The sequence below is a fragment of the Mycobacterium sp. DHQP2018-32-09 genome (assembly GCF_058148405.1).
Genome location: NZ_JBYVYK010000047.1, coordinates 1 through 47636, shown reverse-complemented (window position 1 = coordinate 47636; position 47636 = coordinate 1). Strand labels below are relative to the sequence as shown.

At 70.5% G+C, this 47636-nt stretch carries 41 protein-coding genes and 3 pseudogenes; 20 read left to right on the top strand and 24 right to left on the bottom strand.

All coding sequences use genetic code 11. The annotated features are described in order from the left end of the window. Window positions 1–416: LppP/LprE family lipoprotein (locus AC30CM_RS20950; RefSeq protein ID WP_490118832.1), on the top strand; the 416-nt coding region annotated here is incomplete at its 5' end. 57 nt (window positions 417–473) lie between these two features. Beyond that, window positions 474–3887 carry a TM0106 family RecB-like putative nuclease gene (locus tag AC30CM_RS20945; RefSeq protein ID WP_490118831.1) on the top strand — a complete coding sequence of 1138 codons (3414 nt, stop codon included), beginning with the start codon at window positions 474–476 and terminating at the stop codon, window positions 3885–3887. 121 nt (window positions 3888–4008) lie between these two features. On the opposite strand, the gene AC30CM_RS20940 is transcribed toward AC30CM_RS20945, so the two are convergent. Further along, window positions 4009–5958, bottom strand: coding sequence for an MFS transporter (locus AC30CM_RS20940; RefSeq protein WP_490118836.1), 1950 nt, complete (start codon window positions 5956–5958; stop codon window positions 4009–4011). A 167-nt stretch (window positions 5959–6125) separates the two neighbouring features. Beyond that, a complete protein-coding gene (locus AC30CM_RS20935) occupies window positions 6126–7403 on the bottom strand; it encodes a multidrug effflux MFS transporter (RefSeq protein ID WP_490118830.1) in 1278 nt (425 codons plus the stop codon). Window positions 7404–7557: 154 nt separating this feature from the next. Here AC30CM_RS20935 and AC30CM_RS20930 point away from each other — a divergent pair, with 154 nt between their 5' ends. Both AC30CM_RS20930 and AC30CM_RS20925 read left to right on the top strand, forming a co-directional pair. Then, window positions 7558–8310, top strand: coding sequence for a hypothetical protein (locus tag AC30CM_RS20930; protein WP_490118829.1), 753 nt, complete (start codon window positions 7558–7560; stop codon window positions 8308–8310). 244 nt (window positions 8311–8554) lie between these two features. Then, window positions 8555–12352, top strand: coding sequence for a multifunctional oxoglutarate decarboxylase/oxoglutarate dehydrogenase thiamine pyrophosphate-binding subunit/dihydrolipoyllysine-residue succinyltransferase subunit (locus tag AC30CM_RS20925; RefSeq protein WP_490118835.1), 3798 nt, complete (start codon window positions 8555–8557; stop codon window positions 12350–12352). Between the two features lie 125 nt (window positions 12353–12477). Here the strand turns inward: AC30CM_RS20925 and AC30CM_RS20920 are convergent, their stop codons facing one another. Continuing rightward, window positions 12478–12858 carry a DUF732 domain-containing protein gene (locus tag AC30CM_RS20920; protein WP_490118828.1) on the bottom strand — a complete coding sequence of 127 codons (381 nt, stop codon included), beginning with the start codon at window positions 12856–12858 and terminating at the stop codon, window positions 12478–12480. A 114-nt stretch (window positions 12859–12972) separates the two neighbouring features. On the opposite strand from AC30CM_RS20920, the gene AC30CM_RS20915 reads away from it, so the two are divergent. Then, the gene (locus AC30CM_RS20915; RefSeq protein ID WP_490118827.1) at window positions 12973–13803 is read left to right on the top strand and encodes an SDR family NAD(P)-dependent oxidoreductase; all 831 of its coding nucleotides are present in this window, start codon (window positions 12973–12975) and stop codon (window positions 13801–13803) included. Between the two features lie 14 nt (window positions 13804–13817). Here the strand turns inward: AC30CM_RS20915 and AC30CM_RS20910 are convergent, their stop codons facing one another. Continuing rightward, window positions 13818–14660 carry a glycine betaine ABC transporter substrate-binding protein gene (locus AC30CM_RS20910; protein WP_490118826.1) on the bottom strand — a complete coding sequence of 281 codons (843 nt, stop codon included), beginning with the start codon at window positions 14658–14660 and terminating at the stop codon, window positions 13818–13820. 166 nt (window positions 14661–14826) lie between these two features. On the opposite strand from AC30CM_RS20910, the gene corA reads away from it, so the two are divergent. After that, window positions 14827–15930 carry a magnesium/cobalt transporter CorA gene (gene corA / locus AC30CM_RS20905; RefSeq protein WP_490118825.1) on the top strand — a complete coding sequence of 368 codons (1104 nt, stop codon included), beginning with the start codon at window positions 14827–14829 and terminating at the stop codon, window positions 15928–15930. 1 nt (window position 15931) lies between these two features. On the opposite strand, the gene AC30CM_RS20900 is transcribed toward corA, so the two are convergent. The 6 genes from AC30CM_RS20900 to AC30CM_RS20875 all read right to left on the bottom strand — a co-directional run bounded on the left by AC30CM_RS20900 (window position 15932) and on the right by AC30CM_RS20875 (window position 21512). After that, window positions 15932–16522 (bottom strand): suppressor of fused domain protein, encoded by a 591-nt coding sequence (locus AC30CM_RS20900; protein WP_490118824.1) that lies wholly within the window; start codon window positions 16520–16522, stop codon window positions 15932–15934. Continuing rightward, window positions 16519–17703 carry an ABC transporter ATP-binding protein gene (locus AC30CM_RS20895; RefSeq protein WP_490118823.1) on the bottom strand — a complete coding sequence of 395 codons (1185 nt, stop codon included), beginning with the start codon at window positions 17701–17703 and terminating at the stop codon, window positions 16519–16521. Before AC30CM_RS20895 ends, AC30CM_RS20900 begins: the two co-directional genes overlap by 4 nt. Window positions 17704–17706: 3 nt before the next feature. Then, on the bottom strand, window positions 17707–18543 hold the full coding sequence (locus AC30CM_RS20890) for a carbohydrate ABC transporter permease (RefSeq protein ID WP_490118822.1): 837 nt from the start codon (window positions 18541–18543) through the stop codon (window positions 17707–17709). Next, window positions 18540–19469 (bottom strand): carbohydrate ABC transporter permease, encoded by a 930-nt coding sequence (locus AC30CM_RS20885; protein ID WP_490118821.1) that lies wholly within the window; start codon window positions 19467–19469, stop codon window positions 18540–18542. The genes AC30CM_RS20890 and AC30CM_RS20885 overlap by 4 nt, the downstream gene beginning before the upstream one ends. After that, on the bottom strand, window positions 19466–20857 hold the full coding sequence (locus tag AC30CM_RS20880; protein WP_490118820.1) for an ABC transporter substrate-binding protein: 1392 nt from the start codon (window positions 20855–20857) through the stop codon (window positions 19466–19468). The genes AC30CM_RS20885 and AC30CM_RS20880 overlap by 4 nt, the downstream gene beginning before the upstream one ends. 154 nt (window positions 20858–21011) lie before the next feature. Then, window positions 21012–21512, bottom strand: coding sequence for a YflT domain-containing protein (locus tag AC30CM_RS20875; RefSeq protein ID WP_490118819.1), 501 nt, complete (start codon window positions 21510–21512; stop codon window positions 21012–21014). 191 nt (window positions 21513–21703) lie between these two features. On the opposite strand from AC30CM_RS20875, the gene AC30CM_RS20870 reads away from it, so the two are divergent. Genes AC30CM_RS20870 through AC30CM_RS20860 form a run of 3 tightly spaced genes read left to right on the top strand, consistent with a single transcriptional unit; the run spans window position 21704 to window position 23383 of the window. Continuing rightward, complete coding sequence (locus tag AC30CM_RS20870) at window positions 21704–22552, top strand: DUF4190 domain-containing protein (protein ID WP_490118818.1); 849 nt, start codon at window positions 21704–21706, stop codon at window positions 22550–22552. A 28-nt stretch (window positions 22553–22580) separates the two neighbouring features. Next, on the top strand, window positions 22581–22823 hold the full coding sequence (locus tag AC30CM_RS20865) for a DUF4190 domain-containing protein (protein WP_490118817.1): 243 nt from the start codon (window positions 22581–22583) through the stop codon (window positions 22821–22823). Further along, window positions 22817–23383 carry a DUF4190 domain-containing protein gene (locus AC30CM_RS20860; protein ID WP_490118816.1) on the top strand — a complete coding sequence of 189 codons (567 nt, stop codon included), beginning with the start codon at window positions 22817–22819 and terminating at the stop codon, window positions 23381–23383. The genes AC30CM_RS20865 and AC30CM_RS20860 overlap by 7 nt, the downstream gene beginning before the upstream one ends. Here AC30CM_RS20860 and AC30CM_RS20855 read toward each other — a convergent pair. Then, on the bottom strand, window positions 23380–24342 hold the full coding sequence (locus tag AC30CM_RS20855) for an HpcH/HpaI aldolase/citrate lyase family protein (protein WP_490118815.1): 963 nt from the start codon (window positions 24340–24342) through the stop codon (window positions 23380–23382). The genes AC30CM_RS20860 and AC30CM_RS20855 overlap by 4 nt on opposite strands. 25 nt (window positions 24343–24367) lie before the next feature. Between AC30CM_RS20855 and AC30CM_RS20850 the strand changes: the two genes are divergently transcribed. The 4 genes and pseudogenes from AC30CM_RS20850 (at window position 24368) to AC30CM_RS20835 (ending at window position 28969) form a co-directional block, all read left to right on the top strand. Then, window positions 24368–25675: a magnesium transporter MgtE N-terminal domain-containing protein gene (locus tag AC30CM_RS20850; protein WP_490118814.1), complete on the top strand. Its 1308-nt coding sequence runs from the start codon at window positions 24368–24370 to the stop codon at window positions 25673–25675. Continuing rightward, window positions 25672–26202 (top strand): annotated as a pseudogene (locus AC30CM_RS20845) (DUF1003 domain-containing protein); the annotation flags it as partial. The gene AC30CM_RS20850 and the pseudogene AC30CM_RS20845, both read left to right, overlap by 4 nt. Window positions 26203–26443: 241 nt before the next feature. After that, window positions 26444–27772: a lytic transglycosylase domain-containing protein gene (locus AC30CM_RS20840; protein ID WP_490118813.1), complete on the top strand. Its 1329-nt coding sequence runs from the start codon at window positions 26444–26446 to the stop codon at window positions 27770–27772. Window positions 27773–27826: 54 nt separating this feature from the next. After that, window positions 27827–28969, top strand: coding sequence for an Mrp/NBP35 family ATP-binding protein (locus AC30CM_RS20835; RefSeq protein WP_490118812.1), 1143 nt, complete (start codon window positions 27827–27829; stop codon window positions 28967–28969). A gap of 8 nt (window positions 28970–28977) precedes the next feature. Here the strand turns inward: AC30CM_RS20835 and tatB are convergent, their stop codons facing one another. The 4 genes from tatB to sigE all read right to left on the bottom strand — a co-directional run bounded on the left by tatB (window position 28978) and on the right by sigE (window position 32318). Continuing rightward, window positions 28978–29427 carry a Sec-independent protein translocase protein TatB gene (tatB, locus tag AC30CM_RS20830; protein WP_490118811.1) on the bottom strand — a complete coding sequence of 150 codons (450 nt, stop codon included), beginning with the start codon at window positions 29425–29427 and terminating at the stop codon, window positions 28978–28980. 2 nt (window positions 29428–29429) lie between these two features. Further along, on the bottom strand, window positions 29430–30926 hold the full coding sequence (gene htrA, locus AC30CM_RS20825; RefSeq protein ID WP_490118810.1) for a serine protease HtrA: 1497 nt from the start codon (window positions 30924–30926) through the stop codon (window positions 29430–29432). Between the two features lie 77 nt (window positions 30927–31003). Next, on the bottom strand, window positions 31004–31399 hold the full coding sequence (gene rseA, locus AC30CM_RS20820; RefSeq protein ID WP_490118809.1) for an anti-sigma E factor RseA: 396 nt from the start codon (window positions 31397–31399) through the stop codon (window positions 31004–31006). 97 nt (window positions 31400–31496) lie between these two features. After that, on the bottom strand, window positions 31497–32318 hold the full coding sequence (gene sigE, locus AC30CM_RS20815) for an RNA polymerase sigma factor SigE (RefSeq protein ID WP_490118808.1): 822 nt from the start codon (window positions 32316–32318) through the stop codon (window positions 31497–31499). Between the two features lie 174 nt (window positions 32319–32492). On the opposite strand from sigE, the gene AC30CM_RS20810 reads away from it, so the two are divergent. The 5 genes from AC30CM_RS20810 to AC30CM_RS20790 all read left to right on the top strand — a co-directional run bounded on the left by AC30CM_RS20810 (window position 32493) and on the right by AC30CM_RS20790 (window position 37135). Beyond that, a complete protein-coding gene (locus AC30CM_RS20810; protein WP_490118807.1) occupies window positions 32493–33146 on the top strand; it encodes an O-methyltransferase in 654 nt (217 codons plus the stop codon). Window positions 33147–33267: 121 nt separating this feature from the next. Then, window positions 33268–33930: a TetR/AcrR family transcriptional regulator gene (locus AC30CM_RS20805; RefSeq protein WP_490118806.1), complete on the top strand. Its 663-nt coding sequence runs from the start codon at window positions 33268–33270 to the stop codon at window positions 33928–33930. Continuing rightward, entirely contained in the window at window positions 33923–34840 is a 918-nt protein-coding gene (locus AC30CM_RS20800; RefSeq protein ID WP_490118805.1) for an ABC transporter ATP-binding protein, read from the top strand. Before AC30CM_RS20805 ends, AC30CM_RS20800 begins: the two co-directional genes overlap by 8 nt. After that, complete coding sequence (locus AC30CM_RS20795; RefSeq protein ID WP_490118804.1) at window positions 34837–36450, top strand: ABC transporter permease; 1614 nt, start codon at window positions 34837–34839, stop codon at window positions 36448–36450. The genes AC30CM_RS20800 and AC30CM_RS20795 overlap by 4 nt, the downstream gene beginning before the upstream one ends. A gap of 10 nt (window positions 36451–36460) precedes the next feature. After that, window positions 36461–37135 (top strand): methyltransferase family protein, encoded by a 675-nt coding sequence (locus tag AC30CM_RS20790; RefSeq protein WP_490118803.1) that lies wholly within the window; start codon window positions 36461–36463, stop codon window positions 37133–37135. Between the two features lies 1 nt (window position 37136). Here AC30CM_RS20790 and AC30CM_RS20785 read toward each other — a convergent pair whose 3' ends face one another. Both AC30CM_RS20785 and glgC read right to left on the bottom strand, forming a co-directional pair. Next, entirely contained in the window at window positions 37137–38057 is a 921-nt protein-coding gene (locus tag AC30CM_RS20785) for an SAM-dependent methyltransferase (RefSeq protein ID WP_490118802.1), read from the bottom strand. Between the two features lie 96 nt (window positions 38058–38153). Continuing rightward, window positions 38154–39368 (bottom strand): glucose-1-phosphate adenylyltransferase, encoded by a 1215-nt coding sequence (gene glgC, locus AC30CM_RS20780; RefSeq protein WP_490118801.1) that lies wholly within the window; start codon window positions 39366–39368, stop codon window positions 38154–38156. A 204-nt stretch (window positions 39369–39572) separates the two neighbouring features. On the opposite strand from glgC, the gene glgA reads away from it, so the two are divergent. Beyond that, a complete protein-coding gene (gene glgA, locus AC30CM_RS20775; RefSeq protein ID WP_490118800.1) occupies window positions 39573–40745 on the top strand; it encodes a glycogen synthase in 1173 nt (390 codons plus the stop codon). Window positions 40746–40793: 48 nt separating this feature from the next. On the opposite strand, the gene AC30CM_RS20770 is transcribed toward glgA, so the two are convergent. The 7 genes and pseudogenes from AC30CM_RS20770 to log form a co-directional block, all read right to left on the bottom strand. After that, on the bottom strand, window positions 40794–40961 hold the full coding sequence (locus AC30CM_RS20770) for a DUF3117 domain-containing protein (RefSeq protein WP_066857137.1): 168 nt from the start codon (window positions 40959–40961) through the stop codon (window positions 40794–40796). A 155-nt stretch (window positions 40962–41116) separates the two neighbouring features. Continuing rightward, window positions 41117–41737, bottom strand: a complete 621-nt coding sequence (locus AC30CM_RS20765) for a DNA-3-methyladenine glycosylase I (protein WP_490118799.1) — start codon at window positions 41735–41737, stop codon at window positions 41117–41119. 230 nt (window positions 41738–41967) lie between these two features. Beyond that, a pseudogene (locus AC30CM_RS20760) lies at window positions 41968–42279 on the bottom strand (DivIVA domain-containing protein); the annotation flags it as partial. A 67-nt stretch (window positions 42280–42346) separates the two neighbouring features. Continuing rightward, window positions 42347–43288 carry a glucosyl-3-phosphoglycerate synthase gene (locus AC30CM_RS20755; protein ID WP_490118798.1) on the bottom strand — a complete coding sequence of 314 codons (942 nt, stop codon included), beginning with the start codon at window positions 43286–43288 and terminating at the stop codon, window positions 42347–42349. Further along, entirely contained in the window at window positions 43285–44115 is an 831-nt protein-coding gene (gene folP / locus AC30CM_RS20750; protein WP_490118834.1) for a dihydropteroate synthase, read from the bottom strand. Before folP ends, AC30CM_RS20755 begins: the two co-directional genes overlap by 4 nt. A 118-nt stretch (window positions 44116–44233) precedes the next feature. Beyond that, a complete protein-coding gene (gene fadD6 / locus AC30CM_RS20745) occupies window positions 44234–46024 on the bottom strand; it encodes a long-chain-acyl-CoA synthetase FadD6 (RefSeq protein WP_490118797.1) in 1791 nt (596 codons plus the stop codon). Between the two features lie 33 nt (window positions 46025–46057). Next, window positions 46058–46636 carry a cytokinin riboside 5'-monophosphate phosphoribohydrolase gene (log, locus tag AC30CM_RS20740; protein ID WP_490118833.1) on the bottom strand — a complete coding sequence of 193 codons (579 nt, stop codon included), beginning with the start codon at window positions 46634–46636 and terminating at the stop codon, window positions 46058–46060. An 88-nt stretch (window positions 46637–46724) separates the two neighbouring features. Between log and AC30CM_RS20735 the strand changes: the two are divergent. Then, window positions 46725–47636: pseudogene (locus AC30CM_RS20735) on the top strand (tetratricopeptide repeat protein); the annotation flags it as partial.

The window sequence follows — 47636 nt, the reverse complement described above, 5'->3', positions numbered from 1 at the left end:
CGGCCGCGCCCCCGCCCGCGCCGACACCGCCGCCGCCCGACCCCTGCGCCACCAACCTGGCCGCACCCGAGATCGCGACGGCCGTCGCCGCACTGCCCCGCGACCCGCGCAGCCAGCAGCCATGGAGCCCCGAGCCGCTGGCGGGCAACTACAACGAGTGCGCGCCGCTGTCGGCCGTGATCATCAAGGCCAACACCAACGCGAGCAACCCCAACACCCGCGCCGTGCTGTTCCACCTCGGGAAGTTCATCCCCACCGGCGTGCCCGACACCTACGGCTTCAACGGCATCGACGCCACCGGGACCACCGGAGACACCGTCGCGCTGATGTACGCCAACGAGACCACCGGCCTCAAGAGCGTCGTGAAGTTCCGGTGGAACGGCAACGGCGTCGAACTGATCGGCAACACCGGCTGACCTTCCGCCGGCGCCGGCACGGCCGCCTCGTCGGGGGGCTGCCCTACAGTCGGGGACGTGTTCCTGCTCGACGACCACGTGGTCTTCAGCGCCTCCGATCTCGCCGCCGCCGCGCGCTGCGAGTACGCGCTGCTGCGAGCGTTCGACGCCACGCTGGGCCGCGGGCCGGCCGTCACCACTGACGACGAACTGCTCAGGCGCACCACGACTCTCGGTGACGAACACGAACGCCGGCAACTCGAGGACGTGCGCGCGCGGACCGCCGACGGCGTCACCGTCATCGGCAGGCCCGCCTACACCGCGGCCGGCCTGCACGCCGCTGCCGCCGCCACCATGGCCGCCATCGCCGACCGCTCCCCCGTGGTCTACCAGGCGGCCATGTTCGACGGCCGCTTCCTCGGCTTCGCCGACTTCCTGGTGCTCGAGGACGGGCCCGACGGACCGCGCTACCGGTTGCGCGACACCAAGCTCGCCCGCTCGGTCAAGGTCGAGGCCATGCTGCAGCTCGCGGCCTACGCCGACGCGCTAACCCGCGCCGGCGTCCCCGTCGCACCCGAGGTGGACCTCGTCCTGGGAACCGGCGCCGTGGCCACCTACCGGGTCGAGGACCTGCTGCCGGTCTACCTGCCCCGGCGCGCAGCGCTGCAACGACTGCTCGACGCGCACCTGGCCGGCGGCCGCCCCGTCGACTGGGCCGACGAGTCCGTGCGCGCGTGCTTCCGCTGTCCCGAATGCACGGTCGAGGTACGCGCGAGCGACGACCTGCTGCTCGTGGCCGGCATGCGCACCAGCCAGCGTGCCCGCCTGCTCGACGCGGGCGTCACCACCATGCACGACCTCGCCGAGTTCAGCGGCACCGTGCCCGAACTGTCGGCCCGAGCCGTCACCGGGCTGGTCGCCCAGGCCCGCCTGCAGGTCCGCGACCGCCACGCCGGCAAGCCGCCGTACGAGGTGGTCGACGCCCAACCGCTCATGGTGCTGCCCGAACCCGACCGCGGCGACCTGTTCTTCGACTTCGAGGGCGACCCACTGTGGACCGTCGACGGCGAGCAGTGGGGACTGGAATACCTGTGGGGCGTGCTCACCGTCGCCGACGAGTTCACGCCGCTGTGGGCCCACGACCGCAGCAGCGAACGCCAGGCGCTCGTCGACTTCCTGGCGCTGGTGCGCAAGCGCCGCAAGCGCTTCCCCAACATGCACGTCTACCACTACGCCGCCTACGAGAAGAGCACGCTGCTGCGGCTGGCCGGCAGATACGGCGTCGGCGAGGACGACGTCGACGACATGCTGCGCAACGGCATCCTCGTCGACCTGTATCCCCTGGTGCGCAAGAGCATTCGCGTCGGCATCGAGAGCTACTCCATCAAGTACCTCGAACCGCTCTACATGGGCAACGAACTACGCACCGGCGAGGTCACGACGGCCACCGACTCCATCACGCAATACGCACGCTTCTGTGCGCTGCGCGACGAGGGCAACGCCGACGACGCCGACGTCGTGCTCGCACAGATCGAGGACTACAACCGCTACGACTGCCGCTCCACGCGGCGACTGCGAGACTGGTTGATGGCCAGGGCCATCGAATCCGCCGTGCCCCCGCGAGGGCCACAACCGGTGCGCGACGCCGACCCCCGCGAGGCCGTCGACGTCGCCGACGGCCTGCACCGCCGGTTGATGACCTTCGCCGGGGACGGCGTCGACGAGCGCACGGCCGGTCAGCGCGCCGTCGCCATGGTCGCCGCCGCCCGCGGCTTCCACCGGCGCGAGGACAAACCGTTCTGGTGGAGCCACTTCGACCGCGTGAACAACCCCGTCGACGAATGGGCCGACGACTCGGGCGTCTTCGTCGCCGACGCGGCCGAGGTCGTCGCCGACTGGCACCAACCGCCCCGCGCACGCAAACCCCAGCGGCACGTTCGCCTCACCGGCGCGTTGGCCAACGGCGAACTGGGCCGCGACATGTACGCGCTGTACGACCCGCCCGCACCCGAGGGCCTGGCCGACGACCCCGACCGCCGCGCCTTCGGATCCGTGGCCGTGCTGGAGTGCGACAACCCCGAGGTGCCCACCGACGTCGTCGTCTGCGAACGGCAACCCAAGGCCGGCGACGTCTTCGACCAACTGCCGTTCGCGCTGGCGCCGGGACCGCCCATCAACACCCGACCGCTGCGCGACGCCATCGAGGACGCCGCGTCGGCGGTCGCCGCCGGCCTGCCCGCCCTGCCCGCCGACGCCGTCACCGACGTGCTGCTGCGACGGCCCCCGCGCACCCGCAGCGGCGCCCCGCTCCCCGACACCGGCGTCGTCGTCGACGACATCACCGCCGCCCTGCTCGACCTCGACTGCTCCTACGTCGCCGTGCACGGGCCGCCCGGCACCGGCAAGACGTTCACCTCGGCGGCGGTGATCGCGCGGCTCGTGGCGCAGCGCGGCTGGCGCGTCGGCGTCGTCGCGCAGTCGCACGCCGTCGTCGAGAACCTGCTCGACGCCGTCGTGGCCGCCGGAGCCGACCCCCAGCGCGTCGGCAAGAAGAAGGCCCGCGACGGCGCACCGTGGGCCCGGGTCGAGGAAGCCGACTACCCGGACTTCATCGCCGCGGACGGCGGTTGCGTCATCGGTGGCACCGCATGGGACTTCGCCAACGCCGCCCGCGTACCCCGCGCCAGCCTGGACCTGCTGGTGGTCGAGGAGGCGGGGCAGTTCAACCTGGCCAACACCATCGCCGTCGCGGCCGCCGCGCACAACCTGCTGCTGCTCGGCGACCCTCGGCAGCTGCCGCAGGTGAGCCAGGGCACGCACCCCGAACCGGTCGACGACTCGGCGCTGGGCTGGCTCGTCGACGGCGAACACACGCTGCCCCCGGAACGCGGCTATTTCCTGGACGTGTCCTACCGGATGCACCCCGCGGTGTGCGGTCCGGTGTCGCGACTGTCCTACGACGGCCGGCTGCACGCCAAGACCGAGGTCAGCGGCGCCCGCTCGCTGGAAGGCATGGACCCGGGCGTGCACACCGTCACCGTCGACCACCTCGGGAACTCCACCGACAGCCCCGAGGAGGCCCAGGCCATCGTCGCCGAGATCCGGAGCCTGCTGGGCCGGCGATGGACCGACGAGCACGGCGCGGCCAGCGCGCTCGACGCGCGAGGCTTCCTCGTCGTCACGCCGTACAACGCCCAGGTGGTGACGCTGCAGCGCCACCTCGCCGCCGCCGGCCTCGACGTGGAGGTGGGCACCGTCGACAAGTTCCAGGGCAGGCAGGCACCGGTGGTGTTCGTCTCGCTGACGGCGTCCTCTGCCGACGACGTCCCGCGGGGAATGTCGTTCCTGCTGAACCGGAATCGACTCAACGTGGCAGTAAGCCGGGCGAAGTACGCCGCGGTGCTGGTGCGCTCGACGCACCTCACCGACTACCTGCCGTCGACCCCGGAGGGCCTCGTCGACCTGGGTGCGTTCCTGGCGTTGTCGGGGTAGTGCCGCCGCGGTCCGCCCGCCACCACGCGTGCGTCTCGTCGAGTGGGAAACCGACGACACGTTGCGCCGGTGAACGCGTCGCCACGTTCCCACTCGACGCACCCAGGCGCCGGGGGCCGCGTCAGTCGCGCGCGTGCCTGCCGGAGCCGCCCTCGCCGTCACCGCGGCCGTGCCTGCCCCCGGACGGCGGCAGCGAGTGCAGACCGGACTCGCCGTCGACGTGGAAACCGTTGCGCGCGTGTCCGTTCGAATGGCGTCCGGAATCCGGCGGCGCACCGTCGACCGCCAGCAGATCGTCGAGGATGCTGCGCCACCGGCGATCCGGCTCCTGGTCCGGCTCGGGCATTGCCACCGGGTCGATCGCGGGGTGCACGTCGGTCACCTCCTCCATCCCGGCGTCCGACTCGGCGTCCATCTCGATCCCGGCGGCGACGCGCCCCTCGTGCGCCGGCGCCGGCAGCGGCGCCGTGGCGCTCTCGTCGGCCGCCACCACGTCGCGGTGCGGATGGGCCTCGAGCGGCGAGTCGTCCCAGTCGACGACGTACTCCACGTACTCGTCATCGTCCCGGAAGTCGTCCCGGAAGTCGTGTTCGTCGTGCCCGTCCGCCCGACCGACGCGACCCAGCGATGCCGCGCCGTCGCCCCCGGTCGGCGCCGCGACCGCGCCGACGCGCGCCGGCCGCCGCGCGCCACTCCGCAGGAACAGCGTCGCCACGATCCCGAACAGCGCCACGAACGCGGGTAGCAGCAACGCCTGCGACAACGCCGCCGAGAACGGGACTCGCAGGAACTCCGGCAGGCTGGTCACGGCGGCCTCGGTCCCCGCGGGACGGTTGCCGCCACCGGGCATCTCCGCGCTGATCCGCGCCGTCATGAACGCCGCCATGCCCGCACTGCCCAGCACGCCGCCGACCTGGCGCACCGCGTTGTAGACCCCCGATCCCGCACCTGCGAGGTCGGGCGGCAGGTTGCGCGTCGCCGTCGTCGCCAACGGCGACCAGATGAACGCCATGCCCACGCCCACCAGCGTCAGCGGCAGCACCAGGCGCCAGATCGGCGTCGTCGGCGTCATCTCCGCCGACAGCCACGTCATGCCCACCGCCAACGCCGAGAAGCCGAACCCCACGATGGGCGTCGGGTGCACCCGATCGACCATGCGGCCCACGAACGGCGCCAGCACCCCGGACGCCACCGCCATGGGCGCGGTCAGGATCGCGGCGCGCGTCGGGGACAACCCCGCGACGGCCTGCGCGTAGAACATCACCGGCAGGATCATCGCGGTGACGGCGAACCCGATCACCGCGATGCCCGCCGTCGACAAGCTGAAGTTGCGATCGCGGAACATGCGCAGCGGGATCAACGGCTCGCGCGGGTTCACCGACTGCCAGTAGACGAACGCGGCGAGGAACCCCAGACCCGCCACGATGGTCACCCAGATCCACGCGGCCCAGTCGTGGGACTGCCCCTCCTGCAAGGCGAACACCACGAAGAACATGCCGATGCCGGACAGCACCACCCCGGGCACGTCCAGCGCGTGGGACGACGTCTCGATGGTGGGCACCAACCAGTACGCCAGCACCAGGCCGACGATCCCGATCGGCACGTTGACGATGAAGATCCAGTGCCACCCCAGCCCGTCCACCAGGAAGCCGCCGGCGATGGGGCCGACGAGCGTCGCGACGCCCGCGGTGGCGCCCCAGACGCTCATCGCCACGCCGCGGTTGGAAGCCGGGAAGAGCCGGGTGATCGACGACAGCGTCTGCGGGGTGAGCAGCGCCGCGCCGACGCCCTGCAACACCCGGGCCGCGATGAGCACCTCGATGCTGCCCGCCAACCCGCACCACAGCGACGCGCCGGTGAACACCGCCAGGCCCAGCAGGTAGAGGTTCTTGGGGCCGTAGCGGTCGCCGAGCCGACCGGCCAGCAGCAGCGGTACCGCGTACGCCAGCAGGTAGGCGCTGGTGACCCAGATGACGGCGTCGTAGTCCGCGTGCAGCGCCTCCATGATCGACGGATTGGCCACGGCGACGATGGTCGCGTCGACCAAGATCATGAAGAAGCCCACCATCATCGCCCAGAGCGCACGCCACGGATCGGGGTCGCGCGGCGGGAGGCTGGGAGTCGACACGGTCCTACTCGGGATGCGAAGGGGTGGGCGGGCTACGCGGTGCAGGACACCACGTCGCCGACGCTACGGACCCCGGGGTGCGGGGTCGAGTCGGGGTACCCCCGCCGTGCTCACGCGGGATCGGCGACGGCGCCCACGGGGACGTCGGCGTCCGCGTCCGCAGCCCCCGTGGTGCCGATGGCCAGCAATGCCAGCAGGGCCACCGCCGCGCCCACGGCCATGACCACCGCCAACGCCAACTCGTCGTTGCCCAGGACGCCGACCAGTGGCGCCACCGCCGCGCCCAGCCCGAACTGCGCCGCGCCGAGAAGGGCCGCCGCCGTACCCGCGGCCTCGGTGTGCCGCGACAGCGCGACCGCGGGGGCGTTGGGGATGACCAGACCCATGGCCGCCAAGATCAGGAACACCGGCGCCAGGAACGCCGCCAGCCCGCCGACGCCCACGGCGGCCAGCCCCACGAACACCACGCCCACGACCGTGGCCGCGCTCAGCGCCCACGTCACGATGCGCTGTGGCGAGAAGCGGCGCAGCAAGACGACGTTGAACTGCGTGGCCCCGATGAGGGCGATGGCGCCGGCACCGAACACCAGCGCGAAGGTCTGCTGATCGAGGCCGTAGCTGCCCTGCAGCACGAAGGACGCACCCGAGACGTACGCGAACAGCCCCGACATCCCCAGCGCCGCGACCAGCACCAGCACGACGAAGCGCAGGTCGCCCAGCAAGCCGCGATAGGTCGACAGGATCCCCCGCACCCGCAACGGCCTGCGATGTGACGGCGCCAGCGTCTCGGGCAGCGCGAACACGGCCATCAGCAGCAGCCCGCCGGCCAACACCACCAGCGCCGCGAACACCCAGTGCCACGAACCGTGCAGCAGCACCGCCGCACCCAGCGACGGGGCCACCACGGGCGCGACGCCGAGCACCAACATCAGCCGCGACATGACCGTGGCGGCGACGGAATCGGAGAACAGGTCGCCGACGACGGCGAGCGCCACCACCATGCCCGCCGCGGCACCCACGCCCTGCAGGCCGCGGGCCAAGCCGAGCGTGGCGATGTTCGGCGCGAACAGGCACATCACCGACGCGACCATGTGCAGGGCGATGCCCGCCATCAGGGGTTTGCGGCGGCCCAGCGAATCCGACAGCGGACCGATGACCAGCTGACCGAGCGCGAGCCCGACGAGGGTGCCGGTGAGCGTCAGCTGCACCACCGACGACGAGACGTTGAGCTCCTCGCCGATGCGCGGCAGTGCGGGCAGGTACATGTCGATGGTCAGCGGGCCCAACGCCACCAGCAACCCGAGCACCACGATCATCCGGGTCTGGCTGGGTGGGGCACCCGTCGACTTTTGGGCACGGGGGGACTCCACGTCCGGTGATGCTGCCATGGAACTGGTCAGCACGGCCGAGCAACGATTTCTTCCCCGCAGGTCAGCGCACCACCGGTGACGACGCTCACGTCCGGGCACGCGGACGGCACCGTCGGTCGTTGACGGAGAGTTAGCCTGGGAGATCCCGGCACGCGAACGGAAGGCCGAGCACATGAGTGGTTTTGGCGCCGACCGGCGGCACCTGCCCGCCGTCCCCAGCGATGCCGCGAGCGACTCCAGCAAGGCGGCCAAGGTGCTGTCGCACGTGATCGAACGCGGCGCCCGCGTGCAAGGTCCTGCCGTGCGCGCCTACGTCGACCGGCTGCGGGACCAGAACCCGCAGGCCAGTCCCGCAGAGATCGTCGCGAAGCTCGAGAAGCAGTACCTGGCCGCGGTGATCGCAAGCGGCGCCGCCGTCGGGTCGGCGGCGGCGTTCCCGGGGATCGGCACCATTGCCGCCATGTCGGCCGTGGCCGGCGAGACCGTGGTGTTCCTGGAGGCCACGTCGGTGTTCGTGCTGGCCGTCGCCGAGGTGTACGGCGTCCCGGCCGAGCATCGCGAGCGCAGGCGCGCCCTGGTGCTCGCGGTCCTGGTCGGCGAGGACGGCAGGACGGCCATGCGCGACCTCGTCGGGCCGGGGCGCACCAGCGGTGCCTGGCTGGCCGACGGCGCCGCCTCGCTCCCGTTGCCCGCCGTGTCGCAGCTGAACTCGCGGCTGCTGAAGTACTTCGTGAAGAAGTACACCCTCAAGCGCGGCGCGATCGCGTTCGGCAAGTTGCTCCCCGTCGGCGTCGGCGCCGTGGTGGGCGGGGTGGGCAACCGAGCCATGGGAAAGAAGATCGTCGCCAATGCGCGGCAGGCGTTCGGCACGCCGCCCACGCGGTGGCCGGCGACGCTGCACGTGCTCCCCGCACCCCGCGATTGACCCTCGACCAGCCGATTCGGCGCGGGCCGCCCGCGGTTCGCCGTGCCGGCACGCCGAATCCGACGTCGCCGTGGTCTGCCAAGTCTGTGAGGGATAGCCTGGGTGAGGCGCAAGGGTGGGCCATACCGCAACAGAGATGGCGAGCGGGCACCGGCTCGATCGCACGGGCAGAAGAATCGAGGCGACAGCTCACGTGAGCAGTTCACCTTCACCATTCGGGCAGAACGAGTGGTTGGTCGAGGAGATGTACCGCAAGTTCCGGGAGGATCCCTCCTCGGTCGATCCGAGTTGGCACGAGTTCCTCGTGGACTACTCACCGGAACCGACCACGGACTCCGCGGCCACCGGGGTGAACGGCAACGGCTCGGGCGGTACCGGTAGGCAGCCCCAGACCCCGCCGACCCCGGCCCCCGCCCCGCCGCCGGCCAAGGCCGCGAGCAACGGGACGACGGCAGCCCCCGCCACGGGCAGCGCCCCGAAGAACTCGACGGCGCCGACGGCCGGATCCCCCAAGAGCGAGGCCCCCAAGGCCGCCCCGGCCAAGAGCGCACCCGCGAAGCCCGCGGAGTCCGCGACCAAGCCGTCGAATTCCTCGACCGCGGCCAACCCGGAGCCCGCGAAGCCCGAGAAGCCGGCCGGTCCCCCGCCCACCGAGGACGACCAGGCCGCGGTGCTGCGCGGCGCGGCGGCCGCCGTCGTCAAGAACATGAACGCCTCGCTCGAGGTGCCGACGGCCACCAGCGTGCGTGCCATCCCGGCCAAGCTGATGATCGACAACCGCGTCGTCATCAACAACCACCTCAAGCGCACGCGCGGCGGCAAGATCAGCTTCACCCATCTGCTGGGCTACGCGATCGTCCAGGCCGTCAAGCAGTTCCCCACGATGAACCGGCACTTCGCCGAGATCGACGGCAAGCCCAACGCCGTCACCCCGGCGCACACCAACCTGGGCCTCGCGATCGACCTGCCCGGCAAGAACGGCAGCCGCTCGCTGGTGGTGGCGGCCATCAAGCGCTGCGAGACCATGCGCTTCGGCCAGTTCATCGCCGCCTACGAGGACATCGTGCGGCGGGCCCGCGACGGCAAGCTGACGGCCGAGGACTTCTCCGGCGTCACCATCTCCCTGACCAACCCCGGCACGCTGGGCACCGTGCACTCGGTGCCGCGCCTGATGCCCGGCCAGGGCACCATCGTCGGCGCGGGCGCCATGGAGTACCCCGCCGAGTTCCAGGGTGCCAGCGAGGAGCGCATCAACGAGTTGGGCGTCGGCAAGCTCATCACGCTGACCTCCACCTACGACCACCGCCTGATCCAGGGGGCGGAGTCGGGTGCGTTCCTGCGCGCCGTGCACGAGCTGCTGCTCGACGACGCGTTCTACGACGAGATCTTCCGCGAACTCGGCATCCCCTACGAGCCGGTCCGGTGGCGCACCGACAACCCCGACGCGATCGCCGACAAGAACGCCCGCGTCATCGAACTCATCGCGGCCTACCGCAACCGCGGCCACCTCATGGCCGACATCGACCCGTTGCGGCTGGACCAGCGACGCTTCCGCAGCCACCCCGACCTGGACGTGCTCTCGCACGGCCTGACGCTGTGGGACCTGGACCGCGAGTTCAAGGTCGACGGCTTCGCGGGCGCCCAGTACAAGAAGCTGCGCGACGTCCTCTCGGTGCTGCGCGACGCCTACTGCCGCCACGTCGGCGTCGAGTACACCCACATCCTGGAACCCGAGCAGCAGAAGTGGATCCAGGAACGCGTCGAGGTCAAGCACGACAAGCCGACCGTCGCCGAGCAGAAGTACATCCTGAGCAAGCTCAACGCCGCCGAGGCGTTCGAGACGTTCCTGCAGACGAAGTACGTGGGCCAGAAGCGCTTCTCGCTCGAGGGCGCCGAGACCGTCATCCCGATGATGGACGCCGCCATCGACCAGGCCGCCGAGCACGGCCTCGACGAGGTGGTCATCGGCATGCCCCACCGCGGCCGGCTCAACGTCCTGGCCAACATCGTGGGCAAGCCCTACTCGCAGATCTTCAGCGAGTTCGAGGGCAACCTCAACCCGTCGCAGGCGCACGGCTCCGGCGACGTCAAGTACCACCTGGGCGCGGGCGGCACCTACCTGCAGATGTTCGGCGACAACGACGTCGAGGTGTCGCTGGTGGCCAACCCCAGCCACCTCGAGGCCGTCGACCCGGTGCTCGAGGGCATCGTGCGCGCCAAGCAGGACCTGGTGGACAAGGGCGACGGGCCCGACGGCTTCACCGTGATGCCGCTGATGCTGCACGGCGACGCGGCGTTCGCCGGTCAGGGCGTGGTGGCCGAGACGCTGAACCTGGCGCTGCTGCGTGGCTACCGCGTGGGCGGCACCGTGCACATCGTCGTGAACAACCAGATCGGGTTCACCACCTCGCCGCAGGACTCGCGCTCCAGCGAATACTGCACCGACGTCGCGAAGATGGTGGGAGCCCCCATCTTCCACGTCAACGGCGACGATCCCGAGGCCGCCGCCTGGGTGGCGCGCCTGGCCGTGGACTTCCGTCAGAAGTTCCACAAGGACGTCATCATCGACATGCTGTGCTACCGCCGCCGCGGGCACAACGAAGGTGACGACCCGTCGATGACGCAGCCGTACATGTACGACGTCATCGACACCAAGCGCGGTGTCCGCAAGACCTACACCGAAGCCCTCATCGGGCGTGGCGACATCTCGATGAAGGAGGCCGAGGACGCGCTGCGCGACTACCAGGGCCAGCTGGAGCGGGTGTTCAACGAGGTTCGCGAACTCGAGAAGCACGACATCGAGCCCAGCGAGTCCGTCGAGTCCGATCAGCTGACGCCGCAAGGCCTTTCGACCGCGGTGGACAAGTCACTGCTGGCCCGCATCGGCGATGCACACCTGGCGTTCCCCGAGGGCTTCAACGTGCACCCGCGCGTCATGCCCGTCCTGGAGAAGCGCCGGGAGATGGCCTACGAGGGCAAGGTGGACTGGGCGTTCGCCGAGCTGCTCGCGCTGGGCACGCTGGTGTCGGAGGGCAAGTTGGTCCGGCTGTCCGGCCAGGACACCCGCCGTGGCACCTTCACCCAGCGGCACTCGGTGATCATCGACCGCAAGACGGGCGCGGAGTTCACGCCCATCCAGCTGCTCGCCGCCAACCCCGACGGCACGCCGTCGGGCGGCAAGTTCATGGTGTACGACTCGGCACTGTCGGAGTACGCCGCCGTGGGCTTCGAATACGGCTACTCGGTGGGCAACCCGGACGCCATGGTGTTGTGGGAGGCACAGTTCGGCGACTTCGTCAACGGCGCACAGTCGATCATCGACGAGTTCATCAGCTCCGGCGAAGCCAAGTGGGGTCAGCTCTCCGACGTCGTGCTGCTGCTGCCGCACGGCCACGAGGGGCAGGGGCCCGACCACACGTCGGGCCGCATCGAGCGGTTCCTGCAGGTGTGCGCGGAGGGCTCGATGACGGTGGCCATGCCGTCGACCCCGGCCAACTACTTCCACCTGCTGCGCCGCCACGGCTTGGACGGCATCCACCGGCCGCTCATCGTCTTCACCCCGAAGTCGATGCTGCGCAACAAGGCCGCCGTCAGCGACATCAGGGACTTCACCGAGATCAAGTTCCGCTCGATCCTGGAGGAGCCCACCTACTCCGACGGCGACGGCGACCGCTCGAAGGTCAAGCGAATCCTGTTGACCAGCGGCAAGATCTACTACGAGCTGGCGGCCCGCAAGGCCAAGGACAAGCGCGACGACATCGCCATCGTGCGCGTCGAGCAGCTCTACCCGCTGCCCAAGCGGCGCCTGGGCGCCACGCTCGACCAGTACCCCAACGTCGAGCAGTACTTCTGGGTGCAGGAGGAACCGGCCAACCAGGGTGCGTGGCCGACGTTCGGTTTGACCATGCCGGAACTGTTGCCCGACAAGCTCACCGGGATCAAGCGGATCTCGCGGCGCGCCATGTCGGCACCGTCGTCGGGCAGCTCGAAGGTGCACGCCGTCGAGCAGCAGGAGATCATCGACGAGGCGTTCGGCGCCTAGCGATTCGTGGAGTCTCGGTCGCGCTCACCGCGACGGAGACTCCACGAATCGCAGGTGTCGCAGGGGCTTGTCGCTACGTGGGGGCCGCCCGTCTGCCGGAACGGACGGCACCCACGCAGACGTCTTTAGAGGCCCAGCATTCCCAGGGGCAAGGGGGTCTGGCCGTTGGCCAGCGACGCCACGGCGCCGGGGCAGAACATCTTGATGGCCAGACCGGTGAACATCGTGGCCGGGCCCAGCGGCTTGCCGAGCGCATCGGCGACGCCGGCGGCGACGTTGGCCATGTTCTGGCCCGGCTCTGCCAGCATCGGGCACACCGACTGCCCCACCGACACCGCCGTGGCGGGGTCGATTCCGGTGACGCCCGCCGCGCCGAGCACGTTGGAGAACGCATCGGTGGGATCGGCCTGGGCCGGGGCGGCGCCGGCGGTCGCCGCGGCGGCCCCGCCGAACGCGATGCCGATCGCCATGGCCAGCGTCGAGGCGGCGGTGCGCGAGAAACTCATGTCCATGGCATCGCACGCCGTCGACTCCCCGTTACACGACCTGCGCGGTACCGCCGGTACCGCGTTTGGCTAGACTTCGACACGAGTCGAATAGCAACCACGACAGGAGTGCGCATGGAGGGCTTCGCAGGCAAGGTCGCCGTCGTCACGGGGGCGGGATCCGGCATCGGTCAGGCATTGGCGATCGAGCTGGCACGCTCGGGCGCCAAACTCGCGATCAGCGACGTCGACGTCGAGGGGCTCGCGATCACCGAGGAGCGCATCAAGGCCATCGGCACCCCGGTGAAGACCGACCGCCTCAACGTCACCGAGCGGGAGGCGTTCATGCTGTACGCCGACGCCGTCAAGGAGCACTTCGGCAAGGTCAACCAGATCTACAACAACGCCGGCATCGCGTTCACCGGCGACGTCGAGGTCAGCCAGTTCAAGGACATCGAACGCGTCATGGACGTCGACTTCTGGGGCGTCGTGAACGGCACCAAGGCCTTCCTGCCGCACCTCATCGAGTCCGGCGACGGCCACGTGGTCAACGTCTCCAGCCTGTTCGGCATCTTCGCCGTCCCCGGGCAGGCGGCCTACAACGCCGCGAAGTTCGCCGTCCGCGGGTTCACCGAGGCCCTGCGTCAGGAGATGCTCGCCAAGCGCCACCCCGTCTCGGTGACCACGGTGCACCCGGGCGGCATCAAGACCGCGATCGCGCGCAACGCCACCGCCGCCGACGGGCTGGACCCCCAGGAGCTGGCGAAGCTCTTCGACAAGAAGCTCGCCAACACCTCCCCCGAGCGGGCCGCCGTGATCATCCTCGACGCCGTGCGCAAGAAGCGGGCCCGCGTGCTCGTCGGCGCCGACGCCAAGGTGCTCGACGTGATCGTGCGCGTCACCGGCTCGGGGTACCAGCGACTGTTCTCCGGCGCCATGGCCAAGGTGCTACCCGGCACCCACTGACCGCTCGGACGGGTCTACCGCCCGAGCGGGTGTGACGACAGCCAGTCGGCGGCCAGCGCCGCGGGATCCTTGCCCTCGCGCGACTGGCGCAGCATGTCCGCCAGGGCGCCGGTGTCGAGTTCGCCGGCGATCTGGTTGAGCGCCAGCACCTCCTGCTCGCTCAACTCGTTGCGGCGATACAGCGGCACCACGTTCTGGGCGCGGATCAACGCGGTGCGATCGCCGAGCACGACTGCCCACTCCGGGACGTCGGAGGCCGCCGTCGACGTCCACGCGACGTCGATGCGGTTGGCGTGCAACGCGTCGAACATCGCTGCGGCGTCGCCGAACTCGCGTTGGGTGCCCAACGTGCAGGAGCCGACCTCGCGCGGCGGGTTCGCGCCCGCCACCGCGCCGACCGTCACCGGACCGCACGCCCGCACCAGCGCCGTGACGTCGCGGCCGCCCCACCTGGCCGCCGTGCGATCCGTGACGGCGGCCGCGGGCTCGTCGGTGGCCGACTGGGCGTAGTCGCCCGCGCCGATGCCCTCCGGCAGCGCCGCGATCATCGCGCGATAGACCTGCTCGGGTGCCCGGGCCGCCGAACCGGGGTCGAAACGCGTCAGCACCTCACCGGTGAGGCCGGGGGCCACCCGCACGTCACCGGCATCCAGGTCGCCGATCGGGTCGCGCGTCGTCTGCACGTGGGCGGCACTGCCGTAGTAGCGCAGCGCGGCGGCGTACAGCTGCGCCAGCAGCGTGGACTCGACGTCAGTGGTGGCACCGACCGCGATCGACGGCGGCGCCGACGTGCCGGCGCACCCGACCACGGAGCCGGCGACGAGCAGCGCCACCAGCGCCAGGACCCCACGACGCATCGTCGAACTCAGGCCTTCAGGGCTTCGGCTACCGGCACGCGAGCCACGTTACTGCACCCGTTGGCACGCTCGCCGTTCGCCGACACGTCGATTTCACCGTCGCGGCGTACCATCCGCGCGGATGCCCCGGGCGTGCCGCGGGCGCGAGTCGAGGAGGCGTTGGCGCATGCCGTCGTTCAGGGATCTCCAGGAGTCGGTGCTGCGCACCGCGCCGCGCAACACCGTCGAACCCCGGCCCGCCGCCATCCCGGTTCCGGTGGCCCGGGCCATGGTCGACTGCGGCGTGTACGCCGACGGCAAACGCCTGCACGGTAAGTTCACCCACGCCGCCGCGCTCGCCAAGGCCAAGGATCTGCGGGCCGACGGCGTCGACGCCTTCGTCTGGGTGGGGTTGCACGAGCCCGACCTGCACCAGATGACCGCCATCGCCGAGGTCTTCGGCCTGCATCCGCTGACCGTCGAGGACGCCGTGCACGCCCACCAGCGCCCCAAGCTCGAGCGCTACGACGACACGCTGTTCCTGGTGCTCAAGACCGTCACCTACGTCGAGCACGAGCGCACCGCGCTCAGCCGCGAGGTGGTGCACACCGGGGAGGTGATGATCTTCGTCGGACCCGACTTCGTGGTCACCGTGCGCCACGGCGAGCACGGCGGCCTGGCCGGGGTGCGCAAGGACTTGGAGAGTTCCCCCGACCGGTTGGCACTGGGCCCCTTCGCGGTGCTGCACGCGATCGCCGACCACGTCGTGGACAACTACCTCGACATCACCAACCTCATCTGGGCCGACATCGACGTGATGGAGGAGAACGTCTTCTCCCCCCGCACCCCCACCGACATCGAGTGCATCTACATGCTCAAGCGCGAGATCGTCGAGTTGCGCCGCGCCATCACCCCGCTGACACCGGCGCTGCAGAAGCTGATCACCGACCTCGACGACCTGGTGTCGAAGGAGGTGCGCCGCTACGTGCGCGACGTCTTCGACCACAACAGCCAGGCCGCCGACCGCATCGCCTCCTACGACGACATGCTGAGTTCCCTCGTCGAGGCCGCGCTCGGCAAGGTGGCCATGCAGCAGAACGTCGACATGCGCAAGATCTCGGCGTGGGTCGCGATCGCCGCGGTGCCGACGATGCTGGCCGGCATCTACGGCATGAACTTCGATGACATGCCGGAACTGCACTGGACCTTCGGCTATCCCGCGATCCTGCTCGTCATGATCGGCGTCTGCCTGTTCCTGTACCGCAACTTCCGCCGCAACGGCTGGCTGTGACCTAGGACGGGCTCGCGGCCCGCCGTCGCGGATCGGTCGGGTCGACGCCGTCGGCCACCCACGCCTCGCGCATGGCCGCCGCCCCCTTCAGCCGCACCCAGGCCGCCTCGGTGGCGGTGATGGGCGTGGCCGTCAGCACCGTGACCGCGTGATCCGATCCGGCCACGTCGACGTCGGCGACGTCGCCTGCACCCAACAGCATGGCGGTGAACGGGGCGCCCTCCCACAGCGGGGTCTCGAGGTCCACCAGCGCGTCGGGCACCAGCACCAGGCCCTCCACCGCCGGCGTCGAGGCGACGATCGCGATCGACTTGGCCAACCCTGCGGGGGTGGACCCGCGCAACGTCATCAGCACCTCGGCGCGCGGACCGCTGGTCGGGTCGGCATGGAAGTCCGTGGGGTCCGCCATGGGGTGACGCGAACAGCCCAGTGAGACATAGTGATACGACCCGGAGACGTCCGGTCCGTAGCGCAGCACGGTCATTGGCTCGGTGCCCAAGAACGTCACGCTCGCCGACACCGGTTCGCCCGCGCCGCGAGCCGCGAAGTGCTCGTCGAGCCGGGTGCGGACGGCGGCGAGGACGTCGCTCACTCGGCGGGCGGGATCGACAGGTTGATCCCGCTGTCGGCGTCGAACAGCGTCAACTTGCTCGGATCGAAGGCCAGCTCCCCGGCCTTGCCCGCCGTCAGCGTCGAGGCCGTGGACACGCGCGCCACGAATTCGTTGACCCCCGAGGAGGATTCGGTGCCCAGCTCGGCCAACTGGCTGGCTTGGGCCCCCGCGCCCTCGGTGTGGAAGTGCACGTACTTCTCCGCACCCAGCGACTCGACCAGGTCGACGTTCACCTCGAACACCAGCGCGCGGATCCGCGCGTAGGCGTCGATCTGCGCCGCGTCCTCGAGGTGTTCGGGCCGGATGCCTGCGATCACGTTGGCGGGCGTGGGATGGCTGCCGAGCACCGCGCGCTGTTCCGGCGACAGCGTCACCTCGCCGAACGGCAACCGCACCTCGTCATCGGACAGCCGAGCCGGGAAGAAGTTCATCGCCGGGGAGCCGATGAAACCCGCGACGAACAGGTTGGCGGGCCGGTTGTACAGCTCGTCGGGCGTGCCGATCTGCTGCGCGACGCCCGCCAGCATCACCACGACGCGGTCGCCGAGGGTCATGGCCTCGGTCTGGTCGTGCGTCACGTAGATCGTGGTGGTGCCCAGCCGGCTCTGCAGCTTCGCGATCTCCGATCGCATCTGGACGCGCAGCTTGGCGTCGAGGTTGGACAGCGGCTCGTCCATCAGGAATGCCTTGGGGCTGCGCACGATTGCCCGACCCATGGCCACGCGCTGCCGCTGCCCGCCCGAGAGCTGACCGGGCTTGCGATCGAGCAGCGCGGTGAGGTCGAGGATCTTCGCGGTCTCCTCGACCTTGGCGTCGATGTCGGCCTTGGCCACCTTCGCCAGGGTCAGCGGGAAGGCGATGTTCTGGCGCACCGTCATGTGCGGGTACAGCGCGTAGGACTGGAACACCATCGCGATGTCGCGGTCCTTGGGCGCCTTCTCGTTGACGCGCTGGCCCCCGATGCGCAGTTCACCGGAGCTGATGTCCTCCAACCCGGCGATCATGTTCAGCGTCGTGGACTTACCGCATCCCGACGGACCCACCAGGATGATGAATTCGCCGTCGGCGATGGTCAGCGACAGGTCCTTCACGGCGGCGCGGGCGCCATCGGAACCGGCGCCGTAACTCTTGGTCACGTGGTCCAGCACGATCTCGGCCATGAACTACCCCTTCACCGCACCGGACGTCAGGCCGGCCACGATCCGTCGTTGGAAGATGAGAACGAAGACGATGATCGGAATGGTGATCACCATGGCGCCCGCGGCAATCGAACCGGTGGGCTCCTCGAATTGCGAACTGCCGGTGAAGTTCGCGATGGCGACCGGTGCCGTGATGGCCCGCTCGGTCGCCGTCAGCGACAGGGCCAGCAGCAGGTCGTTCCAGGCGAAGATGAACACCAGGATGGCCGCCGTGACGATGCCCGGGGCGGCCAGCGGGGCGATCACCTTGCGGAACGCCTGCCCCGGCGTGGCCCCGTCCATCTTCGCGGCCTTCTCCAGATCCCACGGGATCTCCTTGAAGAACGCCGACATGGTGTAGATGGCCAGCGGCAGCGCGAACGTGATGTACGGGATGATCAGACCCGGCCACGTGTCGAACAGCCCGATGCTGCGCTCGATGTTGAAGATCGGTGTCACCAGCGAGATCTGCGGGAACATCGCGATGAGCAGGGCGACGCCGACGAGCAGCTTCTTGCCGGGGAACGACAACCGCGCGATGGCGTACGCCGCCATGCCGCCGATCAGCACGGCGATCACCGTGGTGATCAGACCGATGCCGATGGAGTTGACCAGCGCCGAGGTGAACACGTTGCCCTGGAAGATCGCGGCGTAGTTGTCGAACGTGATCGCGTCGGGAATCAGCTTGCCGTCCTTGACGCTCGACGTCGGCTTCAACGACAGCGAGAGGATCCACAGCACCGGGAACAACGCGTACAGCACGACGACGACGTTGACGACGGTCCACCCGGCCGCCCGCGAGGGATTGGCCCGTTCGCTCATCGCGCGTTCTCCTCGTCGCTACCCGGAGCCGCCGTGCCGAAGACCTTGACGTAGATGAACGCGATGATGGCGACGCACAGGAACACCAGCACGCTGATCGCCGATCCGAGCCCCAGGTTGAACGCCTTGAACAGGTTGTCGTAGCCCAGGATCGACACCGACATGGTGTCGTTGGCGCCCGCGGTCAGCACGTAGATGTTGTCGAAGATGCGGAACGCGTCGAGCGTCCGGAACAGCAGTGCCACCAGGATGGCGGGCTTCATCATCGGGAGGATGATCTTCGTCAAGCGCTCCCAGGCACCCGCGCCGTCCATCTGCGCGGCGTTCAGCAGGTCCTGGGGCACCAGCGCCAGGCCCGCCAGCAGCAGCAGCGCCATGAACGGCGTGGTCTTCCACACCTCGGCGAGCACCACGATGGCCAGCGAGGGCAGCTGTTCGGTCAGCGGCGCCGAACCGGTGGGCAGCAGGTTGGCGAGGTAACCCGTGCCCGGGGTCCACGCGTAGTACCAGCTGTAGGACGCGGCCACCGTCACGATGCCGTAGGGCACCAGGATGGCCGTGCGCACCACCGACTTGCCGAAGATGGTGCGGTGCATGACGAGTGCCAGCGCCAGGCCCAGCGCGAACTCGATGGCCACCGACACGACCGTGATGCCGAGCGTCACGGCGAACGCCGTCCACCAGTAGCCGTCGGTGAGGATCGTGACGTAGTTGCCCAGACCCACGAACTCGGTGTCGTCGGGTGCGGCCAGGTTGTAGCGCTGCAGGCTCAGCCACACCGCGTACGCGATCGGGTACGCGGTGACCGCCAGCATGAGCAGCACCGCCGGGCTGATCAACCAGAACGCCAGCCGGCGTTCGGACTTGACGTCGTCGGTGCCGGACGCGCTCGCTGCCGGCGCCGATCTCGTCGCCGGTGCGGTCATGGGATCAGCCCCTTGCCGTCGATGGCCTTCTGCACCTGCTCGGTGAGTTCGTCGGCCATGCTCTCCGGATCGATGTCGGTGATGGGGGCGAGCGTCGCGGTGATGCGAGTCGACACCGCCTGGTACACCGGGGTGGCGGGCCGCACCGCGGCGTTGACGAGCTGCTGACGGATGACGTCGTACTGCGGGTACTTGGCCTGGAACGCCGGATCGTCGTACAGCGAGGCCCGGACGGCGGGCAGACCGCCCTCGACCGACGTGTAACGCTGATTGTCGGCGCTGCGCAGGCACCGGATGGCCTCGAAGGCGAGGTCGCGGTGCTGGGTGTTCTTGCCGACGGCGAGGTTGAGCCCGCCGAGGGTCACCTTGGCCTGCCGTCCCGGGATGACGCCCGGATAGTTGGCGAAGCCGAACACCTTCTTGCTGGCGTCGTAGGCCACCTGGAACTGTTCGTCGGTCGGCGAGAAGCTGCCCGTGTCGCCGATGCTGCCTTGCAGCTCGGGCACCTCGTTCAGCGGCAGGAAGGACACCCCGCCCTTGACGGCGTTCTCCAGCATCGAGGGCAACACGAAGGGCCAGTTCACCTCGAGCGCGGCGTTGCCCTGTTCGAGCGCCAGCCGCGCGGTGCCCTCGTCGGATTGCGTGATCGACGGATCGGCGCCCGGAGCGGTCGCCACCGACTTGATGATCTGCAAGGCCTTGACCGTCGCGGCGCGGTGCTCGGGGGTGTCGGTGAGCGTGACGGTGCGTCCGTCGTCGGACAGGACCTGCCCGCCGGCGCTCTCGAGCAACGTGTTGAACCACACCATGAGGCCCTCGTACTGCTTGGCCTGCAGCGCGATCCAGCTCGGCTTGCCCGCCGCGTGCAGGCGCGTGGCCTCGGCGACCATCTCGTCCCACGTCGCGGGGGCCTGTGACATCAAATCTGGCCGGTACCAGAGCAATTGGGTATTCGTCGTGATGGGCGCGGCGTACAACCGGCCCTGCCATTCGGCGGTCTTGAGCGGCCCGGGCAGGGTGTCGTCGCGGGCGTCGACCTCGGCCTGACCCGACGGATCGTCGGAAAGCGGCAACGCCCAACCGGCTTCGGCGAACTCCGCCGTCCACACCACGTCGAGCGCCATCACGTCGAGCGACCTGTCGTTCCCGGTGAGCCGGCGCGCCAGCTGCAATCGCTGATCGTCGGCGCCCTTGGGAAGCGTGACCTGCTTGATGGTGAAGCGACCGCCGAGCTGCTCGTTGCAGCGCTTGGCCACCGCGGTGAACGTCGCCATCTCGCTTGCGGGTGTGTAGAAGTTGATGACGGTGCCGCCGCTGCTCGAGCTGCAGGCGGACACGGCCGCCGTCAACGCAACCAACGACGCAGCGCACAGCCGCCGAGCGCGCACAACAGCCTCCGATCAGGCGTTCGCGGGAATGTCCCGCGCGCAAACCGTAGAGCGAATTGCGCGTGATGTGCAACACTCTCGCACCGCGCGCCGCCAAATCGGCCACAATCGTGACCTGCGGCGCACCCGTGCGCGGGCACCGCCCGCGGCCGGGTCAGATGGCCAAGCGCCCCAGCAGATCCCGTCCCTGCTCCGCGCTCTGGGGATCACACAGCACGTCGTAGCGACCCGCAACCAGTTGCATGGTCGAGCTGAAATCCCTGGTGCCCCTTGCCATTGCGTACTGCAAGCCCGAGGTGATCAAGCCGAAGAACACACCGGCGATCAGACCCGCGATGAGCGAACCCCAGGGGCTCGGGCTGAAGAAGCCGAGCACCAGACCGATGAAGAGGCCCAGCCAGGCGCCGGTCAAGGCGCCGCCGCCGAGCACGCGGGGCCACGTCAGGCGGCCGGTGACGCGCTCGACCTGCATCAGGTCGACGCCGACGATGGTCACCTGCTGCACCGGGAACTGCTGATCCGACAGGTAGTCCACGGCACGCTGCGCCTCGGCGTAGGTGGGATAGGACCCGATGGGCCACCCCTTGGGCGGCGTGGGCAACCCTGCCGGTCCTCCGCGACCCGGCTTCGGCCCAGGTTGAAGGGGGCTGGTCATCGTGCTCTCCTTTGGAGTCGAAGGTATGGCCTGTGCACTCACAACGTCGCACCCGGCCACATCGTGCCCTGGCGCAGGTCGATCATCGTGCCCTGGCACAGGTCGATCATCGCGCCCTGGCACGTGTCGATCATCGTGCCCCGGATTCGCGCTCAGCGTTCGCCTTCGGCACGTGCGCTAGGTTTGACGCCATGACGAGCGAGGGCTCAGGCGGCGAACCGACGTCCCCATCCGACCCGCAGGCGGGCCCGGCGGAGGCGGCCACCGGGGACCGGTCACCCAGCGGCGACCTGCCCCGATCCGACGAGCCGACGCGCGCCCACGACCTGCCTCGCGGCGCGACCGACCCGGAGCCTGCGCCGCAGGACGCGCCGCCGGGGTCCGCGCACCCCGCTCACCCCGTACCGACCTATCAGGCCCCGCCGCCCTACGGCGCGCCCGATCACGGGTCACCGGCCTACGGTGCACCGCCGCCATACGGGGTCCCCGAGTACGGCGGCGCGCCCCCGTACGGTGCGCCCCAACACGGCGCCCCCCAATACGGTGCACCCCAGTACGGTGCCCCCCAGTACGGTGCACCCCCGCCCTACGGTGCGCCGTACGAGCACACGCCCTACGACCCGTCGGGAACCGCGGCGAGCCACCCGGGATTCGCCACCCCCCCGCCGCCCTACGGTGCACCGCCGGTGGGCTACGGCGCGCCGGGCTACCCGCCACCGCCCCAGTACGGAGCGGCGCCGTACGGACCGCCGCAGTTCGGACCGCCGCCCAACAACAACAACCTGGCCGTCGCGTCCCTCGTCAGTGCGGGGGTCGGGCTGCCGCTGAGCCTGTTCTGCATCATCGGCGTCATCGGGTCCATCGCCGGCATCGTGCTCGGCATCATGGCTCTCGGCCAGATCAAGAAGTCCGGTGAACGTGGCAGGGGCCTGGCCATCGGCGGCATCTGCGTGGGCGCGGGCACCCTGGTGCTCTACGTGATCGTGGTGATCTTCTTCGTCGGCGTGCTGAGCCTGCACTCGCTGAACGCCACTCCCTGATCGCCACTCCCCGATCGCAAGGCTCCCGATGACCACGGCCGACCACGCGCCACGGCTCAACCGCCTGGCCGTCGTCGCCTTCGCGTCGTCGGTGCTCACGCTGTTCGGCGTCGGATCGCTGCTCGGGGTGGGGCTGGCCGTCGTGGCCCTCAACCAGATCAGCGTTCACGGCGGGCGGGGCCGCGCGCTCGCGTACGCTGCGATCGTCGTGGGGGCCCTGACGTTGTTGGCGACCATGATCGTCATCGGGAAGGCGGCGAACACGTGGTAGACGAACGACCCGAGCAGCCGTCGCACGCCCAGGAATTCGCCCCGCTGGAGAAGTCGACGCCGTACGACCCCTACGCTCCGGTGGACTATCCCGCCGACGCGACGCCGCCGCCCGGGGCGCCCCCACCGGGCACGGGACAACCCGCGCCCGGGCTGCCACCCCCGGTGTACTACCCGCCGCCCGGCTTCGGACCCCAGCAGCCCCCGTATCCGTCTCCCCATCCGCCGCCGCAGGGCGGCTGGCCCGGCGCATACCCGCCCTACGACCCCTACCGGGCAGCGCCGCCGCAGGGCACCAACGGCAAGGCCATCGCGGCCCTGGTGACATCCCTCGTCGGCCTGGCCGGCGGGGCGTGCCTGTGCCTGATCCCCCCGGTCGTGGGCTTGATCCTGGGAATCGTCGCGATGACCGAGACCAAGCGCACCGGGCAACCCGGCCGCGGCATGGCGATCGCGAGCATCGTGATCTCGGTGGTGACCATCGTGGCGTACCTGGTCTTCTTCGCGGTCGTGATGGCCGCCGACCCCGGCAGCGACGGCTACGACTTCAGCACCATCTAGCCGCGTGCCGGCGGCTCGAACGGCGGTGTGGTGCGGGGCATGCCCGCGGCCCGCCCCTTGCCCGCGATGACCAGCGCCATCTTGCGGCTCGCCTCGTCGATCATCTCGTCGCCGAGCATCACCGCGCCACGTGCACCGCCCGCCCGCGACGTGTGCCACTCGTAGGCCTCGAGGATCAACTCGGCGTGGTCGTAATCGGCCTGCCGCGGGCTGAACACCTCGTTGCCCGCGGCGATCTGGTCGGGATGCAGCACCCACTTGCCGTCGTAACCCAGCGCCGCCGAGCGGGCCGCGACCCGGCGGAAGGCCGCGGTGTCCCGCACCTTCAGGAACGGACCGTCGATGGCGTTGATCCCGTGGGCGCGCGCGGCGACCAGGATGCGCATCAGCACGTAGTGGTGCGCGTCGCCGACGTCGTATCCCTCGGGCTGCTCACCGACCACCAACGTGCGCATGTTGAGGCTCGCCATCATGTCGGCGGGGCCGAGCACCAGCGCCTGCACCCGCGGCGCGGCGGCGATGGCGTCGACCGCGCTGAGCCCCGCCGCGTCCTCGATCTGCGCCTCGATGCCGATGCGCCCGTGCGGCAATCCGTGAGTGGCCTCCAACTGCGAGAGCAGCAGATCCAGTGCGTGCACGTGGGACGGGTCGGACACCTTCGGCAGCACGATCAGATCCAGATGGGCGCCCGCGGCCGCGACTACCTCGATGACGTCGGCGTGCGTCCACGGCGTCGTCCAGTCGTTGACCCGCACGCCCCGCAGCTGACCGCCCCAGCCCCCACCCGCGAGCGCCGCCGCCACGCGGCCGCGCGCCTCTGCCTTCGCCTCGGGCGCCACGGCGTCCTCGAGATCCAGGAACACCTCGTCGGCCGGCAGCCGCCGTGCCTTGTCGATCATCTTGGCGCTGCTGCCAGGAACCGACAAGCAGGTTCGGCGGGGGCGATAGCGGTTATCCACGGCAACACTCTCTACCCTTTGACACATGGCGGCGGTGAACAGGGTCTACGCGGCCCGGCTTGCAGGGCTGGTGGTCCTGGGCCCGGACGGTGAGTCCATCGGTCGCGTCCGAGACGTCGTGATCAGCATCAGCATCGTCAAACAGCAGCCCCGCGTGCTCGGCCTCGTCGTCGAATTGCTCACTCGCCGACGGATCTTCGTCCCCATCCTGCGCGTCACGTCCATCGAACCCGATGCCGTCACGCTGGTCACCGGCAACGTGTCGCTGCGCCGCTTCGCGCAACGCCCGGGCGAGGTGCTGGTGCTGGGCCAGGTGCTCGACACCCGGGTGCGCGTCGACGACCCCGAGCACCCCACCATCGCAGGCGTCGACGTGATCGTCGTCGACCTCGGCATCGAACAGGTGCGTTCCCGCGACTGGCTGGTGACGCGCGTGGCCGTGCGCAGCCACCGGCGGCTCGGCAGGCGCACCACCGTCCACGTCGTCGACTGGAAGAACGTGGCCGGTCTGACGCCGTCGGCGTTGGCGCTCCCCGGGCAGGGGGTCGCCCAGCTGCTCGCCCAGTTCGAAGGCCAACGCCCCATCGAGGTCGCCGACGCCATCCGCGAGCTGCCGTCCAAGCGGCGCTACGAGGTGATCAACGCCCTCGGCGACGAGCGGCTCGCCGACATCCTGCAGGAGCTGCCCGAGACCGAGCAGGCCGACCTGCTGGAGCAACTCGACACCGAACGCGCCGCCGACGTGCTCGAGGAGATGGATCCCGACGACGCCGCGGACTTGCTCGCCGAACTCGACGCGTCCCGCGCCGAGGTGCTGCTGGCCCGCATGGACCCCGAGGATTCCGAGCCGGTGCGCCGGCTGCTCAAGCACTCCCCCGACACCGCGGGCGGTCTGATGACCTCCGAACCCGTCGTCGTCGCGCCCGACACCACCGTGGCCGAGGCACTCGCACGCGTGCGCGACCCGGACCTGACCCCCGCGCTGGCCTCGCTGACGTTCGTGGTGCGGCCTCCGACCGCCACCCCCACCGGCCGCTACCTGGGCTGCGTGCACCTGCAGCGCTTGCTGCGGGAGCCGCCGGCGACGCTGGTCAGCGGCATCCTCGACAAGGACCTGCCGAACCTGGCACCGGATACGTCGCTGGCGGCGCTGACGCGCTACTTCGCGGCCTACAACCTGGTGTGCGGTCCGGTGGTCGACGAGGAGAACCACCTCCTGGGCGCCGTCACCGTCGACGACGTGCTCGACCATCTGCTGCCACACGACTGGCGCGTGAGCGCTGAGGAGCCCGAGCTGCCCATGACCGACGTCGCGCCAGGGACGCCGTCGTGACCGACTCGTCCCGCTCCCGCCTGGACACCCCTCGCGTGGGCGGTCGTCGCCTGACACCGCGCTTCGACGTGGAGGCCGTCGGCAAGGTCAGCGAATCGATCGCCCGATTCCTCGGCACCGGAAGGTATCTCGCGATCCAGACCGTGATCGTGATCGTGTGGATCGCGCTCAATCTGGTGTCGGTGCACCTGCAGTGGGACCCCTACCCGTTCATCCTGCTGAACCTGGCGTTCTCGACCCAGGCGGCCTACGCCGCGCCGTTGATCCTGCTGGCCCAGAATCGGCAGGAGAACCGCGACCGCGTCTCGCTCGAGGAGGACCGGCGCCGGGCCCAGCAGACCAAGGCCGACACCGAGTTCCTCGCTCGCGAGCTCGCGTCGCTGCGCCTGGCGGTGGGTGAGGTGGTCACCCGCGACTACCTGCGCCGCGAACTCGAGGACCTGCGCGACGCCCTCAACGAACTCGTGCCCCCGAAGGCCGGAAAGTCGAAGTCGGACAAGAAGCACAAGCCGGCCGCCCGCGCCGCCGCGCCGGCCACGCAGACGGACACCGGGTCCGACACCGACACCGACACCGACACCGACACCGACACCGGATCCCACCCCGAATCCGACACCGTGTCGACCGACCCGGGTACCGATCCGGAGAGTGCCGGTCGCTAGTCCCGATCGTTGACCGCAACCACTCTGTTGCATTCCTGCAACACCGGAATCAGCACTGGGTATGGTGACGTGGTCCACACGATCTTTGGGCTTCGAGGACGGTGACGTGCACTTCAGAGGACCGGCGGGGGGACGCGAGGGCTGGACGGCATGGCGCCGTCGCGCGAGCCGCGCGGTCCGCTCACCCGCCTTCGGCGTCGCCGTGCTGGCGCCGGTGGTGCTGCTGGGAGCCGTCGGCGGTGCCGCCCCGGCCGCACGGCACCAGGTCAGTGCCGACGGCTACACGCCGCTGGCGGCGGTCGCCACCGCCGGCGCCGACGCCGGAAACACCGGCGGCGCCAAGGTGATCGCCGCGGCCAAACCGTTCAAGCCCGTGCGCGTCGCGCTGGCGAACCCCTCGCCCCCGCCGCCGCCCATCGTGATGGCACCCGTCGGCTCGCTGCGCATCCCCATGGTCGCGCTCAAGGCGTACCGCAACGCCGAACGCATGATGGCGTCGGCCTACCCGGGCTGCGGCGTCAGCTGGAACCTGTTGGCCGGCATCGGCCGCATCGAGTCGGGGCACGCCAACGGCGGCGCCACCGACGCCACGGGCACCGTGGTGCAACCCATCTACGGCCCCAGCCTCGACGGCACGTTGCCGGGCAACGAGGTGATCGTGCACAGCGTGCAGGCCGGCCGGGTGACGTACGCGCGCGCGATGGGACCCATGCAGTTCCTGCCGGGGACGTGGGCGCGGTATGCCTCCGACGGCGACGGTGACGGCAAGGCCGACGTGCAGAACGTGTACGACGCATCGTTGGCGGCCGCGCGCTACCTGTGCAGCGGCGGCCTGAACCTGCGGGACCAGTCGCAGGTGCTGACCGCGATCCTGCGCTACAACAACTCGATGGCCTATGCCCAGAACGTCCTCGGCTGGGCCGCCGCCTACGCCACCGGAGTGGAGCCGGTGGACCTGCCGCCCATCACGGGTCCCCCACCGCCCATCTCCGACGTCCACCTGGCCAGCAACCCGGAGGGTCTCGGCCCGGGACTTCCCGGCAACGCCATGGGGCTGCCGTCGAACGATCCGCTGGCCGTGACGCCGCTGTTCGACATCGCGGGCGGGATGAACACCGCCGGTCAGCTGGGGGCACCCGGTTCGGCGCCCGGACCGCTGCCGGGCCCGGCGGCCGCAGGCGCGCAACAGAACTGCGCGGTGTTCTGCCTGCAGGGCACGCCGGCATCGCCGCCGGAGGCCCCGGCACCCGCCCCGTTCGCACCGCCCTTCCCGCCACCCCCGTTCGCTCCGCCGCCGGCCCCGCTCCTCGGCCCGGCACCGGCCCCGCCACTCGGTCCGGTGCCCGCCCCTGCTCCCGGCCCGCTGGGACTGCCGGCACCCGGCCCGCTCGGACTGCAGACCCCCGGCGCCGTGCCGGGCCCGCCTCCGGCCTGACCTGGTTCACGGCCGTTGGACCGTGGCCGCCCGCCGCGGCCTAGACTCGCGGTGATGTCCTCTACAGCCAAAGACCTCGAACCCGCCGTCCGCGCGGCGCTGGGCAAGGTCGTCGATCCCGAGCTGCGCCGGCCGATCACCGAAGTCGGCATGGTCAAGAACGTCACGGTCGACGACGACCACGGCGTGCACGTCGAGGTGTACCTCACCACCTCCGCGTGTCCCAAGAAGACCGAGATCGTCGACCGCGTCACGCAGGCCGTCTCCGACGTCCCGGGCACCGGTGCGGTCCGGGTGACGCTCGACGTGATGGACGACGAGCAACGTGCCGAGTTGCGCAAGCTGCTGCGCGGCGACTCCCGCGAGCCCGTGATCCCCTTCGCCCAGCCGGGCTCGCTGACCCGCGTCTACGCCGTGGCCTCCGGCAAGGGTGGCGTCGGCAAGTCCAGCGTCACGGTGAACCTGGCGGCCGCCATGGCCGCGCGCGGACTGTCGGTGGGCGTGCTCGACGCCGACATCTACGGCCACTCCGTACCCCGCATGATCGGCACCGCGGATCGCCCCACGCAGGTCGACTCGATGATCATCCCGCCGGTGTCACACGACGTGAAGGTCATCTCGATCGCGATGTTCACCCAGGGCAACACGCCCGTGGTGTGGCGCGGTCCGATGCTGCACCGGGCGCTGCAGCAGTTCCTCGCCGACGTCTACTGGGGCGACCTCGACGTGCTGCTGCTCGACCTGCCGCCGGGCACCGGCGACATCGCGATCTCGGTGTCGCAGCTGATCCCGGGTGCCGAGATCCTGGTGGTGACCACGCCGCAGTTGGCCGCGGCCGAGGTGGCCGAGCGCGCCGGCGCCATCGCGCTGCAGACGCGGCAACGCATCGCCGGCGTGGTGGAGAACATGTCGGGTCTGCTGCTACCCGACGGCACCACGATGCAACTGTTCGGCGAGGGCGGTGGCCGGCAGGTCGCCGAGAGCCTGACGCGCGCGGTCGGCGCCGACGTGCCACTGCTCGGCCAGGTGCCGCTGGATCCCGGCCTGGTCGCCGCGGGCGACGCCGGTGTGCCACTGGTGTTGTCGGCCCCGGATTCGGCGGCGGGCAAGGAGCTGCGCAAGGTGGCCGACGCGCTGTCGGCCCGCAAGCGCGGCCTCGCCGGCATGTCGCTGGGGCTCGATCCCGCCGGGCGGTAGCCGCGCCGCTACGTCGCGTCGCTGTCGAACGGCGTGAAGCCGGGCACGTGGGGCGGCGCCGGTGGCGGCACGGGCGGCGGCGCCGAGTGCGGCTTCTCCGCGGTGGGGCCCGATCCGTTGCCGCCGGTCGCGGACGCATCGGCCGAGGTCTGCTCCCCCGGCTTGTCGAAGACGCCGGTGAGGAACGAGTCGTCGCCGTCGAGCAGATGCTTGGTGATCGCGGCGCGCGGCGTCATGCCACGCAGCTTCTGCAACTCCGACAGCGGCTGCCGCAGGTCCTCGAACTCCGGGCCCAGATCCTGCCGCAGCTGGCTGGTGGCGCCGCTGAGATAGTCCTTGGCCTGCCTCACCGCGCCCGAGGTCCAGCGGATGGCGCCCGGAAGGCGCTCGGGTCCGAGGATCACCAGGCCGGCGATCACCAGGATCAGCATCTCCCCCCAGCCGATGTTGCCGAACATCGCTACTGGTTGGGCTGGTCGAGGTCGGAGCCAGGGGTGATCTGCAGGGTGACGGGGCGGCCGTCACGCATGACCTCGATGGGGGCTTCCTGACCGATCTTGAGCTGGCGCACCGCGACGATGAACTCATCGGCATCGGCCACCTTGCGGTCACCGACCTTCACCACGACGTCGTTCTCCAGCAGGCCGGCCCGCTCGGCGGGGCCGCCGACCTTGACGTTGGCGACCTGTGCGCCGGAGGCCACCGAGTTGCTCACCGAGCGCGCGGTGAGGCCCAGCGTCGGATGGGCGATCTTGCCGTCCTTGATGAGGGTCTCCACCACGGTCTTCACCTCGTTCACCGGGATGGCGAAGCCGAGGCCACTTGCACTGTCGGACAACGACTTTCCGGCAGTGTTGATCCCGATCACCTCGGAATTCATGTTGATCAGCGGGCCACCGGAGTTGCCGTGGTTGATGGAGGCGTCGGTCTGCACGCCGTCGATCACGGTCTCGGTGTCCGAACCGTCGCCCGACAGCGGGACGGGGCGGTGCAGGGCGCTGACGATGCCGTGGGTGACCGTGCTGCGCAGGCCCAGCGGGGCACCGGCGGCGATCACCTCTTCCCCGACGACGATCTTCTCGGAGTCGCCGAGGCGCGCGACCGACAGGTTGTCGACGTTGTCCACCTTGAGCACGGCGAGGTCGGTCTTGGGGTCGCGGCCGACGAGGTTGGCCGGGACCTCCTTGCCGTCGTTGAACACGACGGTGAGCTTGAAGTCGGCAGGCTTCTGGGCGGCCTCGGAGATGACGTGGTTGTTGGTCACGATGTAGCCGCGGCCGTCGACCACGACGCCGGAGCCCTGGGACCCCTCGGTCTTGCTGGTGGCCTCGATGGTGACGACCGAGTCGGCGACGGCCTTGGCCACCGTGGCGAACCGGCCGGCGTCGCCCTGCGGGTTGTCGTCGGTCTCGAGTGTCACCTTGGACGTGGTGAACGCCGAGACGACCTCGGCGGTGGTGCGGCCGATCCAACCGCCGCCGATGCCGATGAGCAGGGCGATGATGGCCAGCAGGCCCAGTGCCGTCCAGGACACCCGGCGACCGAACAGCACGTCGCGGACGCCGAGCTTGCCTGCGGGCACCGGCGCGACCGGTGGGGCGGTGTGCTCGACCGCGGGGGTACCCAGCGACGGCGTCGCCGACGGGTCGCGCCACGGATCGGGTGGGGTCTCGGCCGCACTGGCGCGTTCGGCGTCCAGCGCGCCGGCGTCGGCGGGGTGGCGCTGGAGCGTCTCGGTGGCGCCGTGCCTGCCGAAGGCCTCGGCGAGGACGGGATCCGGCGGCTGGTTCTTCGGCGTGAACTCACCCTGGCCCGGATGCTGGTCGGCGCCGACGAAGGAGCCCTGGAAGCCCGCGGGCCTACCGAATGCGCGGGCCTGGGTGGGATCGACGGGCGGGCGTTCGACCGGCCGCGGTGCCATGCGGTGCCCGTTGCCGGTCTGGTCCTGATTGCTCACGCGTATCTCCCCATGATGGCGTCCGCCGGCCCTTCGCCTGACCGGAACGCGGTGTCGAAACCGATTGAAATGCCAGCCTACCGACGCCTGCGACGCTGCCGCAGCGCCTCGTCAGCTAACCGTTGCCGCTCTTCTTCCGACTGCGGGTCCGGTATCGGATGGTGCGGGATCTGCGACAACGCACCGAGCAGCGACGTAGGTACGGAGATGGGACAAGATTCCCGCAACGCGGTGCGCGCCTGCCCCTGGGCGTCGACGGCCGCCGCGCACTCGGCGCACTGCGACAGGTGCCCCGCCGCGCGCAGATGGCCCTTCATGCTCAGCTCGCCGTCGACGAACGCCGCGATGGCCTCGGTCGACAGGTGCTCGGTGGAGCCGAACTGGCGCGGCCCCACGGGGGCGCTGCTCTGCGACGCGAACTGAGCGGGGAGCCACGAGAATGCCCGCCGAAAGACGTCTCCCGGGTCGACCATCACCCAGCTCCCTTCCGGTCCCTCGCACGGTGCGACGCGTTCCTCCTCGAATGTAGCGCGCTCGGGCGCGCCAGACACCCGGGAGCGTCGGCGTGGCTCAGGCCGAACGCGCGTGGCGTTCGCCCATCGCGCTTCCCGCGTCCGAGTGGGCGGCGAGGTGGTCGCGCAGCGCCTGCCGACCGCGGTGGATGCGGCTGCGGACGGTACCCAGCTTGACGCCGAGGGTCGCGCCGATCTCCTCATAGGACAGGCCTTCGATGTCGCACAGCACGACCGCGGCGCGGAACTCCGGCGCCAGCGAGTCGAGGGCGGCCTGCAGGTCGGGGCCCAGCCGGGCGTCGTGGAAGATCTGCTCGGGGTTGGGGTCCGACGCCGGGACGCGGTCGTAGTCCTCGGGCAGCGCCTCCATGCGGATGCGGCCGCGACGCCGGACCATGTCCAGGAAGAGGTTGGTGGTGATGCGGTGCAGCCAGCCCTCGAACGTGCCCGGCTGGTAGTTCTGCACCGATCGGAACACGCGGATGAAGGTCTCCTGCGTGAGGTCCTCGGCATCGTGCTGGTTGCCGGACAAGCGGTAGGCCAGCCGATACACGCGATCGGCGTGCTGACGCACCAGCTCGTCCCACGACGGCATCGTGGTCTGGTCCCCGGTCGCGTCGAACACGGCGGTGCCGGTGAGTTCGTCGGTGGTCTCGACCCAGTCCGACGTGCCCGGATGCTCGAGGTGCGCCATGAAGACGGGGGACGCCACGGAGGTCCCCGTGGCGGCCGCGGGCGAGGCGGTGGGCGAGGTGGTGGGCGAGGTGGTGGTCGTCGGATCCTCCAGATCTCGGGTGGTGTCGACGCGTGGATCAACGGTCTCGCCGGCACGAGAATTCCCGCGGTGTAGACCGGATGGGGACACTGCGCCGTCGTTCATGGGACACAACATTTCGTACCGTGGTGAGGTTGGCATATGAGCAAACTGAACTTTTCCTGAGAAAGCGTGTTACCCCGCGTTGACGTGCACGAACACGGCGGTTTCGATTCGATCACGGGGCGGGCGGCGGGCGTGTCGCGCGGCGCGGTTCAGGAGGTCCTCTACGCTGCGGGCATGGCCAGCACCGACGCCCCGCGGCAGAGCCGCTCCGAATCGATCCTGGCGCACGCCGAGCAGTCGATCACCGAGGACGCGATCACCGCGGCGGCCAGGGAACGTGCCGACGATAGCGGGGTCGGCGCGGTGACCCCCGCGGTGGGTGCGCTGCTCAGCGTGCTGGCGCGGCTGGCGAGCGCGAAGGCAGTGGTCGAGGTGGGGACGGGTGCCGGCATCTCAGGGCTGTGGCTGCTGGCGGGCATGCGCGAGGACGGCGTGCTGACCACCATCGACGTGGAACCCGAGCACCAGCGGCTGGCCAAGCAGGCGTTCACCGAAGCCGGGATCGCGCCGGGACGTACGCGCCTGATCGGCGGGCGCGCGCAGGAGGTGCTCACCCGGCTGGCCGACGAGTCCTACGACCTGGTGTTCATCGACGCCGAGCCGGCCGATCAGCCGGCGTTCGTGGCCGAGGGAGTGCGGTTGCTGCGCGCCGGTGGTGCGATCGTCGTGCACCGGGCCGCGCTCGGCGGTCGGGCCGGCGACGCATCGGCGTCGGACAAGGACGTCACGGCGGTGCGTGAGGCAGCCCGCCTGATCGCCGAGGACGAGCGGTTGACCCCGGTCCTCGTGCCGCTGGGCGACGGTCTGCTGGCCGCCGCTCGCGACTAGCCCTCGCGCCCCTCTCCGTGTCTCCGCCGCCTCCGCTCCCTTAGGCGGCGCGGCTTCTTGACGATTTCTTGACGCGGCATCTCCTTGACCGCTGACTGAACGCGTGTTTAGTCTGCTGAACATGCGTTCAGTCGACGATCTGACCGCGGCGGCCCGCATCCGCGACGCCGCCATCGAACTCTTCGGCCGCGACGGCTTCGGGGTGGGCGTGCGGGCCATCGCCGCGGCGGCCGGGGTGAGCCCGGGCCTGGTGAACCACCACTTCGGCTCGAAGGACGGACTGCGCAAGGCATGTGACGACCACGTCGCCGAGACCATCCGCCGCGGCAAGAGCGAGACCATCCGCACGTCGGACCCGGCAACGTGGCTCGGCCAACTGGCCGAGATCGAGGACTACGCCCCGCTGATGGCCTACCTGATGCGCACCCTCCAGACCGGAGGAGAACTCGCGAAGATGCTGTGGCACACCATGATGGACAACACCCGCGCGTACCTGGAAGAGGGCGTCCGGGCCGGCACCGTCAAGGCCAGCGACGATCCCGACGCCCGAGCCCGGTTCCTGGCCCTGGCCGGGGGCGGCGGATTCCTGCTGTTCCTGCAGATGCACGACGATCCCGGCGACGTCCGAGCCGTCCTGCGCGACTACGGCGAGCAGATGGTGCTGCCCGCCCTCGAGCTCTACACCCACGGCTTGTTGGCCGACGACACCATGTACCAGGCGTTCCTCGAACAACGAAGGCACGGAACACCGTTCACCCACCCGGGAGGAGACCACGATGAATGACGCGACCGCAGCCGTCGACGTTCGGGGACTGACCAAGCGGTTCGGCAGGACCAGGGCCCTCGACGGTCTCGATCTGAGCGTCGCGCCCGGCGCCGTGGCCGGCTTCCTGGGCCCCAACGGAGCGGGCAAGTCCACCACCATTCGCGTGCTGCTGGGACTGTTGCGCGCCGACGGCGGCACCGTCCGCCTGCTCGGCGGCGACCCCTGGCACGACGCCGTGGCCCTGCACCGCCGGATCGCCTACGTCCCAGGCGATGTCACGCTCTGGCCCAACCTGACCGGCATGCAGGCCATCGAGTTCCTGACGGCCACGCGCGGCGGCGTCGACACCCGGCGACGCGACGAACTCATCGAACGCTTCGAACTGGACCCGTACAAGACCGCACGCACGTACTCCAAGGGCAACCGGCAGAAGGTCGCCATCGTGGCCGCCTTCAGCACGCGCGCCGAGTTGTTCATCCTCGACGAGCCGACGTCGGGGCTGGACCCGTTGATGGAACGGGCCTTTCAGCGGTCCGTCCGCGAGGTCGCCGACGCCGGGGCGGCCGTGCTGCTGTCCAGTCACGTGCTGGCCGAGGTGGAGCGACTGTGCGACGACGTCACCATCGTGCGCGCCGGCCGCACCGTGCGCAGCGGCTCACTGCAGGACGTGCGACACCTGATGCGCACCACCGTCACCGTACGCACGCGCACCGCGGCGCCCGACATCGCGCAGGCCACCTACGTCCACGACCTCCGCGACGACCGCGACGCCCGCGACGAACAAGGCACCCTGACCTTCTCGGTCGCACCCGACGACCTCGACCGCGCGATGGCCGATCTGGTGCGCGCGGGCATCGACGAGTTGACGGTGGCGCCGGCGTCGCTGGAGGACGTCTTCCTGCGCGAATACCAGGCAGCACGGCGATGACGACGACCACGCCTGCCCGCGTGGCCAAGCACGCCGCCGCGACGGGTCCGTGGACCGGCACCGTCACGTTGATCCGCCTGGCCGTTCGCCGCGACCGGATCCGCCTGTCCGTGTGGATCGCGGCCCTGGTGGCGCTGACGGCGTACGCCCCCGTCGCCATCGAGCTGGCCTACCCCGACCGGGCGCAGCGGCAGGCACGCGTCGACCTGCTGCAGACGCCCGCGGGAATCATGTTGAGCGGGCCCAGTTTCGGCGGCGACCAGACCGACCTCGGCGCCATGGTGGCCAACGAGTTGATGCTCACCCTGATCGCCGCCGCCGCCATCCTGGCGATCTTGACCGTGATCCGGCACACGCGCGCCGACGAGGAGAGCGGCGTCGCCGAACTCGTCATGGCGGCCCCCATCGGACGGTACGCCCGCACCGCCGCGGCCCTCGCGGTGATGGGCGCGGCGAACGTCGCCCTGGCGATCCTGGCCACCGCGGCGATGTCGGCGACGGGATCGGCCGTCGTCGATTCCGCGGCGATGTGCACCGGCGTGGCCGCGACGGCCACCGTCTTCGGGGCCGTCGCCGCCGTCACCGGCCAGCTGTGGCGGCAGGCGCGCGCCGCCACCGGTGTGGCCATGGCGACGCTGGCGGCCGCGACGCTGGTGCGTGGCGTCGGCGACGTCATCGACCACTCGGGCAGCGCGCTGAGCTGGCTGTCGCCGATCGCCTGGGCACAACAGATGCGGGCCTTCGTCGACGTGCGCTGGTGGCCACTGGCCCTGCTGCTGGCGCTGAGCACGGTGTTGGTGGCGCTCGCCGCGACACTGGAGAGCCGCCGCCAATACGACTCCGGCACGTTCGCGGCCACTGGCGACCGGCCGGGCGCGCGCGGGGTGCGCACCGTGGTGGGACTGCACCTCGTCCTGCAGCGCGGCCAGCTGGTCGGCTGGGCGGTGGGCTTGCTGCTGGCCGGCCTGACCCTGGGGTCGATGACCAAGGCCCTGCTCGATGCCGCAGCCGGAAACGAGGTGATCGCGAGAGTGCTTGGCGCGCAGGGCACCGACGGCGTCCACACCACCATGACCCAGTTCCTGGCCGCCGCAGCCGGCGGCTACGTGACCGCGGCCGTCCTGCGGGTCCACGCCGACGAGCGGTCCGGCCTCGGCGAAGCCGTCTTGGCGGGCGCCGTGTCGCGTTGGCGATGGCTGGGCACGGCGGTGACGTCGGCGGTGTCGGGAGCCACCGTCCTGATGCTGTGTGCGGGCGTGGGCAACGGCCTGGGCGCGGGTCTGACCACCGGCGACCCGGTGACCGTGGTGCGGCTGGTCGGTGCGGGGCTGGCGTACGTGCCCGCGCTGGCGGTGCTGGCCGGCGTCGCCGCCGTGGCGGTTGCGGTGCGACGACCGTCGCTGGGGTGGCTGGCGGTGACGTTCGTCGTGACCGCCCTGTATCTCGGGGCGCTGCTGCGGCTGCCGCAATGGCTGATCGACCTGTCACCGCTGACCCACACGACGGCGCCGCGCGCCGTGTCACCCGCGGCCGTGATCGCGCTGTGCGCGGTCGCCGTCGCGCTGACGACTGCGGCGGGTTGGTGGTATCGCAGACGCGACGCGGTATGAGGAGGACGTCATGGGGATGATCGGTCGAGCCCTGGCGTCGGCGGTCGGGGGTGCGGCGTTCTTCGCCGTCGTGCTGTTCCTGCCTGCGGGCACCGCGGACTACTGGCAGGCGTGGGTGTTCCTCGCCGTGTTCGTCGCGACGACGCTGCCGCCCAGCGCGTATCTCGCGGTGCGCTACCCCGACGCACTGCGTCGCCGGATGTCGGCGGGCCCCACCGCCGAGCCGCGGCCGGTGCAACGGCTCATCATCACGCTCACGTTCGCGCTGGGGGCCGCGACGTTCGTGGTGGCGGCGCTGGACCACCGCTACGGGTGGTCGTCGGTGCCACTGTGGGCGGTCATCGCCGGTGACGTCCTGGTGGGTGCGGGTCTGCTGCTGTCACAGCTGGTGATCGTGCAGAACAACTACGCCGCGGCGACGGTGCGGGTGGAGGACGGCCAGACCGTCGTGACGACGGGGCTGTACGGCGTGGTCCGCCACCCGATGTACCTCGGCGCGCTGATCATGACGGTGGGCACGCCCCCGGCCCTGGGCTCGCTGTGGGGGTGGCTCGGCCTGGTGGCGTCGGTCCCGGTGTTCGTAGCCCGCATCCTCGACGAGGAAGCGCTGCTGCGCGACGGCCTGGCCGGGTATCGCGAGTACGCGAACGAGGTGCGCTGGCGGGTGCTGCCCGGCGTGTGGTGAGTCAGCCCAGGACGGCGCTGGTGAGGCGGGCGCCGAACAGGCCGGCGAGCGCCGCGTCGGGCCGCACGTCGATGCCGCTGGCTGCGGCCCGTTCCGCCGCCGTCGTGGTGGACGTGGTCCACCCACGGACCGCCAGGTAGGCGTCGACGTCGCGGCGGCCGTGCGGGTAGTACACGTCGGCCGGGTCGGCGACGGCGAGGTCGGGATGCCAGTCCAGGGCCAAGCGGCTGCCCGGTGCGCTCATCGCCGCGATCCGGTCGAGCAGCAGGTCCACCGCGGTGGGCGTGATCTGGGCCAGCAGGCCCTCGGCGACCCACGCCGTGGGCGCCGACAGGTCGAAGTCGTTGCACCACAAGGCATCCGGCCAGTCACCGGGAAGGTCGGCAGCCACCGAGCGCACGTGAGCCCGCGACGAGGCGCCCAGCTCGTGTAGTTCTCGCGCCTTGAACGCGAGCACGTCGGGCCGGTCGACCTCGAACAACACGGTGCCGGGATGCCACGGCAGCCGATAGGCGCGCGCGTCCAGACCGCTGGCCAGGATCACCACCTGACGAACGCCGGCCAGCATGGCGTGCACCAGGAATTCGTCGTAGAACTGCGTACGCACCGCCATGCCGTCCGCGACGACGCCCCACGTGCCTGCCGCCGCGTCGTCGGGCGTGGTCCCCGACGCGATGCGCGTGAAGCACTCGACGCCCAGTGCCTCCACCAGCGGGGCGGCGAACGGGTCGTCGAACATGGCATGGGGCCGCCGCGCGGCCAGCGCACGGAGGGCGGCCACCCCGGAGGCCATGGCCGACACGCCGGTACCTGCGACGGTGGCCCCGTCTGCGCTGCCGTGCGCCGCGAGGGCGCCGAGGGTGACGCCGGTGGAGTCCATGCCGACGGAAGGGGGGTCGTAGGTGTCGTCAGCGCGGAGCATCACACCTCCAACTGTGGCGTCGGCTAATGATTAGACACAGTAACCGAATCTTGAGGATGCCGCAGAACCGCAGCTCAGGAGGTATACCCCGACCGCTTAGACCCAAACACCCTTGCCGACGGCGACGACACCACCCGCGCTGATCGAGAATCGCTCCCGGTCCTTGTCCAGATCGACACCGACCATCTCCCCCGGCCCCACGACGACGTTCTTGTCCAGGATCGCGTGCCGGACCACCGCGCCGCGACCGATGCGCACGCCCGGCATGAGCACGCTGCCCTCGACGATGGCACCGTCGTCGACGGCCACGTTGGTCGACAGCACCGAGTTGCGCACCGACGACGCCGAGATGATGCTGCCGGCACCCACCACCGACTCCTGCGCCGAACCGCCGTTGACGAACTTCGCGGGCGCCAGGCTGTCGGACTGGCCCAGGATGGGCCAGCGCTTGTTGTAGAGGTTGAAGACCGGGTGCACCGACACCAGGTCCATGTGCGCGTCGTAGAACGCGTCGAGCGTCCCGACGTCGCGCCAGTACCCGTGATCGCGTTCCGTCGACCCCGGCACCTCGTTGCCGTTGAAGTCGTAGACGGCGGCCATCCCGTCCTCCACCAACCGCGGGATGATGTTGCCACCCATGTCGTGATCGGAGTCGTCGTCCTCGGCGTCGGCCCGGATCGCGTCGATGAGCACCTTCGTGGTGAAGATGTAGTTGCCCATCGACGCGTAGGTCTGCTCGGGATCGTCCGGCGTGCCAGGCGGGTTGGCCGGCTTCTCCACGAACGCGCGGATGCGGCCGGAGTCGTCGGCGTCGATGCAGCCGAACGCCGAGGCCTCCGCGCGTGGCACCCGGATGCCGGCGACCGTCGCCCCCGCCCCGCTCTCGATGTGGAACTGCAGCATCTGCTCGGGATCCATGCGGTAGACGTGATCGGCGCCGAAGACCACGATGTAGTCGGGATCCTCGTCGTAGATCAGGTTCATCGACTGGTAGATCGCGTCGGCCGAGCCGGTGTACCACCGCGGCCCCAACCGCTGCTGCGCCGGAACCGGGGTGATGTACTCGCCGGCAAGACCGGAGAGTCGCCAGTTCTGCGAGATGTGCCGGTCCAGCGAATGCGATTTGTATTGCGTGAGAACGCAGATTCGCAGGAAGCGCGCGTTGACGAGATTCGACAGGACGAAATCGATGAGCCGGTAGGCGCCGCCGAAGGGAACCGCCGGTTTCGCTCGGTCGGCCGTCAGCGGGTAGAGACGCTTGCCCTCACCCCCAGCCAGCACGATGCCCAGTACGTGTGGCAATTCCCTCATGTCTCAAACCTATCGGCCACCACCGGTGCGGGCCAGCCATTCGCGGCTATTCGGCCACCGTGTCTGAGACGCGAAGGCCCACCGTGCCCGCGATGCCCCCTCGACGCGGCCGCACCGGACCATTCGGCCCCATCCCCGCGAGGGGCGCGCGCGGGATCGACCCCATGGGTGCGTCGGGGCAGCGCGACCACTACCGTCGTCCCCATGCGGGTGGCCATGATGACCAGAGAGTATCCGCCCGAGGTGTACGGCGGCGCCGGCGTGCACGTGACCGAACTCGTCGCGCAGCTGAAACGCCTGTGCGACGTCGACGTTCACTGCATGGGTGCCGACCGGCCCCAGATGCCGGACGTGTTCGTCGCCAAACCCGATCCCGCGCTCGCCGGGGCCAATGCCGCCCTGTCCACGCTGTCGGCCGACCTGGTGATGGCGAACGCGGCGGCGGGCGCCACCGTCGTGCACTCCCACACCTGGTACGCGGGCATGGCCGGCCACCTCGCCGCCCTGCTGCACGGCGTGCCGCACGTGCTCACCGCGCACTCGCTCGAGCCCATGCGGCCGTGGAAGGCCGAGCAGCTCGGCGGCGGGTACCGCGTGTCCTCCTGGGTGGAACGCACCGCCGTGGAGGCCGCCGACGCCGTCATCGCCGTCAGCTCCGGCATGCGGGCCGACGTGCTGGCCACCTATCCCGCCCTGGACCCCGACCGCGTGCACGTGGTGCGCAACGGCATCGATGCCGACGTCTGGTACCCGGCGGCCCCGCAGGCAGGAAGCTCGGTGCTGGAGGAGCTGGGCGTCGACACCTCCGCGCCGATCGTCGCGTTCGTCGGACGCATCACCCGGCAGAAGGGCGTCGCCCACCTGGTCGCCGCCGCCCACCACTTCGCCCCCGACGTCCAGCTGGTGCTGTGCGCCGGCGCCCCCGACACGCCCGAGATCGCCGCCGAGGTCAAGGGTGCCGTCGAGCGCCTCCAGGAGGCCCGCAGCGGGGTGTTCTGGGTGCAGGACATGCGACCTACCGAGCAGATCCGCGAGATCCTCTCCGCGGCAACCGTTTTCGTGTGCCCGTCGGTGTACGAACCCCTGGGCATCGTCAACCTGGAGGCCATGGCCTGCGGGACCGCGGTCGTGGCGTCCGACGTCGGCGGCATCCCCGAGGTGGTCGCCGACGGCGAGACCGGGCTGCTGGTGCACTACGATGCGGCGGCCACCGACACGTTCGAACGCGACCTCGCGGCGGCCGTCAACGACCTGGTCGCCGACCCCGAACGCGCCGCCCGGTTCGGCGCCACCGGCAGACGGCGCTGCATCGACGAGTTCTCCTGGGCGGCCATCGCGGAGCAGACCCTCGAGATCTACCGCAAGGTGGCCCACTAGCACGTTCGGCGTGACGGGCCGGGGCCCGTCACGCCGAACGCAGAGGTGCTAGCTGGTGACGTTCTTGAGTTCCTCGCCGAGAGCGGCGGCCTCGTCGGGGGTCAACTCGACGACCAGACGCCCTCCGCCCTCCAGCGGTACGCGCATCACGATGCCTCGCCCCTCCTTCGTGGCTTCCAGTGGACCGTCGCCAGTCCGGGGCTTCATCGCTGCCATCGAGCGCTCCCTCCGCGTGTTCCGGCCCGCGGGGGGCGGGCCGGTCTCACCGAGGCCGCCCACCGTCGGCAGCACCCGGCACTGAACTGCATTGCAACTCCCGCCATTCTTCCCTATCCGGCGCGTCCGGTGTGCAAAGACCCGGCCAAGCGACATCACGCGTAGGCAGAATCGCCCCGGCCGGCCCGCTCCGGCACGAAACACGACGCCAGGTGATCGTCGACCATGCCGGTCGCCTGCATGAGCGCATAGGCCGTGGTGGGGCCCACGAAACGGAACCCACGACGCTTCAGTTCCTTGGCCATGGCCTTCGACTCGTCGGTCACCGCGGGCACGTCGGCCATGGTCTGCGGACGCTGCCGCGCCGGGGGCGCGAACGACCACAGCAGGTCGCCCAGGTCGACGTCCAGGTCGGCGAGTACGCGGGCGTTGGAGATGGTGGCCTCGATCTTCGCGCGGTTGCGGACGATGCCGGCATCGGCCAGCAGCCGCTCGACGTCGCGGTCGGTGAACCGGGCGACCCGCTCGGCGTCGAAGCCCGCGAACGCCCGCCGGAACCCCTCGCGCTTGCGCAGGATCACCAGCCACGACAGCCCACTCTGGAACGCCTCCAGCGACATCCGCTCGAACAACGCGCCGGCACCGCGGAGCGGCCGTCCCCACTCGGTGTCGTGATAGGTGCGGTAGAGCACCGAATCCGGTGTCTCCCAACGCTCCGGCGAGGAATCGATCCAACCGCAGCGGATCAGCCCGTCGGGGCCGGGGCCGCCGCTCATCGTTCCGAGGCGGCCTCGTCGGCGCGGGCGTGCACGCCCCCGCCCGCCGGCCTGGCGTCCACGGCTGCGGCCGCCTCGCCGACCTCGGCGACCTTGCCGCCCCCGGCCGCGCCGTCGGCCCCGTCGTCGGCCGCATCGTTCCCGGCGGCATCGTTCCCGGCAGCATCGTTCCCGGCAGCATCGTTGACGGCGACACCGGCCCGATCGGACCCGTCGCGCGCGGCAGCACCGTCGAGCCTGTCGGGATCCGCGGCGTGTGCCGCCCGCACCGCCGCGAGTTCACCACGCACCAGGTCGAGTTCCTGCGCCAGCCGGTCGAGTACCCAGTCCACCTCGCTGGCCTTGTACCCCCGCAGCGACTGCGCGAACTTCAGCGCCTCCACGTCGGCACCCGTCACGCCCGACGCCGGCAGCACCGTCGCCGTGGTCCCCCTGGGAAGCGGGGGCAGCCGCTCGCCGCGGCCGAACAGCACGCTGCCGACGCCGAAGAGCACGGTGGCCACCAGGATCAGCACGACCAGGTACAGCAGGATCAGTGTCACGGCATCGATACTGCCCGAACGTGCCGACGCCCGGTGGCCCCAGGTGCCCGGCTCGCCGCGCCCGCCGTCAGGGCCGCAGGGTGTTCATCGGCGGCCGGTCCGCCAGCGACACCGACGACGTGCGGGGCGTGTAGTCGTCCCCGTCGGCGAAGAACTGCGTGAGCCCGACGCCCGAGTCCGGGATGCCGCAGCGGGTCAGCAGTGTCGCGATGACCTGCCTGCTCATCGCCGCCAACTCCGTCAACGGCCGGTTGCGGTGCGTCCGCACCCCCAGGTTCACCTGCGCGATGGCATCCAGTCCCAGCTTGTCGTAGGTGTCGATCAGCAGACCGATCTCCACGCCGTACCCGGGCGCGAACGGCAGCGACGTGAGCAGCTCCCGCGTCCCGGCGTACTCCCCGCCCAGCGGCTGCAGCAGACACGTCAGCTCGGGCCGCAACGCCGCCAGCAGCGGGCGCGCCACCAACTCGGTGACCCGGCCGCCGCCGTTGGCGTCCTCGCTGCCGCTGACCTTGAGGGGACGGCGGTAGAAGCCCTTGACGAAGTGCACGCCGTCGGCCGTCAGCAGCGGCCCCAGCAGCTTGGGCACGAACATCGGGTCCGGGTCGATCAGGTCGCTGTCGACGAACGCGATGACGTCACCCGTGGTGGCTGCCAGCGACCGCCACAGCACCTCGCCCTTACCCGGCTGGGGCTCCACCTCGGGCAGCGCCACCTCGCGACTCACGACGCGTGCGCCCGCGGCCAGCGCGCGGATCTCGGTGTCGTCGGTGGATCCCGAATCCAGCACGATCAGCTCGTCGACCAGGCCTCCCAGCAGCGGGGCGATGGTCTCCACCACCGCGCCCACCGTCTGTTCCTCGTTGAGGGCGGGCAGCACGACCGAGACGGTGCGGCCAAGCTTGGCGGCCTCGAGTTCAGCGACGGTCCACACGGGACGACTCCAACTGTGATCGGACAACCAACGGTGGCCCGCGACGGCTTCTGTCAGGTCAGGTGTCACGCTCATGCCAGTCCCCTAATGGTCCGCGCCGGTGGACGCACGCCCTGGATCGACGCGACCATGTCGAGTACGCGTCGAGTGGGACCGACCTCGTGCACCCGGAACATCGCGGCCCCCGCCTCGGCGGCCAAGGCCGTCGCGGCAAGCGTGCCCTCCAGGCGCTCCGTCAGCCCCACACCCAGAGTCTCCCCGACGAAATCCTTGTTGCTCAGCGCCATCAGGACCGGCCATCCAGTTTTTACAAGGTCTTTCACGTGCCGCAACAAAGCGAGCCCGTGATGGGTGTTCTTGCCGAAATCATGGGTGGGATCGATGAGGATGCCGTCGCGGCGGACCCCGGCGGCGACCGCCCGCTCGGCCGCGGAGGTGACCTCCGCGAGCACGTCGTCGACGACGCCGCGCTCGCTGATCCCGTAGTTCACCCGGAACGGCCGGGTCCGCGGCACCGCCCCGCCGGTGTGCGAGCACACCAGACCCGCCCCGAACTCGGCCGCGACGTCGACCAACCCCGGGTCGACACCACCCCACGTGTCGTTGACGATGTCGGCGCCGGCCGCACATGCCTGCCTGGCCACCGTCGCGCGCCAGGTGTCGACGCTGATCAGCTGGTCGGGATAGGCGCCGCGCAACCACTCGATGAACGGCACGACGCGCGCGATCTCCTCGTCGGCGTCCACCGCCTGGCCGGGGCCGGCCTTGACGCCGCCCACGTCGACGACGTCGGCCCCCTCGGCGACCACCCGGTGCACCGCAGCCATGGCCGCCTCGTCGGTGAACGTGGCGCCGCGGTCGTAGAACGAGTCCGGCGTCCGGTTGACGATCGCCATGACCATGGCGTGACCGCCCCCGACCGGGCGACCCAGGAACGTCGACTGCACACCCCCAGGCTAGCCAGCCCGACGATTTCGGCGCGCTGACGTTCGCCGAGCGAACGTCAGCGCGCCGAAATCGCTAGCCCTTGGGCTTCTTGCCGTCGACGACCTCGGCCGGGTAGTCGTCGTAGAACGGCACGTAGCCCTCCTCGCGGCCCGCGAGCACGTAGACCGGATCCTCGATCTTCTCCTCGCCTCCGCCGTACCCCTGCTTGCGCAGGTCCACCTTCTGACTCTTGAACGTCGACGTGTGGGCCAGCTCACCGACGATGCGCACGAACAGCGGTACCGCGTACCCCGGCAGGTGCTCGTATGCGGCCTTGGCGAGCGCCTTGCCGTCGAATTCCGCGCCGTCCTTCAGCTCGATGGCGACCATGCCCGCCCGCCCGCCCGCGCCGGGCACCTCCACGCCGTACACCGTGGCCTCCTCGACCTGCGGGTCGAGCGACACCGCCGCCTCCACCTCGGTGGTCGCGACGTTCTCCCCCTTCCAGCGGAACGTGTCACCCAGGCGGTCGGTGAACGCGGCGTGCCCGAACCCCTGCGACCGCATCAGGTCACCGGTGTTGAACCACACGTCGCCGTCCTTGAAGGCGTTGCGCACCAGCTTCTTCTCGGTCGCGCTCTTGTCGGTGTACCCGTCGAACGGCTGGAAGTTGCTGACCTTCGACAGCAGCAGGCCGGGCTCGCCGGCCTTGACCTTGCGGACGCGGCCCGCCTCGTCGCGCACGGGATCGCCGGTCTCGCCGTCGTATTCGACGAACGCGATCGGCGACGGGCAGATGCCGGTGGTCTTGTCGACGTTGAAGACGTTGACGAATGCGGTGTTTCCCTCACTGGCGGCGTAGAACTCGCACACCCGCTTGATGCCGAAGCGCGACGTGAACTCGTCCCAGATCGCAGGACGCAGGCCGTTGCCGCAGATGACGCGGACCCGATGCTCGCGGTCGGTGAGCTTGGGCGGCTGGTTGAGCAGGTACGCGCAGATCTCCCCGATGTAGATGAAGGCCGTTGCCTCGTAACGGATCACGTCGTCCCAGAACTTCGACGCCGAGAACGACTTGCCCAGCGCCAGCGTCGCACCGGCGTTGATCACCGACGACACCGCGACCGTCAGCGCGTTGTTGTGGTACAGCGGGAGGCAGCAGTACAGCGTGTCGCCGTCGTGCAGTCGCAACCCCAGACCACCGAAGCCGGCGAGCGCACGCAGCCAGCGGTAGTGCGTCATCACGCTGGCCTTCGGCATGCCCGTGGTGCCCGACGTGAAGATGTAGAACGCCTTGTCCTTGGCCAGGACCGCGGCGGTGGCAGCGGGATTGACGGTGGGTGCGGTGGCCGCCAACCGGACCACCTCGTCGATCGTCACCAGGCCGTCGGTCGACGCGCCACTCTCGGTGATGGGCTCGACCAGGTCGGTCTCGGCCACGATGGCGCGGGCGTCGAGCAGGCCGATGCTGTGTTCGAGCACCTTGCCGCGCTGGTGGTAGTTCAGCATGCCCGCCACGGCGCCGCACTTCACGGCGGCCAGCATCAGCAGCACCGACTGCGGCGAGTTGCGCAGCATGATGCCGACCACGTCGCCGTGGCCGACACCGCGCGCTGCGAGGACGGCCGCATAGCGGTTGACGGTCTCGTTGGCCTCGCGGTACGTGATGGCCTCGTCGCCGAATCGGATGAACACGTTGTCGCCGTAGCGCGCCGCGCGGTCCTGGAAGACCTTGCCGATCGACGTCTTGGCCGAGGGCTTCGCCAGAAATCCCGTCACGACGCCGCGCACGATGACGGGCGCGTCCTTGAGGAAACCGGGAAGCCGCGGGGCAAGGTCGAGCAGGCCGACGGTGGAACGGGTGCCAGAGTGCTGGTCGCTCATGATCGCAACATTAGCTGTGATCGGTGAGCTTGCTCACCCCGCCGGTTGGTCGGGGCCTGGGTCGCACGCCGCCATGGCCGCCTCGACGTCGGACACCACGATCAGCCGGTCCAGCGCGCCCGCCCCGACGTAGCCGGTGTCCGCCAGGTCGCGCAGCCACGTCAGCAAGCCCTCGTAGTGCCCGAACGGGTCCAGCATCACCAGCGGCTTGGCGTGCATGCCGAGGTATCCGGCCGTCCACGCCTCGAAGAACTCCTCGAGCGTGCCGATGCCGCCGGGCAGCACCACGAAGGCGTCGGCGCGGTCCTCCATGATCTGCTTGCGCTCGCGCATGGTGTCGGTGACCACGAGTTCGTCGGCCTCGACGTCGGCCACCTCGCGGTGCACCAGCGCCTTGGGGATCACGCCCACGGTGTGCGCGCCGTGGGCGCGGGCGGCCTCGGCCACCGCGCCCATCGCCGAGACGTTGCCGCCGCCGGACACCAGCGTCCAGCCGCGGTCGCCGATGGCCGCGCCGACGGCCGTGGCGAGGGCGATCAATTCGGGATGCCGCGGACCCGAGGCGCAGTACACGCACACGGCCCAGGTCGTTTCGCGTTCGTCGACGTCGATGGCCACGGCCTCGAACCTACCGGCACCGGCGATCCCCCGAGTTTCGCGGTGCCGAGCCCCGGCCGGCACCTAGACTGCCGCCGTGGTGGATCGCGTCGCCGAGGCGTCGGATGCGTTGGACCGCGGCGACCTCTCCGCCGCAGAGGAATTGGGCCGCGCCGCCGTCCGGGACCACGACTCGCTGCCGGCCCGCCTGCTGCTGGCGCAAGCCCTGGCGTGGCAGGGCCGCGGCCGCGAGGCCGACGACGTGCTGGCCGCCGTGGATCCCGCGACGTTGACCGAGGCCGAACTGCTGTCGTGGGCACTCCCCCGCGCCGCCAACCAGTTCTGGATGCTCGACGAACCCGAGCGCGCGACGGCGTTCCTGCAGGCGACGCGCGGCCGCGTGTCGTCGGCGCCTGCCGTCACCGTCGACGCGCTGCTGGGGACGTTCGCGATGAACGCCGGCAACCTGTCGCGCGCCATGGACATGGCGGGCGCGGTGCTCGCCTCGCCGGACGCCGATCAGCAGGCGGTCGGCTGGGCCGCCGCGGCGGCGGCGCTCTGCACGGCCCGCACCGGCGCGTTCTCCGACGTGGACGACCTGGCGGCTCGGGCGCTCGCCGCGGGACACCCCGGGCTGCTGCGCTTCACCAGCGGGCTGGGGCAGACGACGACGCTGATCCTGGCCGGCGACCTCCACCGCGCCCACGCACTGGCCGAGGAGCTGATGGCCGACGCGGTGGTGGGTCAGCCCAGCCACGCCATCGGCCAACTGCTGATGGCCGACGTCCTGGTGTGGCGCGGCGACCTCGACGCGGCCGTGGCGCTGCTGCAGATCGCCGCCAAGGCGTTGGCCCCCACCGGGTACTCCTGGGCGCCGCTGGCGTGGATGTCGCTGGCGTCGGCGCTGGGGCAGGCGGGGCGCGTGGCCGACGCCGGCCGCGCGCTCGCGCGGGCCGAGGGCAGGCATGGGCTGAAGTCCATGCTGTTCGCCCCCGAACTGGGCATGGCCAAGGCG

Bases quoted from the DNA above. Each gene is read 5' to 3' on its own strand.
- AC30CM_RS20940 (WP_490118836.1), bottom strand. From the start codon at position 5,958: ATGATGGTGGGCTTCTTCATGATCTTGGTCGACGCGACCATCGTCGCC.
- AC30CM_RS20935 (WP_490118830.1), bottom strand. From the start codon at position 7,403: ATGGCAGCATCACCGGACGTGGAGTCCCCCCGTGCCCAAAAGTCGACG.
- AC30CM_RS20930 (WP_490118829.1), top strand. From the start codon at position 7,558: ATGAGTGGTTTTGGCGCCGACCGGCGGCACCTGCCCGCCGTCCCCAGC.
- AC30CM_RS20925 (WP_490118835.1), top strand. From the start codon at position 8,555: ATGTACCGCAAGTTCCGGGAGGATCCCTCCTCGGTCGATCCGAGTTGG.
- AC30CM_RS20920 (WP_490118828.1), bottom strand. From the start codon at position 12,858: ATGAGTTTCTCGCGCACCGCCGCCTCGACGCTGGCCATGGCGATCGGC.
- AC30CM_RS20915 (WP_490118827.1), top strand. From the start codon at position 12,973: ATGGAGGGCTTCGCAGGCAAGGTCGCCGTCGTCACGGGGGCGGGATCC.
- AC30CM_RS20910 (WP_490118826.1), bottom strand. From the start codon at position 14,660: ATGCGTCGTGGGGTCCTGGCGCTGGTGGCGCTGCTCGTCGCCGGCTCC.
- corA (WP_490118825.1), top strand. From the start codon at position 14,827: ATGCCGTCGTTCAGGGATCTCCAGGAGTCGGTGCTGCGCACCGCGCCG.
- AC30CM_RS20895 (WP_490118823.1), bottom strand. From the start codon at position 17,703: ATGGCCGAGATCGTGCTGGACCACGTGACCAAGAGTTACGGCGCCGGT.
- AC30CM_RS20890 (WP_490118822.1), bottom strand. From the start codon at position 18,543: ATGAGCGAACGGGCCAATCCCTCGCGGGCGGCCGGGTGGACCGTCGTC.
- AC30CM_RS20885 (WP_490118821.1), bottom strand. From the start codon at position 19,469: ATGACCGCACCGGCGACGAGATCGGCGCCGGCAGCGAGCGCGTCCGGC.
- AC30CM_RS20875 (WP_490118819.1), bottom strand. From the start codon at position 21,512: ATGACCAGCCCCCTTCAACCTGGGCCGAAGCCGGGTCGCGGAGGACCG.
- AC30CM_RS20870 (WP_490118818.1), top strand. From the start codon at position 21,704: ATGACGAGCGAGGGCTCAGGCGGCGAACCGACGTCCCCATCCGACCCG.
- AC30CM_RS20865 (WP_490118817.1), top strand. From the start codon at position 22,581: ATGACCACGGCCGACCACGCGCCACGGCTCAACCGCCTGGCCGTCGTC.
- AC30CM_RS20850 (WP_490118814.1), top strand. From the start codon at position 24,368: ATGGCGGCGGTGAACAGGGTCTACGCGGCCCGGCTTGCAGGGCTGGTG.
- AC30CM_RS20835 (WP_490118812.1), top strand. From the start codon at position 27,827: ATGTCCTCTACAGCCAAAGACCTCGAACCCGCCGTCCGCGCGGCGCTG.
- tatB (WP_490118811.1), bottom strand. From the start codon at position 29,427: ATGTTCGGCAACATCGGCTGGGGGGAGATGCTGATCCTGGTGATCGCC.
- rseA (WP_490118809.1), bottom strand. From the start codon at position 31,399: ATGGTCGACCCGGGAGACGTCTTTCGGCGGGCATTCTCGTGGCTCCCC.
- sigE (WP_490118808.1), bottom strand. From the start codon at position 32,318: ATGAACGACGGCGCAGTGTCCCCATCCGGTCTACACCGCGGGAATTCT.
- AC30CM_RS20810 (WP_490118807.1), top strand. From the start codon at position 32,493: ATGGCCAGCACCGACGCCCCGCGGCAGAGCCGCTCCGAATCGATCCTG.
- AC30CM_RS20805 (WP_490118806.1), top strand. From the start codon at position 33,268: ATGCGTTCAGTCGACGATCTGACCGCGGCGGCCCGCATCCGCGACGCC.
- AC30CM_RS20800 (WP_490118805.1), top strand. From the start codon at position 33,923: ATGAATGACGCGACCGCAGCCGTCGACGTTCGGGGACTGACCAAGCGG.
- AC30CM_RS20795 (WP_490118804.1), top strand. From the start codon at position 34,837: ATGACGACGACCACGCCTGCCCGCGTGGCCAAGCACGCCGCCGCGACG.
- AC30CM_RS20790 (WP_490118803.1), top strand. From the start codon at position 36,461: ATGGGGATGATCGGTCGAGCCCTGGCGTCGGCGGTCGGGGGTGCGGCG.
- AC30CM_RS20785 (WP_490118802.1), bottom strand. From the start codon at position 38,057: ATGCTCCGCGCTGACGACACCTACGACCCCCCTTCCGTCGGCATGGAC.
- glgC (WP_490118801.1), bottom strand. From the start codon at position 39,368: ATGAGGGAATTGCCACACGTACTGGGCATCGTGCTGGCTGGGGGTGAG.
- glgA (WP_490118800.1), top strand. From the start codon at position 39,573: ATGCGGGTGGCCATGATGACCAGAGAGTATCCGCCCGAGGTGTACGGC.
- AC30CM_RS20770 (WP_066857137.1), bottom strand. From the start codon at position 40,961: ATGGCAGCGATGAAGCCCCGGACTGGCGACGGTCCACTGGAAGCCACG.
- AC30CM_RS20765 (WP_490118799.1), bottom strand. From the start codon at position 41,737: ATGAGCGGCGGCCCCGGCCCCGACGGGCTGATCCGCTGCGGTTGGATC.
- AC30CM_RS20755 (WP_490118798.1), bottom strand. From the start codon at position 43,288: ATGAGCGTGACACCTGACCTGACAGAAGCCGTCGCGGGCCACCGTTGG.
- folP (WP_490118834.1), bottom strand. From the start codon at position 44,115: ATGGTCATGGCGATCGTCAACCGGACGCCGGACTCGTTCTACGACCGC.
- fadD6 (WP_490118797.1), bottom strand. From the start codon at position 46,024: ATGAGCGACCAGCACTCTGGCACCCGTTCCACCGTCGGCCTGCTCGAC.